Source organism: Ruegeria sp. AF7 (assembly GCF_056541885.1).
Genome location: NZ_JBQFYX010000022.1, coordinates 1 through 47,446, shown reverse-complemented (window position 1 = coordinate 47,446; position 47,446 = coordinate 1). Strand labels below are relative to the sequence as shown.

The window sequence follows — 47,446 nt, the reverse complement described above, 5'->3', positions numbered from 1 at the left end:
ATCCGAAATCGGCATCATCGCAGAGCCAATGATCCCAAACGCATGTTCAATACCATGCATCTGCAAAACCTTAACAAAGGCCTCTTCCGTCGTCATCTTCATAGGGGTGTTTCCTTATCTTCGGAACGCCAAAGCGTTGGTAAATTACAGTATTTCGTCTCGGAGGTAATAGCCGACATAGGCTATACGCTGACCCAGGCGGCGGAAGGGTGTCAGGATACCATGGCTGGGCAGCGGGGACGTGAAGATCGGCAGGGCAAAGGCCTTGTCTTTCTTGCCCGCAATCAGCTGTGCCATACGACGCCCGGCCTGAGCCGAGTACATCACGCCGTTGCCACCATATCCCATCGCGTAGAACACGCGCTGTTCCGGGTCCGGCTGGAAGATACGCGGCATCATATCGTGGCTGACATCGACCCAGCCCCACCACGAATAGTCGAGGTTGATATCCGTCAGCGCCGGGAACTTCCGGGCGAGGCCCTTTTTCAGAAGCTCCAGATGTCTTTCGTTCTCGGCGTCTCGTCCTGTTACCGCGCTGCGGCTGCCGATCTGCATCCGGTTGTCGGGCAACAAACGATAGTAGTGGCGCAAGGTGCGGGTGTCCGTCAGGGGTGATTTGGTCTGAATGCCACACTCATCCAGTTCGGCCTGGGTCAGCGGCCGTGTCACCATCGAGTTCGACAGGATGGGCATCAGGCGGTGCTTTGTGCGCGTGTTCAGACCCGGTGGGGTATAGCCCGCGGTTGCCAGGGCCACGGTTTTGGCGCGGACGATGCCGCCCGGTGTGCGCAGGTGATGCACGCCGCTCTTCGTCTGCCATCCCATGACCGGGCTGCCAGTGTGAATTTTCACCCCCAGACGGCGCGCCATGTTGACGTAGCCGAACGCCAGTTTACCCGCATGGATGCAGGTCCCGTCAGGTTCCCACATGGCACCTGCGGCCTCCATATCGCGCACGTGCTTTTCGTGCAGTTCTTCCCGAGAGAGGATGCGCGAACCATAGCCGAACACATCGTTGAGCAGCTTGCTCTCTTTCTTGAGGGACGGCATGACCTTGTCGCGATGCGCGATGTAGTAGTGGCCACCCGGCTGGGGGTCGCAATCGATATCGTCGGACGCAATCAGATCGTTGAACAGCTGAAACGCTTCAGTGACCTCGGCATGCATGCGCTTGGCCACGTCCGTTCCCCACCGTTCGATCCATTGCGACCGCTTGAGCCGCCCGGATGAAATCTGGGCCTGCCCGCCATTGCGGGTGGAGCAGCCCCATGAGACGGTATTTGCTTCTAAAACAACGGCTTGAATGCCGTGTTCCTTGGCAAGATGGATGGCGGTGGACAGGCCGGTATACCCCGATCCGATCACCACCACATCTGCATCCATATCGCTGGACACAGGTCCATCATCGGCCGGAGGTGTTCCGGCCGTTCCAATCCAATACGTGGGCGCGTGGTCGCGATTGTGACCCGGACCCGCATCAATGATCGGGTCATATTTGGGGTCATAGCTGGCCTTGGGCCAGTGACGCGGGATGCTGTTATCCACCATTCTTGTTTTTCTCCGAGGCTGCGCGCAGGGCGGCGGATCAGGCTTTGAACATTGGGCGCGCTTTGCGAAGCGCCTGTTTTACAATGATTTTACCGTCACGAACGGTGAACAGATCTGCACCTTCGGCTTCGATCCGCATTCCGTTTGCGTCGGTTCCCGAGAAGGTCCACTCGGATACGGCACGATCACCGTGGACAAAGTGGCTGTGATGGTCCCAATGGGCGTCTTTCATGCCTGCCCAGACGCCCGAAAACGCGGCGGCGATGGCTTCGGCACCTTCAACCTTGTTGCCATATTTCTCGTCACCGGCCACGGTGTAGAACACGCAGTCGTCGGCGAAGTGGGTCATCACGCCGTCGATGTCGTGGCGGTTGAACGCGTCGAACGTGTCCGCCAGGTCCTGCGCGGTCAGGGTTTTGTTCATTTTGTACTTCCTTGTCAGTGGGGTTGTTACATTTCGTCCGGGTTCGGAACGATCAGTGTCGGGATCCTGGAGCGCCGCAAAACGCGTTTTGCGACCGTGCCCAGGAAGGTGTGCGAAAAGCCGTGATCATGCGCGCCCAATACGATCAGGTCGCAACCCAGTTCGACCGAGCGGCGCAGGATCACTTCTGCCGGATGGCCGTCAGTCACCTCGACCGAGGTGACCTGATCGCGAATTTTCCCGTCGTCGCCGTCGAACTGCGCCCAGAACTTGGCTTGCCGTTCGGCCAGAACCTTGCGCACCATCTCGTGACGACGCTCAATGGCGGTCTTGCGGGTCTCTTCGTTCATGATGAAGATTTCCATCGTGATCTTGGCGTCGTCCGACAGGGGTTCATTCACGTGCAACACGTGAATCTCCGCCCCGGTGGCCTGCGCGATGCTTGCGGCATGGCGCATGGCGTGACCCGAGTTTTCGGACAGGTCGGTGGCAAACAGGATGTTGGAGACCATCTGTTTCATGTCGTCATCCTTTCAGATCAGTAGCCAAACAGCCGTGGGAGCCACAGCGACAGTTCAGGGAAGAAGGCGATTATGAAGATCGCCACCGTGTTTGCCGCCGCAAAAGGCAGCGCGCGCAACGAGATCTGTTCGATCGAGATGTTCGAGATACCCGATGCGATGAACAGGTTCTCGCCCAGCGGCGGGGTCTGGAACCCGATGCCCAGCGTACAGACCATCACCACGCCAAAGTGGATCGGATCGATACCCACCGAATAGGCCACCGGCAGCATTACCGGAACAAGGATCAGGATGGTGGCCAGTGTTTCCATGAACATGCCGACGAACAGCAGGAAGAAGATGATCAGCGCCCAGATCACATAGAGGTTGTCGGTGAAGCTGAGCATCGAATCTGCGATGATCGCCGGGATCTGGTTTTCCACCAAAAGACGTCCGAACACCGTAGCGGTGAACAGGATCAGCAGGACGCGACCGGTCAGCCATGTGGTGGCTTCAAGCGACTGGAACAGCGACTGCCAGGTCAGTTCGCGATAGATGACTACCCCCACGAACAGGGTATAGAAGATCGCGACGATTGCAGCCTCGGTCGGGGTGAAGAAGCCGGTATAGATACCGCCCAGGATCACCAGCGGCGCCATCAAAGACCAGAACCCGCGATACATTTCGCAGCCTACATGGCGGATCGACCAGCCTTCGGCGACGCCTTTGTAGCCGCGCTTTTTCGACATGAAGTAGTTCAGGATCAGAAGGCTAGTGGCGATCAGGAAGGCGGGTACGAACCCGGCAATGAACAGTTTCGAAATCGAAACCGACTGGAAGGTGCCGAATTTCTCGACCGCTTCGGGTGGCGGGGCCATACCGAGCGCGGCAATGCCGAAGATCACCATCGGGATCGAGGGAGGAATGATAATCCCGAGGCCGCCAGAGGACGCAGTGATCGCCGAGGCATAGCCGCGCTCATAGCCGCGGTCGATCATTGCCGGGATCATCAGCATCCCAACAGCCGCGGTTGTTGCCGGGCCCGAGCCCGAAATTGCACCAAAGAACAGACAGGCCATGACCGTTGCGGCCGAGATACCACCGGTGAAAGGACCGGCCAGACTTTCGGCAACGTTGATCAGGCGTTTTGAGATACCGGCAGCCTCCATCAAGGCCCCGGCGAGGATAAAGGCTGGCAGCGCCATCAGCGGAAACGAGCCCACGGATGTAAAGGCGATCTGCACGAATTTGATCGGGTTATCGCCCAGATAGAGAAACGAGATCAGCGACGCGACACCCAGCGCCACCGTGATCGGCGCGCCAATGAGCAGCAAGAACAGAAATGATCCAAACAGGACCGTGACAATTTCGGATTCCATGATTTAACCCCCTGCCCTTAGGATTTCTTTGCTGCTTCGGTCGCAGCTTTGATTTCGTCGAGGTCGATCTGGTCGGGATCGTGAATGTCCTCGCCTTTGACAAGGCGGCGGTAATTCACCTGAATGATGCGGAAGGTCATCAGCGCAAATGCGATGGGCAGCACCATGTAGATATACTTCATCTCGATGCCCAGTGTCTGGGATTTCCAGAACTTGTTCATCTTGTTGAAAACAAAGTCTGTCGCCAGATAGAGGAAGTAGACATTGAAGAAGAGCCAGAAGAGGTCGGCAAAGGCTTCGACATATTTGATCGACCCGTCAGGCAGGAATTTGAACTGGAACGTCACGCGGTTATGCGCCCCTTTCAGGGCGGCGTAACTTGCACCGAAATAGACGAACCATACGAACATGTAGACCGAGAGTTCTTCGATCCAGCTGACCGAAAAGCCGAAGACCTCGCGCGCGATGATCTGCACGAACAAAAGGCAGACAAAGCCGGATAAGAGTATCCGGCAGATGACACTTTCTATGTTGTCCAGAAATTTCCAGAACATGTGGTTTCACTCCTCCCTGAGATGAGAAGAGCGCCGTGGCGCTCTTCCCGGTATCGCTCTGCGGCGATTATTGCTGCACCGGCTCGCGGCCGATGGCTTCCAGAACGGTGTTCAGTTTTTCGACGCCACCGATGGAGTCGTAGAACTGGGGCCATACGGCACCGGTCGCCAGTTCGATGAACTCGGCTTCGTCGTTTTCGGGATCGATGATCTCCATGCCTTTGGCGGTCAGCTCTTCCTTGATGGCGGCTTCGGAATCCCGCAGGAATTGTGCGGATGCCAGGGTGGCTTCTTGTCCTGCTTCAAGGAGGATTGCCTGATCTTCTGCGGACAGGTCCTGGAAGACCGCTTCTGAAACGATCAGCGGTTCAATCGAGAAGATGTAGCGCAGGTTGGTGACGTGGTCCTGAACCTCGTAGAACTTCATCGCGTTGATGGTCAGGTAAGGGTTGTCCTGCCCGTCGACCACCTTGGTTTGCAGACCGGTGAAGGTTTCCGACCATGCCATCGGCGTCGGGTTGATACCCCATGCCTTGTAGGTTTCGATCATGATCTCGTTCTTGGGAACGCGGATGACCAGATCCTGAAGGTCAGCAACCGATTTGACCGGTTTTTTCGAGTTGGTCAGGCGGCGGAAACCGGTATAGGTCCAGCCGATGATGCGTACTCCGGCATCACGGATGGTGTTTTCGACCAGTTCCTGACCGATTGGGCCCTGGGTCAGCTTTTCGGCATCTTCCAGGCTGAGGATCACGTAAGGCAGCGTGAAAACACCGACCGAAGGCGAGAACGGCGTGATGTTGTTGATCGCCAGCAGAGACATATCCAGCGTGCCGATCGCTGCCTCGTTCACGGTGTCCTGTTCGGACCCCAGCTGACCGTTCAGAAACAGCGTTGCGGTGTGGGCACCGCCCGATTTCTCTTCCAGCGCCTTGACGAAGGCGATGCCCAGAGCTTCCTGTGCGCTTCCTGCGCTATCGCCCACCGCGATCTTGAAGTTCTTCGCATCAGCCGTGCCCGCAACCATCAGTGCAGCAACGGAAACGGCGGCGCTGATGGTGCCAAGCTTTTTGATAAATGACATGGATGTCCTCCCATTTGTCGTGTTTCGAGGTGCGCGATGGCCTGGGGAGAAGGTGGCCAGTCCGATTCTGCCTCGGCCACAAGAGGCTATCTTGCCAACATGGTTTCGTCGTTGTTAATATTTGCATGAAAGGTTTCACAAATGTCGAACTTATAATATGAGACAAAACCCACTGGCCACCCGCATCGGGGACACGGACATCCGCCTTCTTCGGGTTTTCAAAACCGTTGCGGAAAGCGGAGGGTTTTCAGCGGCGGAAAATGAGCTCAACATCGGGAAGTCAACAATCTCGAAACACATATCGGATCTGGAGCTGCGGCTGGACTTGAAGCTGTGCAACCGTGGCCCGGCGGGTTTTTCCCTGACTGAAGACGGCGAAAAAGTGCTGGCCGCGACAGAAGACCTGCTGATTTCGGTTTCTCAGTTCAGAACCGAAGTCAACGAGATCAAGCAGCAACTGGCAGGAAGTATCCGCGTGGCGTTGTTCGATCAGTGTACCACGAACCCAGAAGCGCGCCTTGCCCGCGCCATTCACAGGTTCAACGAAGCCGCCCCTGCCATCCAGATCGAGTTGTCGATCGAACCGCCCAACGTCATTGAGACCATGGTTATCAGCGGGCAGCTGGATGTCGGGATCATCGCCCTGCACCGCCCCTCGGCAAGCCTGCATTATGCGCCACTTTATGGGGAAAACATGTTTCTGTATTGCGGGCAGGACAATCCGTTGTTCAGCCAGTCCGCTGACACGCTGAGTTTGCGGGACATTCAGGCGTACAACTATGCGGGTCTGAACGTGAATTCGCCCAACCTGATCTATGGCCAGCAACTGGGGTTTCGGCGCGCTGCCAAAGTGCAAAACGAGCAGGCTCTTGCAATTCTTATTCTGTCAGGCAGCTATCTGGGCTTTCTTCCGGACCATCTGGCGCAGGAATTTGTCGAACAGGGGCTTATGAGGCAGGTGATGCCGCAGGAAATCAAATACAGAACGCGCTTTGCGGCGGTGACACGGAAACATCCGGATCCGACACGTGCGGCCAAGCTGTTTCTGGAAACCCTGCTGAGCGTTCATTCCGACGTGCCCTGAGCCCGGCCTCGCCGCCTGTTTGCGCGTGGCACCCCGCAAGAGAATTTGTTCACCGAAGGCATGCGCCAACCGGGTGCGCGCGGCCACGCTTGTCCTGTCCACTCGGGCGTAAGGCATGAGGAAAATGGGTCGAAAACGTCTGATTGAAAACAAGTTTGACTTGGCAATTCCAGTTTGATTTCAATCAGCAAAGACCATCACCTCTTGCCCCCAGACAACCGGAGAGCCGCATGTCATCCGACCCTGTTGCCGCATTGCGCACTCAAACCGATCACGAGGCGCTATCATGAGCCGTGATGCCTTGCTGCAACCTTATCAGCTAAAGCACCTGACGCTGAAAAACCGGATCATGACAACCAGTCATGAACCCGCCTATCCCGAAGATGGGATGCCGACGGAACGCTATCGTGCCTATCACGAGGTACGGGCCAAAGCAGGGGTTGCGATGACGATGACGGCGGGGTCGGCCGTTGTCAGCCGCGACAGCCCGCCTGCGTTCAACAATATCCTGGCTTACAAGGACGAGGTGGTCCGCTGGATGGCGGAGCTGACGGATGCCTGCCATGCCCATGGCTGTGCGGTGATGATCCAGCTGACCCATCTGGGGCGGCGCACGGGCTGGAACAAGGGTGACTGGCTGCCATCCCTGTCGCCGTCGCACGACCGGGAACCGGCGCACCGGGCCTTTGCCAAGAAGATGGAAGATTTCGACATCGCGCGGATTGTGACCGATTACGCCGATGCTGCCGAACGGATGCAGGCCGCCGGGCTGGATGGAATTGAATTGCAGGCCTATGGCCATCTGATCGATCAGTTCTGGTCGCCGATGACCAATCGGATGGACGCGCCTTTTGGGGGCAATCTGGACAACCGGTTGCGCTTTGGCTTCATGGTTCTGGATGCAATCCGCGACCGCGTCGGGCGCGATTTCATCATAGGGGTCCGTTACACCGCCGACGAGGTGGAAAAGGGCGGCATCACCGAAGCGGAAGGGCTGGAGATTGCCCGAAGGCTGCGTGACAGTGGTCAGGTCGATTTCCTGAACATTATTCGCGGGCGTATTCATACCGACCCGGCCATGACGGACGTGATCCCGGTTCAGGGCATGAAAAGCGCACCCCATCTGGATTTCGCCGGGCGCGTCCGGGCCGAGGTTGGGATGCCGACCTTTCACGCCGCGCGCATTCCCGATGTGGCAACGGCGCGGCATGCGGTGGCCTCGGGCCTGCTGGACATGGTCGGCATGACCCGCGCACATATGGCCGATCCGATGATCGTTGCCAAAATCCGGGCCGGACGGGAAGAGGACATCCGGCCTTGCGTTGGCGCCACCTACTGTCTTGACCGCATTTATCAGGCGGGTGAGGCGCTGTGCATCCACAACCCGGCCACCGGGCGCGAATTGTCGATGCCGCATGTGATCCCCGCCGCTGAAACGCGCCGCCGCGCGGTGATTGTGGGCGCAGGCCCCGGCGGGCTTGAGGCGGCGCGGGTCGCGGCCGAGCGCGGGCATGACGTCACCGTTCTTGAGGCCGCGCCCGAACCCGGCGGTCAGGTGCGGCTGACCGCGCAATCCCGACGCCGGGCCGAGATGATCGGGATCATCGACTGGCGCATGGCCCAATGCGCGGCGCGCGACGTTACATTTCGGTTCAACACCTTTGCGTACGCCGATGCTGTAACCGCGCTTGCGCCGGATATGGTGGTGATCGCAACCGGCGGGTTGCCCGAGGTGACGGTTCTGGAAACGGGCAACGATCTGGCGGTTACTGCCTGGGATATCCTGACCGGTGATGTGCGCCCCGGCGACAATGTCCTTATCTATGACGATGCGGGGGATCACCCGGCCCTGATGGCGGCTGAGGCTATCGCGCAGGCAGGGGGGCGGGTAGAAATCATGACCCGCGACCGCAGTTTTGCCCCCGAAATCATGGGGATGAACCTGGTGCCCTATATGCGGGCCCTGCAAAAGACCGGAGCCGTGTTTACAGTCGCCCGGACGCTGAAATCACTGGTGCGATCAGGCAACCAGCTGGAGGCAGCCATTGGAACGGATTACTCGGACCTGATAGAAAAGCGCCTGTATGATCAGGTGGTTGTCAATCAGGGTGTTTTGCCGCTGGATGATCTGTACTTCGACCTGAAACCGCTGTCGCGCAACCTGGGCGCCGTGGATTATGAAGCGCTGGTCGGCGGGTCCGGCCCCGTGTTTCCGCAATCTGTCCCAGAGGCGGGGTTTGATCTGTACCGGATCGGCGATGCCGTTTCATCACGCAACACGCATGCCGCCATTTATGATGCGCTGCGCTTGGGGCTTCGGTGGTGAGATCATTGAAGCAAACCTCGGCCAAGCACACCACAAACAGCTTTTCACCTGACAGTCAGTCAAAGGACCGGACATGAGCAACACAGAGGTCATCGAAACCGTTTGGATCCCCATGCCGGACGGCGCAAGGCTTGCGGCACGGCTTTGGCTGCCCCGCTCGGCCCGAACGACGCCTGTTCCCTGTGTTCTGGAATACATTCCCTATCGCCGCCGGGATCGCACCCGGATGCGGGATGAAAGCATGCATCCGCATTTCGCCGCAGCAGGCTATGCGTCGATCCGGGTGGATATCCGCGGTTATGGTGACAGCGATGGGATTCCCGAAGACGAGTATTCGCATCAGGAGATTCAGGACGGGCACGACATCATCCAGTGGATTGCCGATCAGGACTGGTGCGACGGAAATGTCGGAATGTTCGGAAAAAGCTGGGGGGCGTATAACGCCTTTCAGGTGGCGGCGACCCGCCCACCAGCGCTGAAGGCGATTGCGCCGGTGATGGGAACGGATGACCGCTGGCGCGAGGATATTCACTTTTACGGCGGCTGTCTGGCCAATGACAATTTCTGGTGGGGCTCGATCATGCAGCTGTATAATGCCATGCCGCCCGACCCCGAGATTGTGGGCGCGGATCGCTGGATCGACATGTGGCGCGCACGGTTGGAGGGGGTCGAATTCTGGCCCGCCAAGTGGCTGGAACATCAGACCCATGATGACATGTGGCGGCGCGGCTCGATCTGCGAAAACTATGCGAATGTCGATGTGCCGGTGTATTTCTTTGGCGGATGGATGGACCTGTATCGCGACACGCCGTTCCGCATTGCGGAACACCTGAGCGGGCCGGTCAAGATCCTGATGGGCCCTTGGGCGCATCTGTATCCGCAAGAAGGGGTGCCGGGGCCCCGGGTCGATTTCGTCGGCGAGGTGATCCGGTTCTGGGACCATTGGCTGAAGGGGATCGACACCGGCCTGATGGACGAGCTACCCTTGCGGTTTTTCCTGCAAGACAGTGCCGCCCCGTCCGGGACACATGTGCACCGCGAAGGGCAGTGGATCGAGGAGCCGAGCTGGCCATCGCCAAATGTCCAAGACCAGCCCTTGTGGCTGAATGACGGAACGCTGGACGCCTCCGCCGGGTCGGGCGGGGAGATGGCGGTTTGTTCGCCACAGAATTTCGGGGCCGCAGCGGGCGACATGTGTTCCTTTGCAATACCCGGAGATATGGCAGCGGATTGCCGGATCGAGGCCGCAGGGGCGCTGCAATTCAAAGCAGAGCCCTTGGAAAAGCCCATAGATATTCTGGGCCAGCCCTCGGTAGACCTGACTGTTTCTGCCGATCGGACGCAGGGTTTCGTTGCGGCCCTGCTGGTGGATGAGGCCCCGGATGGCGCGCAGACATTGATTGCTCGCGGGTTCTGCAACCTGACGCACCGGATCAGCGACATTGAACCGGTGCCGATTATACCCGGCGAAGACATGCGCGTGACTGTCCCGCTTTATGGAATCGGTTATCGGGTGTTGGCGGGTCATCGCATCGTTCTGCAAATCGCGTCTGCCTATTGGCCGGTTCTGTGGCCAGCGCCCGAGCCGGTTACACTGACGATCCGACCCGGCACATCGCGGCTGATCCTGCCCGTGCGCAGCCTGCGAGATGACGCGCCAGCCCCACGCCCTCTGCCCGAACCTCAGCGTCCTGACGTCGCCCCGCGGAAGACAAACGTCCGCTCCGGGTCGATGGAGCGTTCGGTCCACACCGATCTGACCAATGGTGAGGTGACACACAGGTATTTCCTTGACGGGGGTGTCTTTGGGCCGGTGGGCGATATTCGCCTTGACGATATCGGCACGGTGCTGAGCGATATGTCGGATCGACGCTATACCATCCAGCCGGGTGATCCGTTGTCGGCAGTGGCCACAATGGAGCAAACCGCCGGTTTCGACCGCGAAGGGTGGTCAGCCAAGATCTGGACCCATTCCGAACAAAGGGCGACAGCGACCGAATTTCACCTGACCGCTCGCCTAAAGGCGTGGTCGGGTGCCGATCTGATCTTTGAGGACGAACAGTCTTATGTCATCCCCCGCAACGGGATGTAGGCGCAGAATGGTTTACAGACCCGCCATCTTGAGGTGTGTGGGTTCACCGGATCGAAACTGTTCAGGGCGCTCATCCGGGGACAACGTGCATCAATCGGGACCGATCTTTGAGCGGGATTGCAAAACCCTGTAGCAATGGCACAAGGAAGAAGGATGCCTGCCTGCGGCCATAACGACCATACGACGATGCTGCTGGGCGCGGACGATGATAGATGAGGGCCCCCTGCACGCGGACGATTATGATTTCAACGACGCGCTGCTGCCATTGGGGGCAAATCTGTGGGCCGAACTGGTGCGGCAACGTCTGCCAGTTCCCACCTGAATGCGCGGGTCGATCCTTGGATTTTCCGGGTCGCCCGCTCAGGTCGCCTCAAACATTCGCCCACGGATGCCGGACTTTTCCAGAATGATCAGCGTGCAGCTTCGGTGGACACGCGTGCCGAACCCGACCATTCAGCACCGGATGCGCCGGTCAGGAACCCATCGCTTAGCCTTATACCGGGATCGGCGGCGCGCAGCGCATGTTCCAGATCGCCCCTGCCAAGCTGACCATCCAGCCGCTGTCGGTAGAGGGCACACAGCCTTGGGAACCCCTGAGATTGCGGCGACAGTCGCAGGGCCGAGACGCCCGCGCTTTGCAGCAACTCGACCTGATGGTCCGTGCAGGCATAGCTGTCTGACAAGGTCTGCACGCCGTTCATGGCCATGAATGGTTGTCCATCGCCGGTCAGCACATCCAGCCCGTCGGGGTCGTTTTCGCAGGCAAACTGGCAGTTGTCTTTGCTGCGCCCATGCAGGCGCGCGTGGTAACACCGGCCGGAGATGGCCAATGGCAGGCGACCGTGGCCCCAAACCTCGACCGCGACACCCAGACTGGCGGCGGCTTGTGCCAGAACCCTGACCGAGGCGATTGGCAGTTCCGGTGGCAGGCAAATGCGGCGCGCGCCACGTGACGCCAGCCATACCAATGTGCCTTCGTTATAGACATTGATCAGGGGTCCGACATCGAAAGCCGTGTTCTGGGGCAGATGCGCCAGCGCGGTCAGGTCGTTGATCTCGACCGTGACCCCCAGATCCGCCAGATCGGCGGTCAGCTTGCGTTCACGCTTGAGCGTCACCAGAGCAAGACTGGTCAGCGCAACCTGTTTGCCAGCCTCAACCAGTCGGGTAATCGCGTCGGGGATCCGGTCCTGATAAAACGGCAGGCGCTTGGAACAAACCAGCTCGCCCAGCACGATGCGATCGACGGAGGCATGGGCCAGATCCCCATAAAAAGACATCCAGTTCTCGGCGGGCCAGAAAAACTGGTTGGGGCCAACGGTCAGTTCCATCACGCTATCTCCAGGTCTTTTTGTATGCGCCGGTTGTCATGGCCTGCCCTTCGGACAAACGGGCCAACATCCCCTCGGGCAGAGGGCGCCCGGCCTCAAGCGCGTCGACAGCGGCACGGAAGTTCCGAACCACCTGCGCAACGTAGGATTTCGAGCGCTGGCGCCCTTCGATCTTCAGCGCAGTGACACCGGCCTTCTGCAATTGCGGGATCAGTCGTTCCGCGTTCAGGCTGACCGGGTCTTCGAACAGGTGGCCCGTCTTTTCACCTGCGGAAAAGCACCCTTTGCACAATGTCGGATAGGGTGCAGGCTGGTTTCGTTCGACCCGGTGGATCAGGTAGCCACCCAGACGGGTGTTCAACGCGCCCTTGTCGTTCTGGTATTCGACATGGCTGGCGGGCGAACAGACGCCATTCATGTTCGGAGACAGCCCGGTGGCATAAGAGGACAGCGAACAGCGACCTTCGGCCATCACACAAAGCCCGCCGAACACAAAAACCTCGGTCTCGACTTCTGTTTCGGCGTTGATGGCGGCGATTTCGGGAACCGACAGCACGCGCGGCAGGACCACGCGTTTGACGCCGAAGGTTTCGGCATAGAAGTTGATCACATCGGCATTGGCGGCTGCGGCCTGCACGGACAGGTGCCTGCGCAGCCCCGGATGGTTGCGCGCAGCATAATCCAGCAACCCTATATCGGCGAGGATCACGGCATCCGCGCCGCAGGTTTCCGCATCGGCCACCGCGCGGTGCCAGATTGCTTCGCTGCCGGCGCGGGGAAACGTGTTGATCGCAACCAGCACCCTGGCCCCGTGGTCATGGGCAACGGCAACGCCCGCGCGCATTTCGGCCCGGTCGAAGTTCAGACCGGGAAAGTTGCGCGCATTGGTTTCATCATTGAAGCCGCAATAGACCGTATGCGCCCCGGCCTTGACGGCTGCGCGCAAGGCGGCGGGCGTTCCTGCCGGGCAGACGATTTCCATTACCATAGTACAGCGTCTTCCGGTCGGGCCAGGTACAGGCCGGTTCGACGTTCCACCAACGCGATGAGCTGCTTGAGCGGGCGCGCAAGCGGGCCGGAGAGGGCTTCGACCTCGTGCGCGAGGTCCAGTTCCGCGTCGTCGATTGCATTGCGTAGCGCCAGCGCCGCAGCCGTATCGCCCTCGACCACCAGATCACGTGAGAAGAACAGCGCATCGCCGTCAAACGCGCCGTGAACCAGCCCAAGAAGGGCCGCCAGAGGGCCGGAAATACGCGCAACCCCTGTCCCGCCGCGCCGGGTCAGTGTCACCTTTGGGGCACCGCCATTCGGATTCAGCAGCAGGACAACAGGCAGATCGGTCGGATCAAGAACGAAAACTGATCTTCCGTATACGCCAAGCCGTTGAAACATTTCCGGGTTTTTCTTTGCGATCCGGCGCGTGAAGACCGTCAGCGACAGCGACAAGGGGGCAAGCGGGGCTATCCGAAGCGTGACCGCCAAAGCCGCCGGGCAGCGCGGTATCGGGTTCTCAGGAACGGGCAACGAGACCTCCTGCTGTCTCAACATTGTGACCTTGGATGCCTTCCTAGGACGATCGCGGCAGGGGTGACTTGACGGTTGTCAATTCGACCCCTCGCTTTCGTTGCTAGAGGGTGGACACCACCGTCGGAGCAACCCCATTCGCACCCTGCCGCAATATCCCAGCCTTCGGCATTTTCTGAAATGGTGCGAGGACACCGGACAGTTCAGGCGCATCCCTGATCCGGTTTCCGTACGCCATCAGATGACCGCTGTTCACCGCGCCGTGCTTGAGGCGGGCGGACCGGTTCTGCAATTTGACCACCCGACAGACGTGTCCACTGATCGGCTCGATACCCCGGTCGTTGTCAACCTGTTCGGAACGGCAGAGCGGGTTGCTGCCGGGCTGGGTGTCACACCCGACGGGCTGGACGATCTGGGCGCCTTTCTGGCCGCGCTGCGAGCCCCGACGCCGCCGGACGGGGTGCGGGACGCGCTGGCCAGATGGCCGATGCTGAAGGCGGCCCTGTCGACCCGGCCGAAACTGGTCAGAACGGCCCCGGTTCAAAGCGTCTGCCACAGCGGGGCGGATGTGGACCTGACAGCGCTGCCGGTCCAGACACACTGGCCCGGTGATGTGGGGCCGCTGATCACATGGCCCGTGGTCCTTACCCGGCCCTACGGCAGCGATGCAAACGCGGCGCAAGGCTATAACGCGGGGGTTTACCGTGTTCAGGTGCTGGACCGGAACCGTGTCATCATGCGCTGGCTGCCCCATCGCGGCGGCGCGGCGCATCACCGAAGCTGGGCGAGGTGCGCCGAAAAGATGCCCGTCGCCATTGTGCTGGGCGCAAACCCCGCGACGCTGTTGTCGGCGGCCTTGCCCTTGCCAGAGGCGGTATCCGAGCTGACATTTGCCGGTGCCCTGAACCAGAAGCGCCCACATCTGATCCCGGCCAGAACCATCCCCCTGCTGGTCCCTGCAGATGCCGAGATTGTTCTGGAAGGTTGGGTTTCACCAAGCGAAACCGCCCCCGAGGGGCCTTTTGGGGATCACACCGGCTATTACAACCCGGCTGAGCCCTTTCCGGTGATGCAGGTCAGCGCTGTCACCCATCGGGACACGCCGCTGTATCTTTCGACCTATACCGGGCGGCCACCGGACGAGCCGTCGATCATTGGCGAGGTGTTCAACCGCCTGGCCCTGCCGACCATCCGTGCGCAGATCCCCGAAATCCACGATCTTTGGCTGCCGCCCGCCGCCTGTTCCTATCGTATGGCAATCGTTGCCATCGACAAACGATATCCGGGGCAGGCCCGGCGCGTAATGATGGCCCTGTGGGGAATGCTTCCGCAATTCAGCTATACGAAAATGATCATCGCGGTCGATGCGGATATCGATCCGCGAAACTGGGAGGATATTGCCTGGGCGCTTGCCACACGCATGGACCCGGGCCGGGATGTGATGGTGCTGGACAGGACACCTATGGATTATCTGGATTTCGCATCGCCCGAACCCGGTCTGGCCGGAAAAATCGGCATCGACGCCACGACGAAACTGGGCAGTGAAACGCAGCGGGAATGGGGGACGGTGATGCACACTGCGGATGCCGATCACGCCTTTGCGGAAGACCTTGTAAACCGATTGATGCCGGAGCTGAGAGCATGACAAACGCCCGTGTTGTTCTGGGGGTATCCGGTGCGTCGGGCGCGGCGTTGGGCCTTGCCGTGGCCCGGTGTCTGGCGTCATCGGATATCGAGACCGATCTTGTGGTCAGCGCTGCCGGGATGCGGACCCTTGCGCAGGAATGCGGCCCGGACGCTTTGCCAAACCTGCGGCAACTGGTGACGCGGCATCACCCGAGCGCTGATATCGGTGCCAGCATTGCGTCCGGGTCGGTTCCAGTATCCGGCATGATCGTTGCGCCCTGCTCCATGCGAACGCTTGCCGCGATTGCGCATGGGCTAGACGATAACCTGCTGACGCGCGCCGCCAGTGTTCAGCTCAAGGAACGCAGGCCGTTGGTTTTACTGACACGTGAAGCGCCGCTGACGCTGGCCCATTTGCGCAACATGACGGCGGCGGCAGAAATGGGGGCCATCATCCTGCCCCCGGTTCCTGCGTTTTATCTGAAGCCCGACACCCTGATGGATATCGTGTCCCAGATCGCCGCACGCGCAGTGGACTGCCTGCGCATTTGTGAGCCGGTGGCACAAGAGTGGCGCCCGCAATGCGCTGGTGGGTGAGTTCGGACGCCTCCGGCGGGAGTATTTGGAAAAAGATGAAGTCGCCTGAAGTGCCGGGACGAGGCATCTTTTGGAGCGTCTTATTGGCCTTGCTTGCCTGTAGACAGGATTTGAGCGTCAACACCGCAGTCTGGCGCCCGTCGGGTCAAACGGTGCCTCGGCCAGTACGCGCGCCTTGTGCGGTTTGCCGATGACCTGAATGACCACCTCATCGCCCGGCTGTGCCCTGTTTGGGTTGCGGAACCCCAGCGCCAGCGATTTCCCGACCGAATAGCCGAACGCCCCCGACGTGACACGACCCACGGGCGCGCCGTCGGGGGTAAAGATCGGCTCACCCCCGGTTGCGTCGGCATCTGCGGTCACATCCAGTTCGAAGACGGACAGCACCTCGCGCGCGGGGTTGTCCTTGACGGACAGATAGGCGTTTTTGTGCAGGAAATCCTTGTCCAGCTTGATCAGGCCGGCCAGCCCGACCTCTTGCGGCCAGTATTCCTGAGAAAACTCTCGACCCCACGAGCCATAGCCCTTTTCGATCCGCAGCGCCCCCAGCGCGCGCCCGCCCACCGGACCGCCACCACAGTCTTTGGCGGCCTCAAGCAGGGCGGTGTAGAGCGCCACCTGATCCCCCTCGGCGCAGTGCAGTTCCCAGCCCAGATCGCCGGTAAAGCTGACCCGGATGGCCACGCATTCGACGCCGTCGACCGTGATTTTCTGCGACCGCATGAAGCGGAACGCCTCGTTCGACAGATCGGCATTGGTCAGGCGTGCCAGCGCTTCGCGTGACCTGGGGCCTGCGATGTTGAACCCTGCGATGCGGTCGGTGGCGACCTCAAGAGTTGTGCCCTCGGGCATTTCCACCATTTGAAAGAAGCGCTGATGATAGCGTTCGGCCATGCCTGACCCGATCATCATGTATTCATCCTCGGCCAGCTTGGTGATGGTGAAATCGCCCGCCACGCCACCGCGAACCGAGATCAGCGGCGTCAGACAGCTGCGCCCCACTTCGGCAGGCACCCGATTGGCCACCAGACGGTCCAGCCAGTCATGGGCACCGGGGCCCTTGATCACGTAATTGGCGAAGTTCGAAATGTCGATCAGGCCCACGCTGTCGCGCAGCATCTGCACCTCTCGGCCCACGGGCTTCCACCAGTTCTGGCGGGTAAAGCCGGTGGTCTCTTCCACCTCGGGCTCATCGGCGAACCAGAGCGGATGTTCCCAGCCGCAATTGAGGCCAAAGACGCAGCCCATCTGCTTCTGCATCTCATAGGCGGGGCGCACACGGGCCGGACGGCCTGCGCTGCGTTCCTCGTTGGGGAAATGGATCTTGAAGCGGTGGGTGTACGCATCCTGAACACGGGCCTTGGTGAATGCCTTGTCGGCCCAATCGCCAAACCGGGCCAGATCCCAGGCGAACATGTCATATTGCGGCTCGCCCTCGATCATCCATTGCGCCGCCAGCAGACCCAACCCCCCGGATTGCGAGAAACCGGGGATCAGGCCGCCGCAGAGGAAATAGTTCTTCAGCTCGGGCACCGGCCCCCACAGCATGTTGGCGTCGGGCGACCAGATCATCGGCCCGTTGATCACGCGTTTCACCCCGGCAGTGGCCGCGACCGGCACGCGTTCGGTGGCGCGGATGACGTTTTCCATGATCCGGTCCAGATCGTCGGGGAACAGATCATGCGCGAAGTCGAGCGGCGTGCCGTCCTCGGCCCAGAACTTCATATCTTTCTCATAGGCCCCGATCAGAAGGCCGTTGCCCTCCTGTCGGAAGTAATATTCGCCGTCGCGGTCAGCGATTGAGGGCAGACGGCGCCCCAGGCTGGCGACCTCGTCGATGCTTTCGGTCACGAAATACTGATGCTCGGTCGGTTGCAGCGGCAGGGTCAGACCCGCCAGCGCCGCCACCTCGCGCCCCCAGAGACCGGCGGCGTTGACAACCCACTGGGTGTGAATGTCGCCTTTTGGCGTGCGCACGATCCAGCTGCCGTCGGGTTGTTGTTCGGTTCCCGTCACCGGGCAGAACCGTTCGATGGTGGCCCCCATGGCGCGGGCCCCGGCGGCATAGGCGTGCGGCACGCCCGACGGGTCGACATTGCCGCCATCGGGTTCATACATGATGCAGCGGATGTCATCGAACTGCGCCAGCGGGTGCAGTTCCTTGGCTTCTTCACGGCTGACTTCGTAGAAGTTCAGACCATAAAACCGGGCTTTCGCCTCTTGCAGGCGCAGCTGGTGCTCACGCTCTTCGGTCTGGGCCAGATAGAGCGAGCCGGGCTGGAATACGCCGCAGCTTTGGCCGGTTTCCTGTTCCAGCTGTTTATACAGATTCATCGTATAGTGCTGGATGCGGGTGATGTTGTTGTTGTCGTGCAGCCCGTGGATATTCGCCGCTGCGTGCCAGGTCGAGCCGGAGGTCAACTCATTCCGTTCCAGCAGGACAACGTCGGTCCAGCCAAGCTTGGCCAGATGGTACAGGATCGAACAGCCCGCAAGGCCCCCTCCGATCACAACAGCTTGTGCATGAGTTTTCATGAGTGCATGTCCCTTGGTCCGCCGTAGCTCAGGCGGCGATTTCTTTCATGACAGCCAGAAATCTGGCGACTTCGCCGATTGAGTTGTAGTGGCACATCGAGACCCGGACGCAGGCGTCATAACCCAGCGGTGTCAATATGTTGCCAGAGTAATGGTCGGCCTTGCGCAAATGGGTGCGAATACCTTCATCGTTCAGCCGTTTGACGACATCTGCCGAGGCCACACCCTGAACGCGCAGCGACACCAGCCCTTCGCGAGCGGGGTTGTCGGCACCGCCCAGAATCGTGACCTTCTCCATCTCGGCCAGACCGCTCAGGTTGCCGGTGCCGTGGATCATCGCGTCGGTCAGTGCCTTTTCCTGCGCGTGGATGGCTTCGCCCGCTGCCAGAAATCTGGCACGCCGGTCGGTGGCGTCGCTGACCTGACTGCCAAGCCATTCGAAGTAAGACACAACGTCGGACATGGTCGCATAGGCCCCTGTATCGCGCGTGCCCATTTCCCAGTTATCTGCCGGACCGTCCAACAGGGCATTGTGTTCAAGCCGCGTCAGCCGGTCGGAAATCCACGCAACGCCGTAGCCATGGCGCGAAAACACCTTGTAGGGCGAGATCACGTAGCCGTCGACGTCATACGCGCTGAGGTCGATCTGGCCATGGGCGGCGTGCTGGATGCCATCGACAATGATGAAACAGTCTGGCGCCACGGCGCGGATCGCCTGCGAAACAGCGGCCACATCGACGCCCATGCCCGTCACCGGTGAGGTGTGCAGGATTGTCGCCACTTTGGTGTCGGGGGTGACGGCCGCAGCATAGGCGTCGGCTGTCACGGTGCCGGTATCGTCATCGTGGGGCACCAGCACATGGGTCTGCCCGGCGATGCGAGCCCAGCGATCACAGGCTGACCGTGTGGCGGGGTGTTCCAGTGTCGACCCAAGCACAATCCCCGGACCGGTTCCCAGACAGGCGTTCATGATCAGCCGGAACAGAAGTTCGGTGCCGCTTTCACCGACAAAGAACTGACCACCGGGTGCATTCATGAAATCCCGCATATCGGCCTTGGCCGCGTTGATCGTGGCAACCAGCGCATGAGACCCCGGATTGTCGCGCCCCTGATTGTCGGGGATGGCGGCGTGACGTGCCGAGCTGTCCAGCACGGATTTCAGTGTCAAAGCGCCACCGGCGTTTTCGAAAAATACCCGCTCGCCCTGTTCGGGGCAGTGATCGATCTGGGCAAAACGGTCGCGGATCTGGTTCAGCAGGTTTTTCGAAATTTGGCTCATGAAAAGCGGCACCTTTTTGTGTTGTGAACGTTTGATGTTTCAGACAAGCCTAAGATGGTTTCCCCGCGGGGCAGGCCAATTTCCCGTGACTGTGCGGCTGGTTCAACATGTACTTCAATCCCGAGCGGCCCTTATTCCGACTATGGCGTAGAGGGCGCGGTATCTTGTTCTTTTGCGACGTAAATACAGTCACGTCTGCGACACGGCGCGTTGGGTGGGCTGGAATACCCGCCCCATATGCCGGTGCGCATCCGCCTTTGATGCGGGCAGCCGACCGGGGCGGGTTCCATGCTTTTGCCTGACCCAAGGCTATAGCAGATCAAACAACCGCCCCGGAACAGTCCCGTGCCTTGGCAGGTCAAGCGCCCGCATCAGGGCAAACATCATGGCCTGATTGGACGTTACAACAGGTTTATCAAGGGCCGCTTCGATCCGGTCAATGGCCTCGACCGCGCGCATGTCGGTGCAGCTGAGTATGATGGCCTCGGCCTTTGGGTGGTCGGCCTGCATGGCAAGGTCGAAAACCTCGTCCGGGGTCAGTTCTCCCTGCCCGTAATTGCCCAGCTCGCGGCCGATATCGGCGCAATTCACCGTTGTGATCTGGTTTTGCGTCAGAAAATCCAAGGCCTGCGTGTTGATCTCGCCCAGATAGGGCGAAGAAAAACCGACCCGGGACAGGTCGAGCGCATGGATCGCAGCAACAAGCGCCCCTGCGGCGGTAATACACACGGCCCCCGACGCAGCCCTGATGTCCTGCGCCAGCTGGTGGTCAAAGGACGGGCCATGGGTCAGCGTGGCCGAGGTACAGCCATAGAGCACCACATCGGGCCGAACGCCCGAGATCATCTTGAGGTCGTGGCTGATATCCGAGGCCCCCAGACCCGCCATCTGATCCGATCCGGGGATCTCATCCACGTCATAGCCACCCATTCGCTGAAAATGCACCGTCGTGTCCGGGCAGCGCATCAGCATCATGTCAGCTTCGAGATTGGTGTTGGTAAAGGGCACAAGCACCCCGATTTTGGCCCGTGTCCGGGTTTCAAAAGTCATGACGTCACCTCTTTCAGAACAGTCAGGCAGCGCTCCATCACTGCCGTGTCGCAGATCGTGGCGCGCAGGCAATCCGCGAGGCCATAGCCGCCCATTCCGCGAATGAGCAAACCCGCTTTGCGCAACGCGGCATCCGCTTCTTGCGCCGTCGCGGCATCGGCAAAGCGGATCAGGACAAAATTGGTGTGGCTGCGCGGAACAGATAATCCCAGCGCCCGGCACCCATCGGCAAAGCCATCCCGGATGGCGGCGGTTCTGGCAACCGTGTCGCGCATGTGGGGCTGATCCTGCATCGCTGCCGTTGCCATGGCCTGAGAGAGGGTCGATACGTTGTTGGGGTTGAGCAGCTTTCGCAGCTCAATCGCGACCTCTGACGGGAAAAGACCCCAACCCACGCGCGCGCCCGCCAGACCGTAAGCCTTTGAGAAGGTGCGTATGACCACGGTATCCCCACGTGTGATGAGGGCAAAGATTTCAGCCGGGTCGTGATCGCGGTCGGCGAATTCGGCATAGGCCTGATCGACCACCAGCAGCACGTTCCCGGGCAGGGTGCCGCGCAGGCGGATGATCTCGGTATTCGGGATCAGGGTGCCGGTCGGGTTGCCGGGGTTGCAGACAAAGACGATCCGGGTTTCAGGCGTGACAGCGGCCAGAATGTCATCGACCGAGACGGTCAGATCAACCTCGCGCGCTTTCACATAATCTGCCCGCACCTGCGCCGTGGCTGAGGCCACATAGGCATAGCCGTAATCCGTGCCCAATACATGGTCGCCCGGCCCTGAATAAGCGCGGATCAGGCAGCCGATCAACTCCATCGATCCGGCACCGCACAGGATGTTGTCGGCTGGCACCCCGTGCGCCTGAGCGATGGCCGCGCGCAGGTCCGACCAGTCGGGATCGGGATAAAGCGGCATCCGGTGCAATGCCGCCTGGCCCGCCGCAGTTGCGGCAGGGCTGACCGGAAAGGCGCTTTCATTCTGGGCCAGAGATACAGTGTCCGGCGCGCCCAGATCGGCCAGCGCATAGGCCGCCATGGCACGAATGTGACCAACTGCGCGGATCATGAGGCACCCCCATAGGCTTTGGCCCCTTCTTCCGTGACCAGCCCGCGCCTGAGGTCCAGCGCCAGCGCCTCGGGGTCGCGCGCGGCCGGATTGCCAAAGCCGCCGCCGCCGGGGGTGTCGAAGATCAGGTAATCGCCGCTTTCCACGCGCAGCTCGCCCTTGCCCGGAATGTCTGCGCCGCCATCGCGGAACCGGATACGCCCCGGTGCGCCGGGCAGGCCGCCCATGCGACCCAGAGCGGGGAATTTCAGTCGTTCAACCGACAGGAAGACGATGAAGGGGGCATCGTTCGCGGACGTCATCTCGATCCGCTGACCCAATCCGCCCCTGAACTGGCCCGCGCCGCCCGAGTCGGGCAACAATTCGCGTCGCCACATGATCACGGGTGCGACACTTTCGGTTATCTCGACCTGCGAGCCGAACACCCCCGAAGGGTAGGCTGTCGCGGACAGGCCATCCGCGTGGGGTCGCGCCCCGGTGCCGCCATTGTGAACGGGTTCGATGGCAAATTCGCGCCCGCCATTCGACGCCACTTCGGGAGCGTGGCGCATTGGCAGGTCGAACATGCACGAGGCCCCTTCGGCAGGCACCTGTTCGGGCAGCGCCTGATGCAGGCAGCCCAGAACCAGATCCGGTGTGACCTGTCCCAGCGTATGCCGCATGGCCACTGGCACCGGATGCTGGGCGTTCAGGATGCAACCCTTGGGGCCTTCCACCGTGAAAGGTTCCAACGAGCCTGCGTTGTTCGGGATATCCGGCCCGACGATGCAACGCAGGGCAAAGACCGTATAGGCAGTGGCATAGTTCAAAGGCACGTTGATGCCCTTTTTCGAACACCCGGACGTGCCCGCGAAATCTACATGCATCCCGTCTTTGGTCACGGTGAGCGTCGCGTGCAGCTCCAGCTCGGCCTCATAGCCGTCCATGCGCAGCACGTTTTTGTACACGCCTTCGGGCACCTCGGCGATGGCCTGCAGCGCACCTTTGCGCGAAGTGTCGATGATATAGGTGCCAAGCCTGTCCAGATCTTCGATCCCGAACTCCTCCATCATCGCGACAAGGCGGTTCACCCCGGCCTCACAACAGGCGATCAGGGCGTAGATGTCGCCCTCATTGGCCACAGGCTCGCGCGAGTTGGCGCGGATGATATCCATCAGCAGCGCATTGGGCGTTCCGGCCTCGACCAGTTTGCAAGGCGGGATCAGCAGGCCTTCGTCATAGATGTCCGAACCTTCTGGCCCCATGCCCAGACCGCCCAGATCCACCAGATGCGAGGTGCAGGAGGTAAAGCCCACCACCCTGCCGTCCTTGAACGCGGGCATCATCAGCAGGAAGTCGTTCAGATGCCCCGAGGCCAGCCAAGGGTCGTTCGTCATGTAGATGTCGCCGGGGCGCATATCCTGCACCGCGAAACGGGCGCGCAGGTGCAGCACGGCCTCGGCCATGGTATTGATATGGCCCGGAGTACCGGTCACGGCCTGCGCCAGCATCCGGCCATTCACGTCGAATATCCCGGCGGAAATGTCGCCGCATTCGCGCACGATGGGCGAGAAAGCCGCGCGGATCAGGGTCTGGCCCTGTTCTTCGACCACTGCCAGCAGGCGGTTCCACATCACTTGCAGGCGGGCGGGGGACAGATCAGCGGTCATTATGCGCCTCCTTTCTGATCCTGTATCAGGACAAGGTTGCCGATTGCGTCCATCTGGGCCGAGAAATCGGCGGATACGAGTGTGGTTGTTTGTGGTTCATGGATCAGCGCGGGGCCTGCCACATAGTCTCCGGGGCGCATATCGGCGCGGGCGACAAAGGCGGCCTGTTTTACCGTGCCATCCAGATCACAGGTGATGGGGCGTGTCTGCGTGACCTGAAATGCGGTTTGGCCGGGTGTTTCCGACACCGCGGGCACCGCCTTGTCCGGGGTGGCAACGCGAACCGCCCAGTTGAGAACCTCGATCTTCATCCCCGGCACGGGGCGTGAGAATTGTTTGCGGTATTCCCTTTCGAATGCAGCCGTCAGCGGGGCGATATCCCGGTGCGTCAGGGCGCGGTCCGGCAAGGTAATCTCGATCTCATGCCCTTGCCCGCTATAGCGCATGAAGGCGGTGCGCAGGGTTTCGGTGGGTGCATCCCCTGCCCCTTGGGCGACGACCTCTTTTGCTTCGGCAATCATCGTATCGAACAGGGCGTTCACCCCGTCCATGTCCATGCTGTCGAGCAGGGAATAGCGCGAGCGGACGATTTCGAAGGATACCGGGGCAAACAGGAACCCAACCGCCGAACCGACACCGGGATTGGGCGGGATCACGATACGCGACACCCCGGCGGACCGGGCGACGCGGGTGGCATGCAGCGGCCCGTTGCCACCAAAGGCAATCATGGTGCGCGGGCCGAGGTCCTTGCCGCTTTCAACCGCGTGCATCCGCCCGGCGCTGGCCATGCTTTCGACAACGATGCGGCTGACCCCATCTGCCGCACCTGTTGCATCCAGCCCCAGTTTTTCCCCGATCACACGTCTCAGGGCGGCCTTTGCGCCATCGGGGTCAAGCTGGATATGCCCCTCGGCAAAGGTGTCGGGTACGATATAGCCCAGAGTGATGTCGCTGTCGGTCACGGTCGGATCGGTTCCGTCGCGCATAAAGGCGACCGGTCCGGGTTCCGAGCCTGCCGATTTCGGCCCGACCGTCAGACGCCCGAGACGGTCAACACCCGCGATCGAACCGCCGCCAGCGCCGATTTCAATCATCTCGATCACCGGAATGCGCACCGGCATTCCCGACCCCTTGATGAACCGCGCCGCGCGGGCGATTTCGAATGAGCGCGAGGTCTGGGGGCGCGCGTTGTCGATCAGGCAGAGCTTGGCGGTGGTGCCGCCCACATCGAAAGACAGGACCTGATCCAACCCGGCACATGCGGCGATGCGGGCAGCCAGAATGGCCCCACCGGCGGGGCCGGATTCCACCAGACGAATGGGGAAACGCGTGGCGGTGCTGATCGTGCACATACCGCCGCCTGCCGTCATCATCAGGATCGGACAGGTTACGCCCTCGGCCGTGAACTGATCCACGAACCGGGTCAGATAGCTTTCCATCAGCGGCTGAATATAAGCGTTTGCCACAGTGGTGCAGAGCCGATCAAACTCTCGCGCTTCGGGGCTGACATCGGACGAGATCGAGACGGTCAAACCGGGGCGGTGTCGCGCCAGAACATCGCGCAAACGCCGTTCGTGGGCCGGGTTGGCGTAGGAATGCATCAGGCAGATGGCCACCGCCTCGGCCCCGCTGGCGTCAATCTCGGCCAGCAAACGATCTACTTGCCTTTCATCCAGTTCAATCAGCACCTTGCCTTCTGCCGACATGCGTTCGCATATGGTCAACGAGCGTTCGCGCGGCACCAGCATGTCTGGCTTTTCAAGGTTGATGTCGTATTGGGAATACCGACGCTCGTACCCGATATCGAGAATATCGCGGAACCCTTCGGTGCAGACCGTGGTCACGACCGCCCCGCGCCGTTCGATCAGCGCGTTGGTTGCCAGAGTGGTTCCGTGAATAAATCCGGTGACATCATTCAGCGACCGGCCAGCCTGCGCCATGACGCGCCGTGCGCCCTCCAGTGCGCCTTCTGCCGGGTTCTGGTGGGTGGTCAGGGTTTTGGTAGAGGCCAGTATCGTCTCATCACCCGAGACGAGGACCGTGTCGGTAAAAGTGCCGCCAATATCGATGGCGAGGCGCAGAGCGGTTGTCATGAGGTATTCCGTTGTCGTCTGAAAGCAGGCAGGCAGAACGGCCCCGCAGGGCGGTTACCGGCGCGTCGTGACCAGATCACAGCCGGTCGCACGGCGATCCAGACGGGTGGGAATACACTGACAGGTCATACAGTTTTGTCCCCTACTGTGCCCCGCTTCACTAGCTGGTTTACGACAGATTGGCCCGCAAGCGACACATTTGTCACCGCAGAGGGTTCTGCCCTGAACCTGCCTGGGGTCAGTCTAAGGGTGCTTTAGGTGAACCGTTTCGCCGGTTTGCAGGGCCTGCTGCGCCGCCAATCCCATTCGCACCGCCCACAGACCGTCTTGCACTGTTACATCCGGTTCGGCCTTGTGCCCGCGCACCAGATCCAGAAACCCCCTGTGCTGATAATAGGTCGAGCCGTTGTGGTCACCGGCAGCCAGCAAGCGGGGATCGACAGGGATGTCGTGCGACATTGGCCCCTTGGGGTCCCGCGGGCTGACGATGACCTGCGGCACTGGCGGCGTTCCCAGATGGTCGGGCCAGAACCGTCCCGGCCCCGGCACCAGAGCCTCGACCTTGGCGTTGGGCCCGATGGCCGAAATCTCTTCCTGATAGCGGGCGCCTTCGGCGAACATGCACAGCTCGAGCATCGCGCGCGCGCCATTGGCGAAATCGACCAGAACATAGCCATGATCCAGTATATCGGGTGTTTCACCGCCGTAGGTTTCGTCCAGATGATTCACCGCCTGCCCGCCGCTTGCGGTGATCCGCACAGGGTCGGATTGCAGGATCAGCCGCATCAGATCGAAGAAATGGCAGCATTTTTCAACAAAAGTGCCGCCGGTGTTGCGGTTGAACCGGTTCCAGTCGCCGACTTTGCGCAGAAACGGAAAGCGATGTTCCCGGATCGACAGCATCCGGACCCCGCCAGTGTCCCCGATCTTGTCGATCAGGGTCGCGATGGGCGGCATATAGCGGTATTCCATTGCGACCCAGATCGGGTGTGGATAGTCGCGCTGAACCTTCTCTAGCCTTGCGGCGTCCTGGGGGTTGGTGAACAGGGGCTTTTCCACCAATAGCGGCAAGGGGCGCGTTTGCGCGATTTCACAGATCTGGTCGACATGCATGTGGTTTGGGCTGGCGATGACCAAGCAGTCCAGGTCTTCGATATCCAACACCTCTTGCACCGAGCGTGCCATAACCGCACCCGGCGCAATCGCCTGCGCGGCTTTTGCCATCCCGGGATCGGGTTCGAATATCGCTGCGACACGCGTGCCGTCCAGCAGGGCGATGTTGTGCAGGTGTTCCTGCCCCATCATGCCACATCCGATCAGCCCGTAATTGATGGTCCGGGTCATGCGCGTTTCCTTTTACTTCAGACGTTGGACATAGGTGGCCCGGTCCGGGTCGAACCAGGTCTTGGAAAATTCGACAGGTTCGGCCTTGTCCGACCAGCTGAACCGTTCGATATAGCCCACCGTTTCACCGGCGGCTTTGGTGAACACCGCGGGCGTCCAATCGGGCAACTGGCCAATCGATACGCGATCTTCGGCCCGTGATATCCAGAAGCCCAGCTGGTGCTGATAATAGCGATAGAGCGAGTCTGACAGCAGGCTTCGCTTGATCAGGCCGGCTGATTCGTCCAGCCAGATTTCCTCGACCGCGATGATTGTGTCATTCAGATAGCGCATCCGACGTACGCGCGATCCGGTGTCTGAGGTACCAAAATCCGGCAGATCGGAAGGTTTCTTCAGATGATCGACCGACAGGATATCCGCACGCGGCAACCCGCCCCCTTGGGGCAGTTCCAGCCGGAACATCGCGTAGACGCTGTTCTGGGTTCCGGTCTCGCGGATGTAATTTCCTGAACCCTGAATACGCTCCAACATGCCTTTTTTCTCAAGCTCGGCGAGCGATTTTCGCAGCGTGCCGACCGACACGTTCAGCTCGGCCGCCATGTCGCGTTCCGGGGGCAGACGCTCACCATCGATCAAACGGCCTGCAGCGATATCGCGGATCAGCAGCTCGGCAATCTGAACATAGATAGGCAGGGCATTGGGGTTTCGGGTGTTGGGGGGCATTTCAGGCGCTTCATTCGGTCGCAGGAAAAATTGATACACTATTGATCTACATCAATGTGGTTGCTACGCAAGGGGAAAGTAAAAGATGCACGGAGCGTGAATCAAATGACCATCGTCCCCATCACATCCCCTGATCTGGATGCGGCCGAGGTTTCGTGGTTCGCTGCCTTATGTTCCGACGATTATCAGTTTCTGGGTGTGCCCGATGGTGATCTGCGCTCCAGCTGGGAGCATTGCTCGGCCATCGTGAAAGAGGCCGAGGCGCAAGGCTTTCGCAACATTCTGTGCCCGTCGTCCTATCAGGTCGGTCAGGACACGCTGAGTTTCGTCGCAGGTTGCGCGCCGATCACCGAAAAGATCAACCTACTGGCCGCCGTGCGCTGTGGTGAGATGCAGCCCATCATGCTGGCCCGCACCATCGCAACGCTGGATCACATGCTGAAGGGGCGGCTGACCGTCAACATCATTTCATCCGATTTTCCCGGCGAAAAGGTCGACAGTGCCTATCGCTATCAACGCTCGCGCGAAGTGGTCGAGATCCTGAAACAGGCCTGGACGCAGGACGAAATCAACCATGCGGGCGAGGTCTATAACTTTTCAGGTCTGACAACCGACCCGGCGCGACCCTATCAGACTGGCGGGCCGCTGCTGTATTTCGGCGGTTATTCGCCCTCGGCGCTGGAGCTGTGCGGCGAGCATTGCGATGTGTACCTGATGTGGCCGGAAACCAAGGATCAACTGGCCGAGCGGATGAAAGCTGTTCATGCAGTGGCCGAAAATTATGACCGTACGCTCGACTATGGCTTGCGGGTTCACATGATCGTTCGCGATACCGAAGCCGAGGCGCAGGAATACGCGGATTACATCGTTTCAAAACTGGATGACGACTATGGCCGCGCGATCCGCGAACGGGCGTTGGATGCAACGTCGCTTGGCGTGGCGCATCAGGCCAGGAATCGTGATCTGGCGGATGAATATGGCTATGTGGAACCCGGTCTGTGGACCGGCGTCGGCCGCGCCCGCTCGGGCTGTGGTGCGGCACTGGTTGGATCAACCGATCAGGTCATGTCAAAGATCGAAGATTACCGGAAGATGGGCATTCGCGCGTTCATCTTCTCAGGCTATCCGCACATGGATGAGGCCAAGCATTTCGGTGCGCGTGTGATGCCGCATCTGAAAACCTGCTCGCTTCCCGAAGCCTACGGGCGTGTGCCCAAGACACCCCCGGCCACACCGCTGGGCAACGGAGTGCGCCGCTGATGCAACGTGTGAAACTATCCCCGACGCTGGAAATGAGCCGCCTTGTCTATGGCATGTGGCGGCTGGGTGACGATAGCGACACCTCGGCAGGGCATGTCGAGGCCAAGATTCAAGCCTGCCTTGATCAGGGCATCACCACCTTCGATCAGGCCGACATATATGGCGGATACGCGGCCGAAGCCGTTCTGGGCAACGCCTTGCGCGCCAATCCCGGCCTGCGCCAAAAGATGGAGATTGTCACCAAATGTGACATCGTCGCGCCCGTGGGGCGGCATTCAGATGCGAAGGTCAAATACTATGACACCTCGCGCGCGCATATCCTGAAGTCCATCGACATGTCCCTGTCGGAAATGGCCATCGACCACATCGATCTGTTGCTGATCCACCGCCCTGATCCGTTCATGGACCACCACGATACCGGAGCAGCACTGGATGAGGCTGTCGCCAGCGGCAAGGTGGGCGCGGTTGGTGTTTCGAACTTCCGTCCATGGGACTGGACCCTGCTGCAATCGGCGATGAAAACCCGGCTGGTCACCAACCAGATCGAGATCTCACTGGGCGAGATCACCCCTTTCACCAACGGAGATCTGGCGTTTCACCAACAGCATGGGCACCACCTTATGGCGTGGTCGCCGCTGGGGGGTGGGCTGTTGATGGCCGGAAACCCGCCCGTTGGGGTTGTTGCCGATGAAATCGCGGAGGAGTTCGGTGTAGACCGGGCCGCTGTGGCCGTGGCCTTCCTGCTGGCTCATCCGGCGGGCATTCTGCCGGTTCTGGGCACCAACAACCTGAACCGTATCAAACGCATCTCGGACGCGCTGAAAGTCACAATTGATCGCGAAACCTGGTTCCGCCTGTACGAGGCGGCGCTGGGGCATGAGGTAGCATGATGAACGCAATCTCAAGGAACATGACCTACACCTTTGTGCCACACAAGGACGACACCCGGACCCTGCGGGATGCTTTTGGGCGGTTTGCAACCGGCGTTACCATTGTGACATGCGACAGCGGTGACGGCCCGATCTGCATCACGGCCAACAGCTTTTCGTCGCTGTCGCTGGACCCGCCACTGATCATGTGGGCCGGCGACCGCAACTCGCGCCGGTTCCCCTATTTTCGCGCGGCACGGCATTTCTCGGTGCATGTGTTATCGTCTGCGCAGGCTGAGCTGTGTTTTGGCTGCTCGAAAGATGCCCATGCCCTGCGCGACATCCGGCACGAGCGCTGTGCAAACGGCACCCCGCTGCTGTCGGATTGTCTGGCACGGTTTGAATGCGAACAACATGCCTATCACGACGCGGGCGATCACGTGATCGTGGTGGGCAAAGTCCTGAAGGCCAGCATGAGCGACGGCGACGCGCTGACGTTCTATGCCGGGAAAATGGGCCAATTCGCGCAGCACTAAGCGCGATCTGACGACCGCGGGACACACCTGCGGCTGAACAAGGGAGGATCCGCATGGGCGGACTGGCATCGGTGCTTGCGCCGATTGCATTTGTGAACGAAACCGTGCTGCGTCTGGGCCGCGCGGTTGGCGTTGTTGCGATTGCATTCATGGTCATCGCAATCCTGATTCAGGTGTTCTTCCGATACGTTCTGGGCAACGCCCTGCCCTGGCCGGATGAGGCCGCGCGGTTCTGTATGTTGTGGATGACCGGATTGATGGCACCGACGGCCTTTCGGCGCGGCGGGTTTGTAGCTATCGACATGCTGCAACGGTTTCTGCCGCGTATGCTCGGCCTGTCGCTCAATCTGTTCCTCCTGCTGATCTCGCTGGCCGTGCTTTTGGTTGCGGTCAATATCGGCTGGTCCGAGGTCACGGGCTTTGGCGGCAGGTTCGCCACCGCCGCCCTGTACCTGCCGACATCGCTTGGGTTTGACGAGTGGTATCGCATTCCGCGCAGCTGGATGATGGCTTCGCTGCTGGTGGGCATCATTCTGCTGATCTCGGTCAATATCGAGCTTATCCTGCGTTCCGTGGTCACCTTGCTTGGCGGCGCGCATCTTTTGCCGGACATTCCCGACGCAGCCGTGGGGGCCGAATAAATGCTGATCTGGTTCCTGCCCACTTTCCTGATTTTCCTGTTGATCGGCCTGCCAGTCTTCTTCGCGCTTCTGGCAGCACCCGGCATTCTGCTGTGGCTGAACGGACAGACGAATGACATCACCCTGCTTTATCGCAATGTCTACAACGGCATGGACAGCTTTCCGCTGATGGCCATCCCGTTCTTCATGCTGGCCGGGGAAATGATGAACCGTGGCGGCATCACCATCCGCCTTGTCGAATTCAGCCAGGCCCTGATGGGCCATCTGCGCGGCGGGCTGGCGCATGTAAACGTGCTGAGCTCGATCCTGTTCGCGGGCCTTTCGGGATCTGCGGTGGCTGACACATCCGCCCTGGGGTCGATGCTGATCCCGGCGATGGAAAAACAGGGCTACACCCGAAAATTCGCCGCCGCCATCACAGCCGCGAGTTCGGTGATCGGGCCGATCATCCCGCCCTCGGGCATTATGATCATCTATGCCTATGTCATGGGAGAAAGCGTGGCCGCCCTGTTTCTTGCAGGCATCGTGCCCGGAATCATGGTGGGTGTCGGCCTGATGGTGATGATCAAATTCATGGCCGACAAGTACGATTTTCCCGTCGCCAGCCGGAAATACACATGGGATGAGCGGCGCAAAGCCAGCCTCAAGGCGTTCTTCCCGCTGATGACGCCGGTGATCATACTGGGCGGCATTCTGGGGGGTATATTTACCCCGACCGAAGCCGCGGCAGTCGCTGTGGGCTACGCGTTTATCATCGGGTTTTTCGTTCTGCGCACACTGACCCTGAGGGAAATTCCCGACGTTCTGAGCAATGCAGGTATGACGTCGGCCGTGGTGTTGTTGTTGGTTGGCGCAGCAATGGCGTTCAAGACCGTGGTCAGCCTGAGCCACGCCCCGGAACAATTGGCCTCGTTGATCCTCAGCCTGTCGGAAAATCCGCTGATCCTGTTGTTCCTGATCAACCTGTTGTTGTTTATCGTCGGGATGTTTCTGGACGCAGGCCCTGCGATCATCATCCTTGGGCCTATCCTTGGCCCGATTTTCACCAGTCTCGGTGTAGACCCGATCCATTTCGCCATTATCATGAGCGTCAATCTGACCGTGGGTCTTGCCACGCCCCCCATGGGGCTGGTGCTGTTCGTGGCCGCCGCCGTGTCGCGGGAGCGGGTCGAGACAATCGCCAAGGCGATCCTGCCGTTTCTGGCGGTCGAAATCATCGTGATCTTTCTGATCACCTACATCCCCGCACTATCCATGACGATCCCGAGGATAACGGGATTTGCAAACTGACTGAGTATCACAGGGAGGAAACGCATGCTCGGAAACTTCATAAAAACAGCGGCGATTGCCACATCGCTTGTGGCCGCGTCTGTGGTCGCGGCGACGGCTGCGGACTATACGCTGCGCGCCACAGCCAATTCGAACGAAAATGACGAGGACTACGACGGTCTTATCGTTTTCAAGAACTATGTCGAGGCGGCGTCGAACGGCGCCATCGAGGTTGAGCTGTTCATCGGCACCCAGCTGTGTTCGAACGGTGCTGAATGCCTGCAGGGCGTGGCGGATGGCACCATCGATATCTATATCTCTACCTCGGGCGGGGCGTCGGGCATCTTCCCCTATGTGCAGGTTCTGGACCTGCCCTATCTGATGGCCGATGACCGGATCGCCGAGCATGTTCTGTCAGGCGATTTCACCCGCACCATGCGCGACATGGCGCTTGAGGATTCCGGTGGCGCGATCCGCCTGATGACCATCGGCAACACCGGTGGCTGGCGCAACTTCGCCAACACAAAACACCGCGTCGCCGAGCCTGCCGACATGGAAGGTCTGAAAATCCGCACCGTCGTTGCAGACCTGCCGCAGGAACTGGTCAAAGCACTGGGCGCATCACCGACCCCGATTCCGTGGCCGGAACTCTTCACCAGCTTCCAGACCGGCGTTGTCGAGGGGTCAAAGAACGGCATCACCGACATCATGGGCATGAAGTTCCCGGATGCCGGCCTGCAATTTGTCACGTTGGACGGGCACGCCTATATGGGTGCGCTGTGGTGGATGAACAACGCCAAGTTCCAAGCGATGCCGGAAGATATGCGTCGGGTCGTTGTCGATGGGTTCTACGCCCTGCAACAGGCCACCTTTGCCTCGCCCAAGCGCAAATCGATCCAGGCGTATGAAGACTTCGTCGCAGGTGGCGGTGACCTGTACGTCCCAACGCCCGAGCAAAAGGCTGCGTTCAAAGAGGCTGCCACTCCGGTCTATGCCTGGTTTCAGTCCAATGTTGCCCGTGGTGATGAAATCTTTGCCGCGCTAACCGAAGCCGTCGCAGCGGCCGAGGCGGATGTGAACGCCTCGCGCAATGCGGACCTGAACTAAACGGATGGGTCGGGCCTTGTGGCCCGGCCCTTATCGAAACGGGTACATCCACCCTTTGTAGTCGTTGACCAGAACATGCGCCTTCTCGATCTGCTCCGGCGACATTTTCTTGATCACTTCCTCAAGGCTGATCGCTGCATCGGGATCGCCGCCAATGGCGCTGAGCGTGTACCACATATAGGCCCGCACCAGATCGGGCGCGGGCATTCCCAGACCCAGTTCATAGTACCAGCCAACCCCCGACTGTGCCCCCGGATGCCCCTTCATCGAGGCACGCAGATACCATTCAAACGCTCTTTCGTGGTCCTGCTCGACCCCAAGACCCAACCCGTACATCACACCAATCAGTTCCTCGGCCTCGGCATTGCCCGACCGGGCGGCAGGCAGCAGTTCCGCGCGCGCGGCTTCAAACTCCCCGGCCTCCATCATGTCACGGGCCTGTTCCAGTTCAGCCAGAGCCGGGGTCGCAAGAAAACAAAGGGTAAAGAGAAACTGGCGCATTGGGCGATTGTCCTCGTTTGGGCGGGGGCCGCGGTGGCGCAGGACCTGCCGCGCCCGCTGACGGATGATGACTTTATCCCATTTGATATGGAACAGGCCGCTATCGGTCATCAACTGTTTTACGATCCGATCCTGTCAGGTAATCAGAACATTTCGTGCGCCCATTGCCATCACCCCGATTTCGGCACCTCTGACGGGTTGTCCCTGGGGATCGGCGAAGGCGGACAGGGTCTTGGCCCGGAGCGCGCACCGGGCACCGGGGCGGACAGGATCCGCAAACGCATTCCCCGAAACGCGCCGGGGTTGTGGAACCTCGGGGCAAAGGACATCCATACCGTTTTCCACGATGGCCGCCTGAGCATCTCGAACATCTATGGCAACGGGTTCAATTCGCCTGCGCAGGAATGGCTGCCCGGGGGATTGAACTCGCTTTTGGCAGCGCAGGCTTTGTTCCCGCTGACCGCGCAATTCGAGATGGCCGGTAATGTCGCTGAAAATCAGGTGACCGGCGCGGTTCACGACAGGATTGACAAGGGCTGGCCGATCCTTGCCAAACGCGTGCGGACCGATCCGCGCTATGGCCCAGCCATAGTCGCGGCTTTTGACGATATCGAGACCACCGAAGACATCACAATCACCCAGATCGCCAACGCGCTGGCGGCCTTCATGGCCATTGAATGGCGCAGCACCGACAGCCCATTCGACCAGTACTTGGCCGGGGACAAAGATGCGCTGTCAGACATCCAGAAAGACGGGATGAACCTGTTTTATGGCAATGCGCGATGCGCGACCTGCCATGCGGGTCCGTTGATGTCGGACCAAAAGTTTCACGCGCTGGGTTTGCCGCCATTCGGGCCGGGTCGGACCCGGCAATGGGACCCATATGCGCGGGACGTTGGGCGGATGGCGGAAAGCAACCGCCTGGAAGACGCCTATCGCTTTCGCACTCCGATGCTGCGCAATGTCGCCCTGACCGCGCCCTACGGGCATAACGGTGCTTTTACGGACCTCGAAAGCATGATCCGTCACCATCTTGACCCACAGACCAGCCTTGCCAAATGGAAACCCGAAATGGCTGCGTTGCCCAAGGTTCCCTGGCTGCAAGAGGTGGATTTCGTGGTGTGGGACGACCGGTTCGAAATGGAACGCCAGCGCAGCAGGATCGACATTGTTCCAGTGACGCTTTCGGATGCGGAAATCGCCGCCCTGGTCGCATTTCTGCATTCCTTGACGGGCACCGGTGTTGGCTCTCCTCCGTTCGGGGTGCCGGCCGATTTCAACCCCTGATGGCGGTCACGCCATAATGACAATTATTCCGGCATAATGTCGGATAAGTCGATCACTTCGTCAAATTGCGGCCTAGGAAATGTCTGGCCAGCCCTGCACCATAATATCAGGAACAGAAATTTACGGAGACGTTGATGTCCTGGAATATTTGCGTAATCGGGGCTGGCAAGATCGGTCAGATGATCGCGACGCTGCTGAGGGCCTCGCCAAACTATACAGTGACTGTGGCTGACCATGACCTGAAAGCACTGGGTGAAATCACAAGGCTTGGGATTGGAACAAAGCAGATTGATGCCCGGGATGCGGATCGTCTGGCAAAGGAGCTGACCGGGTTTAACGCCGTGGTATCAGCGGCACCGTTCTTTCTTACCCCAAACATTGCCAAGGCCGCCAAAGAGGCGGGCGCGCATTATTTTGACCTAACCGAAGACGTCGCGGCCACCGAGGCCGTACGCCAGCTGGCCGAAGGCAGTGAGACGGCTTTCATGCCGCAATGTGGTCTGGCACCTGGTTTTGTGGGTATCTCCGGAGCCGCGCTTGCCGCAGAGTTTGATGAGCTGGACAGCCTGCATATGCGGGTGGGCGCGCTGCCGCTTTATCCGACCAATGCACTGAAGTACAATCTGACCTGGTCGACCGATGGGTTAATCAACGAGTACTGCAATCCCTGCGACGCCATTGTGAACGGCAAACTGGTCAAGACCGCGCCGCTGGAAGATTACGAGATTCTGGGTCACGATGGCGTGGAATACGAATGCTTCAACACCTCGGGCGGGTTGGGCACGCTGCCGGAAACACTGGAAGGCAAGGCGCGGGCCGTGTCTTATCGCACGATCCGGTATCCCGGCCATTGTGAAATCCTGAAACTGTTGCTGCACGATCTGGGACTGGAACGCCGCCGCGATCTGCTGAAAGAGATCTTCGAGACCGCCCTGCCCCGCACCGATCAGGACGTTGTGCTGGTCTATTGCACGGCCAAGGGCATGATCAACGGCGTTCTGCGCGAGAAATCTCTGATCAACAAGAGCTTTTCCCGCACCATCAACGGACAGGTCTGGAGTGCCATTCAGGTCACCACAGCTGCGGGTATTCTGGGCGTTGTTGACCTGATGCGCACCGGCACGCTGCCTTCGAAAGGGTTCGTCCGGCAGGAACAGGTTAAACTGAACGACTTCCTGAATACGGAATTTGGCCAGCTGTATCGTGCTGGTGACGTGACCCGGCAGAACAAGGCGGCCTGAGATATGAAAGACATCGTAATGACAGCCCAAACCACGCTTGCAAATCTGGATCTGACGGATGCTGCATTGAAGGGCGGCACTCTGAAGGTGACGTCGCCGATTGACGGCTGCCTGCTGGCCGAAGTGCACGAAACTCGGGCCACCGAAATGGACGCGATCATTGCCCGCGCCAAAAACGCGTTCAAGGCGTGGCGCGTTGTGCCGGCCCCGCGTCGGGGCGAATTGATCCGCCTGCTGGGCGAAGAGCTGCGCGCGGCCAAGGACGAACTGGGCGCGCTTGTCAGCTGGGAGGCCGGCAAGATCACCTCCGAAGGTCTGGGCGAAGTGCAGGAGATGATCGACATCTGCGACTTTGCCGTTGGTCTGTCGCGTCAGCTTTATGGTCTGACCATCGCGTCGGAACGCCCAGGTCACCGGATGATGGAAACCTGGCATCCGGCGGGTCCGGTCGGGGTGATCTCGGCCTTCAATTTCCCAGTTGCGGTCTGGTCGTGGAATGCCGCTTTGGCACTGGTCTGTGGCGATCCGGTGATCTGGAAACCGTCCGAGAAGACCCCGCTGACAGCGATGGCCTGCCAGAAGATCTTTGAACGCGCGCTGGTGCGGTTTGGCGATGCCCCCGAAGGGTTGCTTCAGGTCCTGATCGGTGGCGCGGAGTTGGGCGAGGCGCTGGTGGCCAGCGAAGATGTTCCGATCATCTCGGCCACAGGGTCCACACGAATGGGCCGTGCGGTTGCGCCCATTGTTGCGGCACGCTTTGGCAAGTGCATTCTGGAGCTGGGTGGCAACAACGCGATGATCGTCGGCCCTTCGGCGGATCTGGAAATGGCCGTGCGCGCCATTGTCTTCTCGGCCGTTGGGACCGCCGGTCAGCGCTGTACCACGCTGCGCCGTCTGATCGTGCACAACTCGATCCGCGAGGAACTGGTGAGCCGCCTGAAAAAGGCTTATGCTGGTCTGCCCATCGGCAATCCGCTGTCTGAGGGCACGTTGATCGGGCCACTGGTGGATGAGGCATCGGGTGCCGCCATGACATCCGCACTGGAGGCCGCAAGGGCCGAAGGCGGCACCGTGTTTGGCGGTGAACGCGTGACCGAAGGGCTTCCTGCGGGTGTCTATATGCAGCCCGCAATTGTCGAAATGCCCGGCCAAAGCGCGGTCGTGAAAACCGAAACTTTCGCGCCGATCCTTTATGTTATGGGCTACGACGACTTTGACGATGCGATCCAGATTCAAAACGATGTGCCGCAAGGGCTGTCATCCTGTGTGTTCACGCTGAACATGCGCGAGGCCGAGCAGTTTCTGACTGCGGCGGGGTCGGATTGCGGTATTGCCAACGTCAACATAGGCCCCTCGGGCGCCGAGATCGGTGGCGCATTCGGAGGCGAGAAAGAAACCGGTGGCGGACGCGAAAGCGGCTCGGACGCGTGGAAAGCCTATATGCGCCGCCAGACCAACACCGTGAACTACTCGGCAGAGCTCCCGCTGGCGCAGGGTGTCAAATTCGACATCTGAACCAGCGCGCAAACTGACGGGCAATCTGATCCCCCCGGAGCTTTGATGTTTCGGGGGGATCGCTTTTGTCGTGCAGGGTTTGGCACTGGCAGGCTGAAGCAGGCACAAAACCGGTGGTTCTTGACGAAATCCCTGCCGTGCGGCATGTGATGTCGCTGGGGGGGGAACGGCATGTCCGATAGGGTCAGATGGCCCGACACGGCATGTATGAACAGGTTAAGCGTCCGAGTGGCCCCGATGGCTGGCTGCTTTTATACCGGAAGGTAAGTAAGATATGTGCCCTGCACCCGTTGATGCAGAGACCCCGCGCGGGTTCATCATCCCGATCGGCGGCGGCGAAGACCGCGTCAAGGAAATGCAGATTCACCGCAAGTTCGTTGAGCTGTCTGGTGGTCCTGATGCCGATATTGTCGTGATCCCGACGGCCTCGATGTTGGAAGAGACCGGACCGGATTACAATCGCATCTTTTCCGAGCTGGGCGCGGGCAAGGTCGAATTTCTGCCCATCTCGTGGCGTGCTGATTGCGACAATCCCGATTATGCCGAGATGCTGGACCGCGCTACAGGGATATTCATGACCGGCGGCAACCAGCTGCGGCTGTCGGCGATTCTGGGTGGCACACTTGTGGCGCAGAAAATTCGGCGCCGGAATGCGGCCGGTGTGCCGGTTGCCGGCACTTCAGCCGGGGCGTCGATCATGTCCGAACACATGGTGGCCGGGGGCAGCAGCAACTCGGCTCCGGCTGAGGGCAATATCACGCTGGCTCCGGGCATGGGTTTGACCAACGCCGTCATCATCGACCAGCACTTCACACAACGCAATCGGCTGGGACGTTTGCTAACCGCTTCATCTTTCAACCCTTTTTTGATCGGACTGGGTATCGACGAAGACACGGCAGCCTTCATCGGACCCGATAATGTCCTTGAAGTCGTGGGCAGCGGATCGGTTACCGTCGTGGACGCCAGTCATCTGACCCATTCATCGATGTGGGACGCGCGCCGCGGCGAAGCGCTGAGCCTGCTTGGACTTCGGCTTGACGTTCTGGGCGAAGGGTGCCGTTATGATCTGACGGCTCGCCAGGCTTTTCCGCCGGATGAGCATTTGGCGTTCTGCACATTGCCGGACATGTCCGGTCAAGAGGCCGCCAGCGGGGAGAAAACAAAAAGCTAACCAGCGGGGAGCCTCATGAAAATAATCTCGACCAATGTCTTTGTCGGCCCGAATGTCTGGGCAAGTTTTCCGGTCATTCGCCACGTCATCGATCTGGGAATTCTGGAAGAATGGCCCTCGGCAAGGATTGGTTCCGAGTTTATTGACGCCTTGATCAAGGCGCTTCCCGGTCTGGCGGAACATGGCTGCTCTTATCGCGAACCCGGCGGCTTCATCCGCCGCCTGCGCGAGGATGAAGGCACCTGGCTGGGACATGTGCTGGAACATTGCGCCATCGAAGTGCAGAACGTGGCCGGATCCGACGTTACCTTTGGCCGTACGCGCGGCACAGGTGAGCCGGGCCAGTACAATATGGTTTATGAATACCGCCAGCGCGACGTCGGTCTGGATGCGGGCAATCTGGCGATGCGGTTGCTGATGCATCTGCTGCCGCAATCCCTGAAAGATCAGGTGGATTACGAATTCGACCCGGACTTCAACTGGGATGAAGAACTGCGCAGCTTTGTTCTGCGGGCGCAACGCAAGGAATTTGGCCCGTCAACCGGATCGCTGGTCAAGGCGGCGCAGGAACGCGACATTCCGTGGATCAGGCTGAACTCGGGATCGCTTGTGCAATTTGGGCACGGCAAGTTTCAGAAACGCATTCAGGCGACGATTACGTCCGAGACCAAGCATATCTCGGTCGAGATTTCCTGCGACAAGGAAGACACCCATAACCTGCTGAACGATCTTGGCCTGCCGGTTCCGCAGCAGCGCATGGTCTATTCGGCCCGCGAGGCCGTGCGCGCTGCCGCGCGGATCGGGTTTCCCGTGGTGGTCAAGCCCTTGGACGCCAACCATGGGCGCGGCGTTTCGATCAATCTGAATTCCGATGCCGAGGTCGAGGCAGGCTTTGCCGAGGCCAAAGAGCATTCGCGCAGCCGCGCCATTCTGGTTGAAAGCTTCATCACCGGATTTGATCACCGGATGCTGGTCGTGAACGACAAACTGGTTGCGGTGGCCAAACGCGTCCCCGGCCATGTGACAGGCGACGGCACTCATACGATTGCTGAACTGGTCGACATCGTGAACCAGGACCCGCGCCGGGGCATCGGGCACGAAAAAGTACTGACCAGGCTTGAGCTGGACAATCAGGCAAACCGCCTGATGGAGAATGCGGGCGTGACGGAAGACACTGTCTTGCCCGAGGGCGAGGTTTTCTATCTGCGCTCGACCGCGAACCTGTCAACGGGCGGCACCGCCATCGACCTGACCGACGTGGTGCATCCTGACAACCGCGACATGGCCGAACGCGCCATCATGGCCGTCGGGCTGGATGTGGGCGGTGTCGATTTCCTGATCGACGATATCACCAAATCCTACAAGGATATCGGTGGCGCGATTGTCGAAGTAAACGCCGCACCCGGTTTCCGGATGCATGTGGCCCCGTCCGAAGGTCAGCCGCGCGATGTGGCGGGCAAGGTCATCGATATGCTGTTCCCCGCCAATGAACAGACCCGCATCCCGATTGCGGCCATCACCGGCACCAACGGCAAGACGACCACGTCGCGGATGCTGGGTCATATCATGAAAACCAGCGGCAAGATCGTTGGCATGACCTCGACCGACGGCGTCTATGTGGATGGCAAGCTGAGCGTCAAGGGGGATATGACCGGCCCGAAATCGGCGCAGATCGTCCTGCGTGATCCGATGGTCGATTTTGCGGTGATGGAAACCGCGCGGGGCGGGCTGGTGCGCTCGGGTCTGGGCTATCAACGCTCGAACGTGGCGGCCTGTCTGAACGTCTCGGCAGATCATCTGGGTCTGGGCGGGATCAACACGGTCGAGGAGCTGGCCGTCGTCAAACGGGTGGTGGTGGAAAGCGCGACCGATACGGCCGTGCTGAACGCAGACGACATCAATTGTCTGAAGATGGCCGATTACGCCGGGGCGGATCAGATCTTCTATGTCACGACCAACCCCGGCCACAGTCTGGTCAAGGAACATATCAAGACAGGGGGCAAGGCCATCGTGCTGGAAAAAGGCATGAATGGCGACATGCTGACCATCTATGACAAAGGGCTTCACATCCCCGTTCTGTGGTCGCATCTGATCCCTGCCACGCTTGAGGGCAAGGCGATCTTCAACGTGCAAAACGCCATGGTCGCGGCGGCCATGTCCTATAGCTTTGGGGTCGATCTGGACAATATCCGGCATGGTCTGCGCACTTTCGACACCAGTTATTTCCAGGCGCCGGGGCGGATGAATGTCTATGATGAACATCCTTTCAAGGTGATCCTTGATTACGGCCACAACCCGGCCGCGCTGAAGGCGATGGCCGCTTTGGCCGATCAGTTGGAGGTCAAGGGCCGCAGGCTGTGCGTTGTTGCGATGCCCGGCGACCGGCGCGATGAAGACATTGTTGATGGGGCCGCAGCGCTGGCCGGGCATTTTGACCACTTCATCTGCAAGGCAGACGACCGCCGCCGGGGTCGCGGGCATGACGAAGTGCCGCAAATGATGCGGCAGGCCCTGATCGATTGCGGGACGCCGGACGACGTGATCTCGATCATTCCGGATGAGGTTGAGGCCGTGACTACAGCGCTGGAGATGGCGGCACCGGGCGATCTGCTGGTGATCTTCGGAGATGACACCACACGCTGCTGGAAACAGATCATCTACTTCAATTCCGATGGCGAAACCTCTGAAACCGAGGCGACACCCGGGACCAGCCCCGCCGACACCACGTTCGAGGACATGTTCGACAGCGATCAGAACCTGATCCGGGACGAACGCGGCGTAAGACTGGCGCGTGACATCAGCGAAGACGCGGATTGAGCGGAGGTACCGGAATGGACCGGATCGAAGAGCTTGAAACCGCGCTGACCATCGAAAGCGCGACCGCTGATCATATTCAGGTGGATGACGCGCGGCGCCTGACCGGCCCCGGCCTGTTATGGGATTACCCCGGCGCGGTGATGGACGTGTTTTTCACTGATATCGACCCCGCGCAGGTCATTGCACTGTGGGAAATACACGCCCGGCGCGTTCTGGATGCGCTTGGCTGGCAGGATCAGGCACTGACCCACCGAACCTTCACCGGTGGTGTCAATCTGGCGATCTCGGCACCGATGGATCAGCTTTATTCCGCGATCTTTGCGGCGCAGACCGCCTGGCATTTCTGCGCGGCAGAGTTGTTGGAGGCCACGCCGGGCGATTTTGATCAGATGATCCGGGACGTCAAAGGCGTCATGGCGAAGGAGGCCAATCCTGCGCTGATCGCCCTGATCGCGGCCGCCGAGGCGCATGGTGTGGATATCCTGTGCGACGATGACGAGATTTCCATCGGGCATGGCACCGGCAGTCAAGTCTGGCCTGTCAACGCACTGCCCGCCCCGGATAACGTTGACTGGCCCTCCCTTCACAACATCCCCGTCGCCTTCATCACCGGAACCAATGGCAAGACCACCACGACCCGGTTGCTGGAGGCCATCGCCCGCGCATCGGGCAAGGTCGCGGGGCTGACCTCGACCGAGTTTGTGCGCGTGGGTGATGATATTCTGGATCGCGGCGACTATTCCGGCCCCGGCGGAGGGCGGATGTTGCTGCGCGACAAGCGGCTTGAAATCGGCTGCCTTGAAGTGGCCCGTGGGGGTATCCTGCGTCGCGGCCTGCCGACGCGTGCGGCCATGGCCGCCACTGTCACCAACGTGGCGAACGATCATCTGGGGCAATACGGCGTCAACACGGTGCCCGAGCTGGCTCAGGCGAAATTCGCCGTGCACCGGACACTGACCAAGGGCGGCGTTCTGGCCCTGAATGCCGATGATCCTTTTGTCCGTGCCGAGGCCGAAAACACGGCGGCAAATATCTGGTGGTTTTCACTGGATGCCGGGAATGATCTGATCCGTCGGGCGCGCGACGCGGGAACATGCTGCGCCTATGTCTCGCAGGGCAATATCGTCTTTTTCGACGGCCGGTCCGAGCATACGGTCATTGCCGTGTCCGTCGTGCCCCTGACCATGGGCGGGGTCGCGAAATACAACATCCTGAACGCTCTGGCGGCTATGTGCCTTGCGCTGGCATTGAAACTGCCGCTTGAGGCGGTGCGGCAAGGGTTGGCCGGGTTCAAGCCGGATGCCAAGGACAATCCGGGTCGCTGTAACGAATTCCGGTACAACGGCGCTCAGGTTTTCGTGGATTTCGCACATAATCCGCATTCGATTTCTGCCGTGTGCGATGCGCTGTCGGCCCTGCCGGCAAAACGGAGGTTCATCATGCTCAGCCATGCCGGAGACCGCTCGGATCAGGACATTCGGGACGTCACCGCAACCGCGTTGAACTTCCAACCCGACGTGGTCGTTGCTGCCGAACTGGAAGGGTATCTGAGGGGCCGCTCAATGGGAGAGATACCGGACCTGATCGAAAAGTCTGCCTTGGAACAGGGATATAACAAGACCCAGATCCAAAGGGCCGCATCCCCGTCCGAGGCCGCCGCGATGATCCTGAAACTGGTGGAACCGGGCGATCTAGCCTTGCTGCTGGTTCTGTCGGAACGCGACGCCGTGCTTGAGATGCTGGACCAACAGGCGACCTAGCGGGTTGAAGGACCAGTAAAACAACGAACCGCCACCTCCGGCTGCGGTCAACTGAGCAGCAATTTGCGTATCGCCCTTGCATTGACATCCAGCCTGGCAATACTCGCCTAACACAGGCAACAGGTTGTTGAGGTTGGGTGATATGGAGATTGAGCAGACGGGTTTGTCGGGTGTGTTGGTTATTCGCCCGCAGCGGCATGGGGATTTGCGGGGTTTTTTTTCTGAAAGCTGGAACAAGGCGCGGCTGGAAGAGGCTGGGGTTGTGTTGCCGGAGTTTGTGCAGGACAACCATTCGTTGTCGTCCGCGGTGGGGACATTGCGCGGCCTGCATTTTCAGGCGCCCCCGCATGCGCAGGGCAAATTGGTGCGGGCGGGCCGGGGCGCGCTTTATGATGTCGCTGTCGATATCCGCAAGGGATCGCCGACCTATGGGCAATCTTTCGGCATCGAGCTCAGCTTTGAGAACGGGCGACAGCTTTGGGTGCCGGCGGGTTTTGCCCATGGTTTTGTGACGTTAGAGCCCGACACCGAAATCTGCTACAAATGTACCAGCTTTTACAATGCGGATGCCGATGGGGGTGTGCGCTGGGACAGCTGTGGTATTGATTGGCCCTTGCAGGGGAACCCGGTGCTGAGCGACAAGGACAGGATTGCGCCTGCGCTGGCCGATTTTGACAGCCCGTTTGTTTACGAAGGATAGAATATGAAACTGTTGGTGACAGGTGGTGCGGGTTTCATCGGGTCCGCGGTCGTGCGGCGTGCCATTGCGGACGGACATCAGGTCGTGAACCTTGATGCGCTGACCTATGCGGCCTGCCTCGACAATGTTGCCGAGGTTGCAGAGAACCCGAACTATGCCTTTGTTCACGCAGATATCCGCGACCCTGCGGCCCTGAAGGCGGTGTTTGCCGAACATGCGCCTGATGCGGTGATGCACCTGGCGGCGGAATCCCATGTTGACCGGTCCATCGACGGGCCGGGGGCTTTCATCGAAACCAATGTCCTGGGCACATACAACATGCTGGAGGCGGCGCGCAGCTATTGGGCCGGACAGGGAAAACCGGACACTTTCAGGTTCCACCATATCTCGACCGATGAAGTCTTTGGCAGCCTGGGCCCCACCGGCCAGTTCACCGAGGATACCCCCTATGATCCGCGGTCTCCCTATTCCGCGTCGAAAGCCTCCAGCGATCATCTGGTCCGGGCCTGGCACGAGACCTATGGCCTGCCGGTGGTGCTGACCAACTGTTCGAACAATTACGGGCCCTATCATTTCCCTGAAAAGCTGATCCCTGTTGTGATCCTGAACGCAATCGCGGGCAAGGCGCTGCCGATCTATGGCGACGGCTCGAATGTTCGCGACTGGCTGTATGTCGAGGATCACGCCGACGCGCTTTTGCTGGTGGTGCAAAAGGGGGCTGTCGGCCGGTCCTATAACATCGGTGGCGAGAACGAGCGCAGCAATCTGGAACTGGTGCAGACGCTGTGCGCGATCCTGGACGACCTGCGCCCGAAACCGCAGGGGCTCTATGCGGACCAGATCACCTTTGTCACAGACCGCCCCGGGCATGATGCGCGTTACGCCATCGATCCCTCGCGGATGCGCAACGAAATGAACTGGCGCCCATCCGTGACGGTAGAGGAGGGTCTGCGCAGAACGGTTGAATGGTACCTGAACAATGAAGAGTGGTGGCGGTCTTTACAGAACCGGTCCGGCGTTGGCGAACGGCTGGGGGTCAGCGCGTGAAACTTCTGGTCTTCGGGGCGACCGGTCAGCTGGGCCGGGAACTGATCCGGTGTGGCGGGGAAATCTCGGTTGAAGCGCTTGGGCGCGACAAGGCGGATTTTACCGATCCTGAAGGGTGCGCGGCCCTGGTTCGCAACACCGACGCGGATGCGGTGATCAACGCCGCCGCATATACCGCCGTCGACAAGGCCGAAGCGGAGGAAGACCTTGCCCTGCTGATCAACGGAACCACGCCCACGGCGCTGGCCAAAGCCGCGGCCGGGCGCGGGGTGCCGTTTGTTCAGGTCTCGACAGATTATGTGTTTGACGGGGTGGGCACGGCCCCGTTTCCGCCCGACCACGCGACCGGCCCGCTGGGCGCCTATGGGCGCACCAAGCTGGCAGGCGAGGCCGGTGTGATTGCGGCGGGCGGACCCCATGCAATCATACGAACCTCTTGGGTGGTGTCGTCACATGGGCATAACTTCGTCAAAACCATGCTGCGCCTCGGCAAAGAGCGTGACCGCCTGACAATTGTCGCAGACCAGATTGGCGGGCCAACCCCGGCATCGGCACTGGCCGAGGCCTGTATCGGCGCGGCCCGTGCCCTTTTGACAAACCCGGATGAAAAGACCGGAATTTACCATTGCGGCGGTGGCCCTGATGTCAGCTGGGCCGATTTTGCGCGCGAGATCTTCGATCAGGCCGGCATCGACTGCGATGTCGAAGACATCCCGTCCAGCGCATACCCGACCCCCGCGAAACGCCCCCTGAACAGCCGCCTGGACTGCACGACACTGACAACGGACCTGGGCGTGCCCCGTCCGGATTGGAAGGCGGGCCTGCACAGCATACTTGAAGACCTTGGAGAACTCGGCACATGACGACCCGGAACGGCAAGAAACGCAAAGGTATCATTCTGGCAGGCGGGTCAGGCACCCGACTTTATCCGATCACGATGGGCGTCTCGAAACAGCTTTTACCCATCTATGACAAGCCGATGATCTATTACCCCCTTTCGGTGCTGATGCTGGCCGGGATCCGCGACATCGCGATGATCACGACGCCGCAGGATCAGGAGCAGTTTCAGCGCCTGTTGGGTGACGGAAGCCAATGGGGTCTGTCCCTGACCTGGATTGTTCAACCTTCTCCTGACGGGTTGGCGCAAGCCTATATTCTGGCCGAAGATTTTCTGGATGGTGCCCCCTCGGCCATGGTGCTGGGCGACAACATCTTCTTTGGGCACGGCCTGCCCGAGATCCTGCAATCGGCAGACGCCAAAGAGACCGGAGGCACCGTCTTCGGCTATCGGGTCGCTGATCCCGAACGCTACGGGGTCGTGGCCTATGACGAGGCTGGCGCCGTCACCCAGATTGTCGAGAAACCCCAAGTGCCGCCATCGAACTACGCCGTGACCGGGCTGTATTTTCTGGACGGCTCTGCCCCTGAACGCGCCCGCGCCGTAAAACCGTCTGCACGCGGCGAGCTTGAGATTGTCACCTTGCTTGAAATGTACCTTGAGGCCGGGTTGCTCAGCGTCAACCGCATGGGGCGCGGCTATGCCTGGCTGGATACCGGAACCCATGCAAGCCTGCTGGACGCCGGAAACTTCGTGCGCACGCTTCAGGACAGGCAAGGCCTGCAAACCGGATCACCCGACGAAATCGCCCATACGCTGGGCTGGATCAACGACCACGACCTCGAAGCCCGCGCCCGCAAATTCGGCAAAAACGAATACGGAAAATACCTCAAAAACCTGCTCAACCATTAGCCGTTCAATAGCGGTATTGGCTTGGTTTAGTTTTTTGGTTTTGGTTGCGGGTTTGTGTGTGAGGTCTTATTTAGCGTGTTTGGATGTTGGGATGGGTTGGTGTGCCGCAGGGTTGCATCTGTCCTTTAGGCGCGGCGGGATATGGGGTATCTGGGCGTGCGCACCGTTT

39 protein-coding genes are annotated in these 47,446 nt (G+C 60.2%); 21 read left to right on the top strand and 18 right to left on the bottom strand.

What is annotated here, in order from left to right; genetic code table 11:
- Positions 1-144 precede the first annotated feature (144 nt).
- The 6 genes from ACR0AP_RS19355 to ACR0AP_RS19330 all read right to left on the bottom strand — a co-directional run bounded on the left by ACR0AP_RS19355 (position 145) and on the right by ACR0AP_RS19330 (position 5,489).
- Positions 145-1,548 carry an NAD(P)/FAD-dependent oxidoreductase gene (locus ACR0AP_RS19355; RefSeq protein ID WP_480508723.1) on the bottom strand — a complete coding sequence of 468 codons (1,404 nt, stop codon included), beginning with the start codon at positions 1,546-1,548 and terminating at the stop codon, positions 145-147.
- A gap of 37 nt (positions 1,549-1,585) precedes the next feature.
- Entirely contained in the window at positions 1,586-1,972 is a 387-nt protein-coding gene (locus ACR0AP_RS19350) for a nuclear transport factor 2 family protein (RefSeq protein ID WP_480477499.1), read from the bottom strand.
- A gap of 26 nt (positions 1,973-1,998) precedes the next feature.
- Positions 1,999-2,493 carry a universal stress protein gene (locus ACR0AP_RS19345; RefSeq protein WP_480496051.1) on the bottom strand — a complete coding sequence of 165 codons (495 nt, stop codon included), beginning with the start codon at positions 2,491-2,493 and terminating at the stop codon, positions 1,999-2,001.
- A gap of 17 nt (positions 2,494-2,510) precedes the next feature.
- On the bottom strand, positions 2,511-3,851 hold the full coding sequence (locus ACR0AP_RS19340) for a TRAP transporter large permease (RefSeq protein WP_480496053.1): 1,341 nt from the start codon (positions 3,849-3,851) through the stop codon (positions 2,511-2,513).
- A gap of 17 nt (positions 3,852-3,868) precedes the next feature.
- Positions 3,869-4,405: a TRAP transporter small permease gene (locus tag ACR0AP_RS19335; protein ID WP_480508721.1), complete on the bottom strand. Its 537-nt coding sequence runs from the start codon at positions 4,403-4,405 to the stop codon at positions 3,869-3,871.
- Positions 4,406-4,472: 67 nt separating this feature from the next.
- Positions 4,473-5,489 carry a TRAP transporter substrate-binding protein gene (locus ACR0AP_RS19330; RefSeq protein ID WP_267366014.1) on the bottom strand — a complete coding sequence of 339 codons (1,017 nt, stop codon included), beginning with the start codon at positions 5,487-5,489 and terminating at the stop codon, positions 4,473-4,475.
- A gap of 157 nt (positions 5,490-5,646) precedes the next feature.
- On the opposite strand from ACR0AP_RS19330, the gene ACR0AP_RS19325 reads away from it, so the two are divergent.
- The 3 genes from ACR0AP_RS19325 to ACR0AP_RS19315 all read left to right on the top strand — a co-directional run bounded on the left by ACR0AP_RS19325 (position 5,647) and on the right by ACR0AP_RS19315 (position 10,991).
- On the top strand, positions 5,647-6,573 hold the full coding sequence (locus ACR0AP_RS19325; protein ID WP_480508719.1) for a LysR family transcriptional regulator: 927 nt from the start codon (positions 5,647-5,649) through the stop codon (positions 6,571-6,573).
- A 286-nt stretch (positions 6,574-6,859) separates the two neighbouring features.
- On the top strand, positions 6,860-8,899 hold the full coding sequence (locus ACR0AP_RS19320) for an oxidoreductase (RefSeq protein ID WP_480508717.1): 2,040 nt from the start codon (positions 6,860-6,862) through the stop codon (positions 8,897-8,899).
- Between the two features lie 73 nt (positions 8,900-8,972).
- Complete coding sequence (locus ACR0AP_RS19315) at positions 8,973-10,991, top strand: CocE/NonD family hydrolase (protein ID WP_480508715.1); 2,019 nt, start codon at positions 8,973-8,975, stop codon at positions 10,989-10,991.
- A 410-nt stretch (positions 10,992-11,401) separates the two neighbouring features.
- Here ACR0AP_RS19315 and ubiV read toward each other — a convergent pair whose 3' ends face one another.
- The 3 genes from ubiV to ubiT are packed head-to-tail and all read right to left on the bottom strand — an operon-like array spanning position 11,402 to position 13,846.
- Positions 11,402-12,322: a ubiquinone anaerobic biosynthesis protein UbiV gene (ubiV, locus tag ACR0AP_RS19310; protein ID WP_480508713.1), complete on the bottom strand. Its 921-nt coding sequence runs from the start codon at positions 12,320-12,322 to the stop codon at positions 11,402-11,404.
- A gap of 4 nt (positions 12,323-12,326) precedes the next feature.
- Positions 12,327-13,304, bottom strand: a complete 978-nt coding sequence (gene ubiU / locus ACR0AP_RS19305; protein WP_480508729.1) for a ubiquinone anaerobic biosynthesis protein UbiU — start codon at positions 13,302-13,304, stop codon at positions 12,327-12,329.
- The gene (gene ubiT / locus ACR0AP_RS19300) at positions 13,304-13,846 is read right to left on the bottom strand and encodes a ubiquinone anaerobic biosynthesis accessory factor UbiT (RefSeq protein WP_480508711.1); all 543 of its coding nucleotides are present in this window, start codon (positions 13,844-13,846) and stop codon (positions 13,304-13,306) included. The genes ubiU and ubiT overlap by 1 nt, the downstream gene beginning before the upstream one ends.
- Before the next feature lie 136 nt (positions 13,847-13,982).
- Between ubiT and ACR0AP_RS19295 the strand changes: the two genes are divergently transcribed.
- Both ACR0AP_RS19295 and ACR0AP_RS19290 read left to right on the top strand, forming a co-directional pair.
- Complete coding sequence (locus ACR0AP_RS19295) at positions 13,983-15,491, top strand: UbiD family decarboxylase (protein WP_480508727.1); 1,509 nt, start codon at positions 13,983-13,985, stop codon at positions 15,489-15,491.
- Entirely contained in the window at positions 15,488-16,069 is a 582-nt protein-coding gene (locus tag ACR0AP_RS19290) for a UbiX family flavin prenyltransferase (protein WP_480508708.1), read from the top strand. The genes ACR0AP_RS19295 and ACR0AP_RS19290 overlap by 4 nt, the downstream gene beginning before the upstream one ends.
- 117 nt (positions 16,070-16,186) lie before the next feature.
- Here the strand turns inward: ACR0AP_RS19290 and ACR0AP_RS19285 are convergent, their stop codons facing one another.
- The 8 genes from ACR0AP_RS19285 to ACR0AP_RS19250 form a co-directional block, all read right to left on the bottom strand.
- Positions 16,187-18,604, bottom strand: coding sequence for a GcvT family protein (locus ACR0AP_RS19285; protein WP_480508707.1), 2,418 nt, complete (start codon positions 18,602-18,604; stop codon positions 16,187-16,189).
- 28 nt (positions 18,605-18,632) lie between these two features.
- Positions 18,633-19,883, bottom strand: a complete 1,251-nt coding sequence (locus ACR0AP_RS19280; RefSeq protein WP_480508705.1) for an aminotransferase class V-fold PLP-dependent enzyme — start codon at positions 19,881-19,883, stop codon at positions 18,633-18,635.
- A 309-nt stretch (positions 19,884-20,192) separates the two neighbouring features.
- Positions 20,193-20,933 carry a maleate cis-trans isomerase family protein gene (locus ACR0AP_RS19275; protein ID WP_480508703.1) on the bottom strand — a complete coding sequence of 247 codons (741 nt, stop codon included), beginning with the start codon at positions 20,931-20,933 and terminating at the stop codon, positions 20,193-20,195.
- Entirely contained in the window at positions 20,930-21,997 is a 1,068-nt protein-coding gene (locus ACR0AP_RS19270; RefSeq protein ID WP_480508701.1) for a pyridoxal phosphate-dependent aminotransferase, read from the bottom strand. Before ACR0AP_RS19270 ends, ACR0AP_RS19275 begins: the two co-directional genes overlap by 4 nt.
- A complete protein-coding gene (locus tag ACR0AP_RS19265) occupies positions 21,994-23,646 on the bottom strand; it encodes a hydantoinase B/oxoprolinase family protein (protein ID WP_480508699.1) in 1,653 nt (550 codons plus the stop codon). The genes ACR0AP_RS19270 and ACR0AP_RS19265 overlap by 4 nt, the downstream gene beginning before the upstream one ends.
- A complete protein-coding gene (locus tag ACR0AP_RS19260) occupies positions 23,646-25,739 on the bottom strand; it encodes a hydantoinase/oxoprolinase family protein (protein ID WP_480508697.1) in 2,094 nt (697 codons plus the stop codon). Before ACR0AP_RS19260 ends, ACR0AP_RS19265 begins: the two co-directional genes overlap by 1 nt.
- Before the next feature lie 243 nt (positions 25,740-25,982).
- On the bottom strand, positions 25,983-27,083 hold the full coding sequence (locus ACR0AP_RS19255; RefSeq protein ID WP_480508695.1) for a Gfo/Idh/MocA family protein: 1,101 nt from the start codon (positions 27,081-27,083) through the stop codon (positions 25,983-25,985).
- A gap of 12 nt (positions 27,084-27,095) precedes the next feature.
- Complete coding sequence (locus tag ACR0AP_RS19250; RefSeq protein WP_480508693.1) at positions 27,096-27,806, bottom strand: GntR family transcriptional regulator; 711 nt, start codon at positions 27,804-27,806, stop codon at positions 27,096-27,098.
- Positions 27,807-27,911: 105 nt separating this feature from the next.
- Between ACR0AP_RS19250 and ACR0AP_RS19245 the strand changes: the two genes are divergently transcribed.
- The 6 genes from ACR0AP_RS19245 to ACR0AP_RS19220 are packed head-to-tail and all read left to right on the top strand — an operon-like array spanning position 27,912 to position 33,488.
- Positions 27,912-29,066 carry an LLM class flavin-dependent oxidoreductase gene (locus ACR0AP_RS19245; protein ID WP_480508691.1) on the top strand — a complete coding sequence of 385 codons (1,155 nt, stop codon included), beginning with the start codon at positions 27,912-27,914 and terminating at the stop codon, positions 29,064-29,066.
- Positions 29,066-29,956, top strand: coding sequence for an aldo/keto reductase (locus ACR0AP_RS19240; protein WP_480508689.1), 891 nt, complete (start codon positions 29,066-29,068; stop codon positions 29,954-29,956). Before ACR0AP_RS19245 ends, ACR0AP_RS19240 begins: the two co-directional genes overlap by 1 nt.
- Entirely contained in the window at positions 29,956-30,471 is a 516-nt protein-coding gene (locus ACR0AP_RS19235) for a flavin reductase family protein (RefSeq protein WP_480508725.1), read from the top strand. The genes ACR0AP_RS19240 and ACR0AP_RS19235 overlap by 1 nt, the downstream gene beginning before the upstream one ends.
- A 53-nt stretch (positions 30,472-30,524) precedes the next feature.
- A complete protein-coding gene (locus tag ACR0AP_RS19230; protein WP_209507970.1) occupies positions 30,525-31,112 on the top strand; it encodes a TRAP transporter small permease in 588 nt (195 codons plus the stop codon).
- Entirely contained in the window at positions 31,113-32,402 is a 1,290-nt protein-coding gene (locus tag ACR0AP_RS19225; RefSeq protein ID WP_209599366.1) for a TRAP transporter large permease, read from the top strand.
- 24 nt (positions 32,403-32,426) lie between these two features.
- Positions 32,427-33,488, top strand: coding sequence for a TRAP transporter substrate-binding protein (locus ACR0AP_RS19220; RefSeq protein WP_480508687.1), 1,062 nt, complete (start codon positions 32,427-32,429; stop codon positions 33,486-33,488).
- 30 nt (positions 33,489-33,518) lie between these two features.
- On the opposite strand, the gene ACR0AP_RS19215 is transcribed toward ACR0AP_RS19220, so the two are convergent.
- On the bottom strand, positions 33,519-33,989 hold the full coding sequence (locus tag ACR0AP_RS19215; protein ID WP_267365609.1) for a tetratricopeptide repeat protein: 471 nt from the start codon (positions 33,987-33,989) through the stop codon (positions 33,519-33,521).
- Positions 33,990-34,022: 33 nt separating this feature from the next.
- On the opposite strand from ACR0AP_RS19215, the gene ACR0AP_RS19210 reads away from it, so the two are divergent.
- From ACR0AP_RS19210 to rfbA, 10 genes are all read left to right on the top strand, one after another.
- The gene (locus ACR0AP_RS19210; protein WP_480508685.1) at positions 34,023-35,276 is read left to right on the top strand and encodes a cytochrome-c peroxidase; all 1,254 of its coding nucleotides are present in this window, start codon (positions 34,023-34,025) and stop codon (positions 35,274-35,276) included.
- Positions 35,277-35,410: 134 nt separating this feature from the next.
- A complete protein-coding gene (locus ACR0AP_RS19205) occupies positions 35,411-36,517 on the top strand; it encodes a saccharopine dehydrogenase family protein (protein WP_480508683.1) in 1,107 nt (368 codons plus the stop codon).
- Positions 36,518-36,520: 3 nt separating this feature from the next.
- Positions 36,521-38,032: an L-piperidine-6-carboxylate dehydrogenase gene (gene amaB, locus ACR0AP_RS19200; protein ID WP_480508681.1), complete on the top strand. Its 1,512-nt coding sequence runs from the start codon at positions 36,521-36,523 to the stop codon at positions 38,030-38,032.
- Between the two features lie 274 nt (positions 38,033-38,306).
- A complete protein-coding gene (locus tag ACR0AP_RS19195) occupies positions 38,307-39,203 on the top strand; it encodes a cyanophycinase (RefSeq protein ID WP_480508679.1) in 897 nt (298 codons plus the stop codon).
- A gap of 15 nt (positions 39,204-39,218) precedes the next feature.
- Positions 39,219-42,020: a cyanophycin synthetase gene (gene cphA, locus ACR0AP_RS19190; RefSeq protein WP_480508677.1), complete on the top strand. Its 2,802-nt coding sequence runs from the start codon at positions 39,219-39,221 to the stop codon at positions 42,018-42,020.
- 14 nt (positions 42,021-42,034) lie between these two features.
- On the top strand, positions 42,035-43,780 hold the full coding sequence (locus ACR0AP_RS19185) for a Mur ligase family protein (protein WP_480508675.1): 1,746 nt from the start codon (positions 42,035-42,037) through the stop codon (positions 43,778-43,780).
- Positions 43,781-43,922: 142 nt separating this feature from the next.
- Entirely contained in the window at positions 43,923-44,480 is a 558-nt protein-coding gene (gene rfbC, locus ACR0AP_RS19180; RefSeq protein ID WP_209508312.1) for a dTDP-4-dehydrorhamnose 3,5-epimerase, read from the top strand.
- 3 nt (positions 44,481-44,483) lie between these two features.
- A complete protein-coding gene (rfbB, locus tag ACR0AP_RS19175; protein ID WP_480508673.1) occupies positions 44,484-45,527 on the top strand; it encodes a dTDP-glucose 4,6-dehydratase in 1,044 nt (347 codons plus the stop codon).
- Complete coding sequence (rfbD, locus tag ACR0AP_RS19170) at positions 45,524-46,390, top strand: dTDP-4-dehydrorhamnose reductase (protein WP_480508671.1); 867 nt, start codon at positions 45,524-45,526, stop codon at positions 46,388-46,390. Before rfbB ends, rfbD begins: the two co-directional genes overlap by 4 nt.
- A complete protein-coding gene (gene rfbA / locus ACR0AP_RS19165) occupies positions 46,387-47,277 on the top strand; it encodes a glucose-1-phosphate thymidylyltransferase RfbA (protein WP_480508669.1) in 891 nt (296 codons plus the stop codon). The genes rfbD and rfbA overlap by 4 nt, the downstream gene beginning before the upstream one ends.
- The last annotated feature ends 169 nt before the right edge of the window (positions 47,278-47,446 follow it).

What these genes read in the sequence shown, in the direction of transcription:
- ACR0AP_RS19225 (WP_209599366.1), top strand. Translation starts at nt 31,113, where the DNA reads ATGCTGATCTGGTTCCTGCCCACTTTCCTGATTTTCCTGTTGATCGGC.
- ACR0AP_RS19275 (WP_480508703.1), bottom strand. Translation starts at nt 20,933, where the DNA reads ATGACTTTTGAAACCCGGACACGGGCCAAAATCGGGGTGCTTGTGCCC.
- rfbA (WP_480508669.1), top strand. Translation starts at nt 46,387, where the DNA reads ATGACGACCCGGAACGGCAAGAAACGCAAAGGTATCATTCTGGCAGGC.
- ACR0AP_RS19185 (WP_480508675.1), top strand. Translation starts at nt 42,035, where the DNA reads ATGGACCGGATCGAAGAGCTTGAAACCGCGCTGACCATCGAAAGCGCG.
- ACR0AP_RS19355 (WP_480508723.1), bottom strand. Translation starts at nt 1,548, where the DNA reads ATGGTGGATAACAGCATCCCGCGTCACTGGCCCAAGGCCAGCTATGAC.
- amaB (WP_480508681.1), top strand. Translation starts at nt 36,521, where the DNA reads ATGAAAGACATCGTAATGACAGCCCAAACCACGCTTGCAAATCTGGAT.
- ACR0AP_RS19315 (WP_480508715.1), top strand. Translation starts at nt 8,973, where the DNA reads ATGAGCAACACAGAGGTCATCGAAACCGTTTGGATCCCCATGCCGGAC.
- ACR0AP_RS19280 (WP_480508705.1), bottom strand. Translation starts at nt 19,883, where the DNA reads ATGAGCCAAATTTCGAAAAACCTGCTGAACCAGATCCGCGACCGTTTT.
- ACR0AP_RS19230 (WP_209507970.1), top strand. Translation starts at nt 30,525, where the DNA reads ATGGGCGGACTGGCATCGGTGCTTGCGCCGATTGCATTTGTGAACGAA.
- ubiU (WP_480508729.1), bottom strand. Translation starts at nt 13,304, where the DNA reads ATGGAAATCGTCTGCCCGGCAGGAACGCCCGCCGCCTTGCGCGCAGCC.
- ACR0AP_RS19260 (WP_480508697.1), bottom strand. Translation starts at nt 25,739, where the DNA reads ATGACAACCGCTCTGCGCCTCGCCATCGATATTGGCGGCACTTTTACC.
- ACR0AP_RS19255 (WP_480508695.1), bottom strand. Translation starts at nt 27,083, where the DNA reads ATGACCCGGACCATCAATTACGGGCTGATCGGATGTGGCATGATGGGG.
- ACR0AP_RS19195 (WP_480508679.1), top strand. Translation starts at nt 38,307, where the DNA reads ATGTGCCCTGCACCCGTTGATGCAGAGACCCCGCGCGGGTTCATCATC.
- ACR0AP_RS19220 (WP_480508687.1), top strand. Translation starts at nt 32,427, where the DNA reads ATGCTCGGAAACTTCATAAAAACAGCGGCGATTGCCACATCGCTTGTG.
- ACR0AP_RS19330 (WP_267366014.1), bottom strand. Translation starts at nt 5,489, where the DNA reads ATGTCATTTATCAAAAAGCTTGGCACCATCAGCGCCGCCGTTTCCGTT.
- ACR0AP_RS19285 (WP_480508707.1), bottom strand. Translation starts at nt 18,604, where the DNA reads ATGAAAACTCATGCACAAGCTGTTGTGATCGGAGGGGGCCTTGCGGGC.
- ACR0AP_RS19270 (WP_480508701.1), bottom strand. Translation starts at nt 21,997, where the DNA reads ATGATCCGCGCAGTTGGTCACATTCGTGCCATGGCGGCCTATGCGCTG.
- ACR0AP_RS19240 (WP_480508689.1), top strand. Translation starts at nt 29,066, where the DNA reads ATGCAACGTGTGAAACTATCCCCGACGCTGGAAATGAGCCGCCTTGTC.
- ACR0AP_RS19325 (WP_480508719.1), top strand. Translation starts at nt 5,647, where the DNA reads ATGAGACAAAACCCACTGGCCACCCGCATCGGGGACACGGACATCCGC.
- rfbB (WP_480508673.1), top strand. Translation starts at nt 44,484, where the DNA reads ATGAAACTGTTGGTGACAGGTGGTGCGGGTTTCATCGGGTCCGCGGTC.
- cphA (WP_480508677.1), top strand. Translation starts at nt 39,219, where the DNA reads ATGAAAATAATCTCGACCAATGTCTTTGTCGGCCCGAATGTCTGGGCA.
- ubiV (WP_480508713.1), bottom strand. Translation starts at nt 12,322, where the DNA reads ATGGAACTGACCGTTGGCCCCAACCAGTTTTTCTGGCCCGCCGAGAAC.
- ACR0AP_RS19290 (WP_480508708.1), top strand. Translation starts at nt 15,488, where the DNA reads ATGACAAACGCCCGTGTTGTTCTGGGGGTATCCGGTGCGTCGGGCGCG.
- ACR0AP_RS19235 (WP_480508725.1), top strand. Translation starts at nt 29,956, where the DNA reads ATGAACGCAATCTCAAGGAACATGACCTACACCTTTGTGCCACACAAG.
- ACR0AP_RS19215 (WP_267365609.1), bottom strand. Translation starts at nt 33,989, where the DNA reads ATGCGCCAGTTTCTCTTTACCCTTTGTTTTCTTGCGACCCCGGCTCTG.
- ACR0AP_RS19350 (WP_480477499.1), bottom strand. Translation starts at nt 1,972, where the DNA reads ATGAACAAAACCCTGACCGCGCAGGACCTGGCGGACACGTTCGACGCG.
- ACR0AP_RS19340 (WP_480496053.1), bottom strand. Translation starts at nt 3,851, where the DNA reads ATGGAATCCGAAATTGTCACGGTCCTGTTTGGATCATTTCTGTTCTTG.
- ACR0AP_RS19205 (WP_480508683.1), top strand. Translation starts at nt 35,411, where the DNA reads ATGTCCTGGAATATTTGCGTAATCGGGGCTGGCAAGATCGGTCAGATG.
- ACR0AP_RS19245 (WP_480508691.1), top strand. Translation starts at nt 27,912, where the DNA reads ATGACCATCGTCCCCATCACATCCCCTGATCTGGATGCGGCCGAGGTT.
- ACR0AP_RS19335 (WP_480508721.1), bottom strand. Translation starts at nt 4,405, where the DNA reads ATGTTCTGGAAATTTCTGGACAACATAGAAAGTGTCATCTGCCGGATA.
- ACR0AP_RS19250 (WP_480508693.1), bottom strand. Translation starts at nt 27,806, where the DNA reads ATGCCCCCCAACACCCGAAACCCCAATGCCCTGCCTATCTATGTTCAG.
- rfbC (WP_209508312.1), top strand. Translation starts at nt 43,923, where the DNA reads ATGGAGATTGAGCAGACGGGTTTGTCGGGTGTGTTGGTTATTCGCCCG.
- ACR0AP_RS19320 (WP_480508717.1), top strand. Translation starts at nt 6,860, where the DNA reads ATGAGCCGTGATGCCTTGCTGCAACCTTATCAGCTAAAGCACCTGACG.
- ACR0AP_RS19345 (WP_480496051.1), bottom strand. Translation starts at nt 2,493, where the DNA reads ATGAAACAGATGGTCTCCAACATCCTGTTTGCCACCGACCTGTCCGAA.
- ACR0AP_RS19265 (WP_480508699.1), bottom strand. Translation starts at nt 23,646, where the DNA reads ATGACCGCTGATCTGTCCCCCGCCCGCCTGCAAGTGATGTGGAACCGC.